The following is a 56332-nucleotide window of genomic DNA, read 5'->3' on the forward strand; positions in this document are numbered from 1 at the left end:
GTTAGCTGCCCTTGGTTCATCGGGTAAATCATGGCAGCTTTGAGGGCATTCGCAACAAAAGCGGACCCTCAGGAAACGACAACATTGCAGACATCGTACTCGCGTCATAAGCTACGTATATGGGCGATTACAACGACTTTGACGTGCTCACCTGACTGTTACCAATCAGAGGCAGATTCTGGCTTCTTTATGATGGTTGTTTGATGGGTTGGCGACGTGCCTGAGAGGGGCAAGTTAAATACACTTCAAGATCGAAAAGCGGTCTGGGAGATTATTTTGCATATCCAGATACTCCCCTTATTCATCACGCCTCATAAGCTCGCTGAATAACCACATCTGCGTTAGAACAAAATCTAGTGAAAATTCTATTTTCAATAAGATTATTCGTTATAATTTTATCTTTTATTTCAATGATTTCTTCAACAAAATATGTTTCAAGTATTCCTATATATTCCAAATTTTTTGGATTTTCGAGACTGTCAAAAATACTCTTTATGACGTCTCTTGTGTTCATAAATTCGCCGTCGGCAGCAGAAACTTTTTTGAGCATTGATTTGTCGCGTTGAAATGATGCCAGGGCAGATGTGATATCTGCTCGTACATCCGCTTCGCTTGCATGGAATCGTCCAATTTTCATGTTATCTCACACTTCCATCTGGTCATACGGATTGAGGCCATTGACCGCATAGATGCGCATGGTTGCAAAGTCGCCAGTGACCTTACTAAACACAATAAAAGCATGCCGGCACCTTCTGGTGCAGCTTTACCAGTCTCCATAAAACCGTCCGGCGACTGCGAATAGATCTAGGCCTCGTGATAATACATGCCCAGTTGGATCAATTTCTGCTTGTCGGAACAATTCTAAGAGTGCCTGGCTTCCGTCAGGAAAATCTCATTACGCTTTCATCAAATTATGCTTTTCAATCGCTGCTTTTAGGCCCCAAATACTTGCGGGGATCGACCCTAGATAACCAAGCAAAGCTCCAGCGGTTGCAGCCATCTCCGGATTGCCCGTTGCTGCTGCAATAAATCCACCGATAAATCCAAGAAAAAGACCTAGCCCTAAACCTGCAAGTGTAGATCTCCATATAAAACTCCACCAAATCGGCAGAACTTTTTCGATAGTCATTTCGTCCACCCCTCACTTAAAAGACAAAAAAATTTACCGTGCAGAATATAGCTCAATGACAATATATGACGAATTTTTTAAACGCAATTCCAGCGCCTCGTTAAACTAAATCCACCACCCGCTTCCTCGCTTCACTATCCCCCTCGATATATCGCTGGGTCGTCTGGAGTGAAGAGTGCCCTGCCAGATGCTGAACATCCCGCAGTGATCCACCAACGGTCGATATCTTCCGAGCAGCGTTGGTAATGAAGGTCCGTCGTCCCGAGTGGGACGAGCAACCGATTAGTCCTAGGTCACGATACCAAAGCTGGAACAGGTTCACGATAGCTTGGGCGGAAGTTCGATCTGCTCGCTCAGTGCGAATGACATGACTAGTTGGATCTATTTCTGCTTGTCGGAACAATTCTAAGAGTACCGCTTTCAGCTGCCGATTAATGGGAATGATCCGACCAGACATCCCTTTGGAGGCATTATTGGTCAGATGGATAAATTCACCAATCTCTCCGTCAGCACCGAGTACCATCGACCATTTCAGTGCAGCAATTTCTTTTGCTCGAAGACCGGCTCTTACGGAAAGTAGAAAGACAACTTGGTTCCGCAGACCGTAACGGAGCCCGTTGATGTAGTTGAGCACTGCGTCGACCTGTTTTGAATTGAGGACCTTTGCCTGTTTGCCGAGAGACATATTCTAACCCTTACTGATTAGTTTACCGTTGTACTCCATGATAAGCTCATCGTTAATTTTCAGCCACTTATCAGGTGCTGCATAAACTCTTTGGTTCTCAATAGTTTAGTGGAACTAATTATCTTTTGTAGAAAATATAATGGGTGAAAAATATCAGTACAATGTTCGATTTTATCTTCAAGGTTGACGGAGACAAATGTTCTTCGATTATGATGGTATGACGAAACGGGAATTTGATGGGAAATGGATAAGGATGAAATTTTTCAAATTCACTATCATGACCGACCGAACTGGTTTCACACCACAATTGCTCCGGTTTCGGTGATTGGAACTGATGGTAGCGACTTTATCGAAAAAACCTGATGTGATGGACGACAATTGAATTTCCATCATGGCGATGTGGTCAATCTGGGGCTGACGTTTCAAACAAGACATTGGAAAGAATAGTTTTTAATTCATATAAAAAGGTTTTGGATATGGACCATAAAACTCTAGTCACATTTACCGCTGACATCGCGGCTGCATACCTAAGCAATAATAAAGCTAACGCAGACTCGGTGGCTTCGCTTATCGGATCAGTACATATGGCTTTAGCGGCAGCAGTTGAGAGGACACCTTCGGTGACCGAACAGCAACTGGTTCCAGCGGTCACAGTAAGAGCTTCGGTGAAGCCCGATGGGATCACGTGCTTAGAATGCGGATTCAAGGGCAAGATACTGAAACGTCATATCAGTGCAGAACATGGCATGAGCCCGCAAGACTACAAGGCTCGCTGGACACTGCCTAAGGATTACCCCTTGGTTGCGCCCGCATACACCGAAATGCGCAAGGAACTGGCCGTGAAGATTGGACTGGGGCGCAAGCCTGGGCAGAAGCGAGGTCGCAAGAAGGCTAGCGCCTAATTGCAGATATAGAGACTGATCACCTTAAAACGATAACCGATGCCTTCTGGCGGATGAGATCGGATTTTGATGGTATTAGATTTAAGTCCGATCCTTCGTAAACGGTGATCGATTGGACCGAGGCTGATTGCAGAGCTTTGATCAGCTCCTGTTTCGTTTTCGGTTTCTGGATTTTGGACAGCATCACCATTCCTCCTGACCATCGGAAACAAGGAATTCAGGTAGGTCGAACTCCTGATTTGCATGGGCATGAGACTGGTATCGGTAAGAACGAGCCTGATTGCTCAATGACGATCGACAGCCGCTAGAAACCGAGTTTTCTCCGAGCAATTCATCGACCATCTGGAACTGGTGGTTTCTAGTGGCAAGAAGCTGGGACTGATGGAGGATATAATTGGCCATCAGCTCAACGAGGACTGACGTCCTCGTTCTGCCACTGGCGTGGCAGATTGCGTCGAACCTCTGGCGAACTGTGTCAGGGGCGTTAAAGTTTGTCAGCGATTTGGGCATTGGATACTCCTCTGAAAGCCAAAATCCATAAATATGACATATTTATCAGATCTATATTTTCAGGGACTTCATGCGGCGGGACACATTAAAAATCGGGTTGAACTGCCAGTTCACAGGCAAACCAGCCAAGACCGCATCGATTAATTATGCCGTTGATTGGGAGCCAAGTGAGATCACGGCGGCAGCACTCATTGACCATATTCGCCAAGGCTTCGCGTTCACTGCCCAATTCCGTGATAGCTACCGCAAGACCACCAACTTCATTTGCTCAGATTTCGTGGCGGCAGATTTCGACGGCACAATGACGCTGGAAGAGGCGCAGGCGCTGCCGTTTGTTCGAGTGCATTGCTCTTTTTTGTACGCAACGCCCTCACACACCGCTCACCACCATAGGTTTCGGGCGGTGTTCCTGCTCGATGAGACGATCACGGACGCTAGGGCTTGGGCGGATTGCCTTTATGGCTTGGCAATAAGGTTGGGCTCCGATCGCTCTATCAAGGATGCAGGCAGGATGTTCTTCGGAAGCCCCGACTGCGAGGTGATCGAAATCGGCGGTCGCCTGTCTGCTGATGAAGTCGATAAATTGATCACACTGGCGCAAGATGAACGTCGCCGTTCACGACACCCTGCGGCGATGGGAGCAGCTATCGCTTCAACGTTGAAGCTGGGTGCAGACTTGATCGTTCAGTTGAAGGATGGGAGCGCTGCCGAGCTGGCACGGCTGGCACCGAATACCAGCGTTGCCTGCCCCTACCACGCTGACGAACACCCCAGCGCCTTTGTCGTTCGATCCAATAGAGGGGCGAACGGCATTCACTGTATGGCGTGCAATGCTACGTTCTGGACGGACGGCGGCAGTCCCTATGATTTCTCTACGTTCGACAAGCTGGTGGAAGAACGCAGCACCAAAGACAGCGCCGAGCGACAGGTAATCGAAGGGGACGATAATCCATTTGTTGCGTTCTTTCCCCCAGACCCCAGTGTGTTCGTTCATCAAACGAAATTTTTGCCGCCGCTCGATTACAGGGCGGGGATAACGGCGATCAAAAGCCCCAAGGGCTCAGGAAAGACCGAGGCGCTGGCGGCGCTGATTGAGCAAATCAGGGAAGAGCGCTTTCCCCCTGCGATTGCGAAAGGGGAGCGCCCGAAGTCGGTCTTGCTGATTGGGCATCGCCAATCGCTGATCAAGGAGGCTGCTAATCGCCTCGGGCTGGATTGCTACCTTGATGATGAGGACAAGGGCACACACCGAAAGAAGCGGTTTGGCTATGCCATTTGCCTCGACAGTCTGCACAAGATTGCCATGGGCGCAGGCAAAGGCACTGCCCCTTCTCAATATGACGTCATCATCCTTGATGAGAGCGAACAGGTCATAAGCCACCTGTTATCCGAGACGTTGCGGGAAAGGGTTGGGATGCCTGCGGCGTTTGCTAGCCTTGAATTCATGATCCGCAGAGCTAAGGCAGTTTATGCGTTGGATGCTGACCTTGGCTTGATCACCCTCCATGCGATGAAGAACCTGCGCCCCACCGATTGGGATAAGGCGCTGCGGATTATTCACAACAAGCCGTTGGCGGTCACGGATCGCAGGACCATGCAGGTCTACCAATCGAAGAAGGACCTACAAAATCGGATGCTGGACGCCATTCGTGCGGGCAAACGCTGCTTCATCGCCAGCAATTCCAAAGCGACCGTGGAGGTGCTGGAACAGCTGATCCGCAAGGAATTTGGCTCTTCATTGAAGATGGTGGCAATCACCTCGGACAATAGCCGTGGGAAGTTTGAGACACATTTCGTCCAGAACATCCAAACGGAATTTCTCAAGGTTCAGGTGCTGATCTGCTCTCCTTCGCTTGGTACGGGCATAGACATTTCCTTCCCTGAAGGGCGGTGTGAGGTCTACGAGGTATTCGGATTTTTCTCCCCTCACGTGAACAAACACACCGATATTGACCAACAGCTGGCTCGGGTTCGCAATCCTGGGGCTGTGTCAGTGTGGTTCGACGCGGGTGGATCGAACTACGAGACCAGCCTTGATGTAGTAAGGCGGCAGCTGGCGCTAGCGAACTATGTGCCCACGACGATGTATGGGTTGCTAGATGATGACGGGAATCCATCGTTCAATGAAGCCGATCCGCTGCTCAACATCGCCGCTCATGTCATGGTGGCACAGCGATCATCGCAAAACAAAATAGTCTCGCTCTTCGAGCGGCTTCGCCAATCCAACGGTTGGGAGATCGTGAAGGTCGAGAAACTGCCCAAGGTGACGTCTGATCGTAAGTGGAAGGATGCCCAACAGGACCTGAAGGAACGGAGAATCCTTGGAATCCTTGAAGCTCGGGAGCTGGACGACAGCGAATACATCGAGCTAGCGGCTGACAGAGACAGGGGAGCAAAACTGCCTAAGGCTGATAAGTTTGCCTTGGAGCGCCATGAGCTCGAAAAGGCATATAATCGCCCAGTGGACCGCCGCCTGATCGAAATGGACAAAGGTGGGGCGCTGAGGGATCAGATTGCTGTATTTCGTAAGCTGTTTGGGGAGCAGCGATTTGCCGAGCCGTTGTTTGATCAAATTGCGGATACCATCGAGGCTAGGAAACCGCTGATCAAACAACCCCTGTGGACTTTGGTTGCCACAATGATGGTAGCGGCTGGGTTGGTGAAGGATGCCGCATTGGTGGCGACGAAGAAGATCAGGGCTGAGGACCTCGGTCGGTTGAAGCAGCTGCTCACCGACAATCGAGTGATGATCGAGGAAGCGATCAAATCGCCACTCAGGGCAGATTATCTCAAAAACCCTGTGAGACAGCTCAACGTCTTTCTGGGATTTGCGGGCTTGAAACTGGTGGCGACCAAGCGGAGACAACAAGCAGGTCAGGCGAATATCGAATACAAACTCGATCCATCCACCGTGATGGCCATGAACTCGTTTTCATGAAAATGAAAGTGGATAGTAGAAAACTATTTTTTACATTAATCTCTATATAAAAGATATTGGGTTTCTAATAACCCCTCATTTTAATTAATATAACTATGACAATTATCAATACAATTAGCAATCATAAACTATGTAATTAACATTTAAGATAAGAAAATCATGGAACTGAAATAGATCCTATACACATAATTGGACAACATCTCATCGACTACATTCAAGCTATCAACACTGGTATCTCTCTTCATCAGGTCGCAAAGCTCGACCTCTTCGAGCGTTTTTTGGGTCGAATGACCCGGCTGCTAAGGCTCGCTGAGTGATTTCGAGCCTTGATCATGTCAGTGATTTCGAACGTGATCGATGGTGTCGAGGATGCCGAATACATCGCCCTGTCTGTTGGCATCGCCAATTGTGCTGACATTTTCGTTGGATTGGCGAGTGGGCAGCATAGCTAAGCCACATCAGGACAAATCTGCCGAGCCACCTCTGTCCTAAATTTAAACATCGCTTTGGGGCATATTCAAAACATGGGCAGAGGGAGTGTTTCTCTTTGACATTCAGAGGAATTTTTATGTTCGATTACATGATTAAGAAAGGCTGTAGCTTGGAATTAGAGATATATGGAGTTTATAATCACAGTGATGAACCATCCCGCATAATGTGTATGCACGACAGGCACTTTTATGAAAATCAGCTGACAGACGAATTTGAGGAAGATGGGGAACAGTTTATCGTATTTTCTGTCACAGCATTAGAGTGCCCCAGCATACCTTGCGGGATCGGAATGATCGTAAATAAGAGAGATGTGATTAAGCTATAGTGCGCTTGGTAGTCATGGAAATCTGCCTTTCGAAACCGCAAAGCAGACATCCTGAGCCTTTCTGATAGACCTCCGCATTTGCCTAATTTGCTCTTCAGCGAAGCGGAGGTTGCCCTTCCGATCAGCCTGAGCTTCTCGCAACAGGAAACTCGGTAGCCATTTAGCCTTCGGGCGGTTTAGCAGCCTATCCCTGACTGCCTGCAAGAAGTCCGAATTGATGGTCGGCTTCCCCATCTCCAGCCAAATACAATAAATCACATGAGCTTCGTGGAGCGGTCGCCCACGGAGCTCTTTTGCGTCGATCTCGTAGGTGCCGAACCCAGCTGTCAGCGACTTCACCCCTTTGGTGTCCAGCCCTAGCTCCTGCAACCGTTCCCTCTGTTTCGCTTCAATTAGCGCTTTGATCTCTGGCAGCGTTTTCGTGACGGGCAGGTTCAGCGGAATTGATACGTTCAGGACGTTTGGAGCCTTCGACACCTTGGTTGCTTCCTCAACCTGAGTGACACCGAATAGGTAGCCATGGTCCTTCCACCACACACGGAAGTCTAGCCCACGGGGATCGCCCCACGGCTCATAGAAGTCACGGACCTTGGCGAGGTTGTCCTGCAAGGCAGGGTCATCAAGAGCGAGTTTGTAGAACTCGAACCATAGCCGGATGTGCTGACGGCGGGATTTGATCTGCGGCTGGGTCATCCGCCCGTTCCGGTATTCAGTTCGGTCGGACGCAGCCGCTCTCGTAGTCGGATCATATCCACAATTTCTCTGCCGATGCTTGAGGTGCCCAACGTCTCCTTCATCGCCAAAATATCATCGATCACAGCATTGATGGCTATCGTCCGAACCCCGCACTGCCGGATCATTTCAAGCTCTTCAGGGTAGTTGGCGGCGCCGTGCACAAACACGTACTCCCATTCCCCCCCAGGAAGACACTTATCTCGCATAGCTATTCGGATAGGGTGTCGAAACTTCTTCTCCACCCACGCCTCAACCGACTGCCTCAAGATGGGTTCGGACCGTTTAGCTGCTGATCCAGAGTTGTTGACACCGAGTTCCGCCTGATCCGCTCTCGTCAGACTTGTGATGTAGCCCACCGGGTTCATCGAAACTGATACTTCGTAGTGGTGACGCTGTATCCGATCTCCATCCAAACGGATCGCAAGAAGGTCCATCTCGTGGACGCCTTGTTTAAGTCCTCGGATCGTAAAATAGAATTTTCGGTTGAGCCACTCTTCAACCAATTCTTCTGCAATCAAAGCCATTCCGAATCCCGTCCTGTTACAAGAGGTTGGCGATTATGATCGGTTCAGGCAAGGGCGAGTTCGTAAAATTCGAACGACAGGCAAATGTGCTGTCGCCGAGATTGATCTGCGGCTGGATCACTGCCTCGTGTCTTTCCGCCGGGATTTAGGACAGTACCAATCTTGGCGACCGGTATCTTCAATAGCCAATACCCAGGCATGATCGAACGCAGCTTTAGAAAATCGACCAAGTTCGGAAAATGCCAACAAGCGATACTGCTCCTTGGTGAAGGCTTTGGGCTTTCCGCCTTTCATATGCGGCAGTAGCCAATCCCGTATCCGCTTTCGTTCAGCAACGGCGTTGTCCATCATGGCTTGTCGAGATGGATGGATCATAAAATATTCGTCAGTTTAGTATTTTTGCTTCGCAGGGATCACTCACCGAACACCGCCCCTTGGCTCTTCAACGTCACCTTTGCGGCGAGGGATGAGATGCATGTGGCAATGGAAAACAGTCTGCCCCGCAGCAGCGCCAGCATTTATACCGATGTTGAAGCCAGTGCGACGGCTCAGTTTGGATTTTACTGTCAGAAAACAATAATCACTTTGGTCCCAAACTTATGGGGACCAGCACGATGCAGGACGCTTGCGGTTGGCTTTTGTTGCAGAAATCAAGCCCGGCACCAGGTCATTTGGTTCTTTTGAGCCGTGACGCAGTTTGAATGGAAGCTATCTACGGGCCATGCGCTCTTCAAGCATCACCACAGCAATGTCATGAGTTTCGCGCCGATCATATTCATCGCCATTGTCGAGGATTGAGCCAAGGCGTCCCATGCTGATGGCAGCTAATTGAGGATCGCCGGAATAAGCGGTCCAGACTGCACCCGTCGGTCCGTGGGTGACTTTATCGCAGTCCAGTTGAAACTGCTCACGCATAGCTTTGACCTGCGGCATATGACCCCCGTCTGGCTGCAAGATACTACAAATTACGTATGCAATGTAACACCAGCTAATACTATAGAAATACAGAATTATGACGTACGTCTCGATCAGTTAAGTCGGCAGTGCACATTTGTTCGATGATACTAGTGAGCAACGCCTTATTGAGAGCGTCTTCAGACTGTGCTGAACGGTCCACAGGACATCTGCCTTGATACGCTCATTGCGAAGTTACTTGGCTGACCCCAGTTACAAGTTCCTACCGTTACTTAGGCAGCGAGCTGTCGGCTTGCCAATTTAAATATGTTCGGATCGTGTTCGGATTTTTATAAGGTTCAATAACAATATGATCTAAAAGTTGAATTTTATCGATGCGAATCTTGCCAAGGTTGGGGTCGAGGGTTCGAATCCCTTCGCCCGCTCCAGTTTTCCTCAGAAAATCAACGATTTAGAAAATAACTTCCCTACGGGAGGTGTCAATTTTGCTGTGCTCGTGTTCTTGTGATCGGCCTCGCTGTCAAAGGCGGCCATTTCTGCGGGGCTATATTCCTTGGTCGTGAAAACGGTCCAGCTCACGCAGAGCAACATGGCAGCACCGCCAACCCAAAAGCTATAGCGCACCGTATCGGGGATTGTACCTGCAGGTGCGGTGTCGACGCATTTGCCATTAAGCGATCCCAATTGGTCAGAAGCAGAGCGGCAGGATATTTTTGCGGCATGGCGGAAATTTGCGGAGCTGGAGCTCGGTAAACCAAATGGCAGACGCATCTGGTTCGATCACGGCACCGAAACGTTGGACGCCTTTTACCCGCCTTATCAAGAAAATCTTGATGCGGCCTTGGTCACGAACGGATGGAAAAAGGGCCGCGATTTTCAAACGACCGTTTATCCCGGCACGCCGCATGAGGAAAACGCGTGGGCGGCGCGTATGGATGATATCTTTGGCTGGATGCTTCGGAAACGGTAATGGGCTACACCGCTCGCACCACGAATTATCGATATACCCCGCGGGTTACCACCCCGATAGGTGAAGGCGTAAAGCAGCCGTGCGACATAGTAACATACGTATACTTATGACGTATACTCATCATGAGTTGCACTTTGTGATATCGTTCCACCCCAACGCAAGGAATGGAGGGTAACTATGACACATCGCAGACTTTGGGTTTTCGGCGTGATGCTGGGCATGGGAATCGCAACACCTGCTTTTTCAAACCCAGTGGCATTGGCACCGACTCACTTTAACTCCGAAGTTCCGACTGCAAGGGTCGACTACTGGCAAAAGCGCGCGGCAGAAATCGATCAGCAACTGGCTAGCAAGCAGAGCTTGAAGCCAGTCCGGCTGGTGTTCGTTGGAGATTCGATTACCGATTTCTGGCACCTCGATGCCAATCCGTGGTTTCCTGGGAAATATTGTGGACAAGCGATCTGGAATGAGAGCTTCGGTGGAGCGGTGTCGGCGCAGACGGCTCTCAATCTAGGTGTTTCGGGAGACCGCATCGAGCACGTCCTCCACCGGCTATTGCCTGTCGCTCAAGGCGGCGAAGGATGGCTGGACAGGCGGGATTTGCAGCCAGACACGATTTTCGTAATGCTTGGCATCAATAACTCGTTTGATAGCGAAGATCCGGCCACTGAGAGTCTCTACAAAGGCGTCTTGGCAGTGGTAGCGCGCATTCACGAACGAAAGCCAAAATCGCGGATCGTCATTCAGTCTTTGCTACCGACCGATGACGATATAAAAAACCGCAATCTGGTTATTCCCGTGAACGACCTGCTACGTAGCTTTGCGGCAAATGCCGAGGGGACCGAATACCTCGACCTCTATCCCTCGTTCGTCGATGATCACGGCGCGCAGCGGCGCAACCTTTTCAACGATAGCTTACACCCAAGTGTTGAGGGCTATCGAATCTGGCGTGATCGCTTGCTTGAGGTCCTTCACGCCGGCTGACAAGAGACCAGGCTGCCGCTCTCTTTTGCGCATCGCATCTACTTTCAGAAAATTGTCGGATACTTGAGAATGTCTGGCATTGGGCGCAAAACGGCCGCTAAAACATTGAACACAAAGCTCTCTGAGCAAGTGGCGTGGAAAATGTTCGGATCGTGTTCGGATTTTTCAGGAGCTTTATAAATATCTGATTTATATTGGAAATTTCATAGATCCGAATCTTGCCAAGGTTGGGGTCGAGGGTTCGAATCCCTTCGCCCGCTCCAATGATTTCAATGACTTAGGTGATAACGCCTTTGCTGCCCAAAGCGGGGTTGCAGCCTGCGTTTTTATGATCGTTCTAATTGGAACGCCCAAGAAAAAATCGTGGAAATTCAGTGTTTAAGTAGGCCTTGGATGGGGCATTGCCGGTTTACGTGATTGGCACTGCGCTCATCTTTGTGTTCGGCTCGCTCCTAAAAACGGATGAGCGACGATCATCCGTAACGCTTTGGGACCAGTCCGCGCAATACCAAACCCCACAAAAGTCACATTTGCCCAGGAACAGCCGTTGGTGTCGAACACCGTTCGCCAGCGTTCCAATTGGAACAGCTTGCCCTGTCGGAAAGCCTAATCGGCCGTCGTCCTTGATCAGGTGTCATGGCAACTTCTGGGCCGGCAGCAGACTGTCCGCTTTTGGATAGATGAGTGCGCAAAGCGGACAGACTGCTCACGACCCAATTGCTGACGTTCGCAGCGAAGCCCTTCTCCTGACCGCTTTGCGCCCAATAACGGTCATCCAAGTTTTTCAGACAGCCCCTAAAAGCAGACGCCCATCACCGTATCATTTGGTAGCAAAAATAGGTGGGGGCCGGATAGGTAGCTTGCGACTCAATGTCCGCAAAAGCAGGTGCCGTGAACAGAGCAACACAGGCAGAATTATGATTTTCTAAACAAACCGCCTTTTACTGCTTTCTATCAGAATAAACGGCTCGGGTCGCAGCAGGCGCGTCAAGTAGGACCCAAAGCGAAACGGATGCTGCACCCAGCAAGGTGGCAACGGCTATCGCCCGTGCCTTTCGAACCTCCATGCCGGGCCAGAGCGGTAGTGTCGATAGAACCGCCAACGCCAGTGGCAGCGCTGCGACGAAGGGCAGCGTCGGGCCAACCCCTTGCATCAACTGATGACCCAGCGCCAACATGAAGCCTCCGACTAGTGCTGCAATACCAATCCGTACGGCAGAATACCGCACCCAGAGGGTAAAGGTGACGAGCACCATCGGTAGAACAACCACATAGGCCGCCGTCGGCGCCGATGCTTGCGCGGCAAGGCTGATGATGAACAGTGGTAGCGCCGCTCCTACGACACCAGCGCGACTTGGCTGCCAGGCAGCAAAAGCCGGGAGAAACGCCGCCAGCGAGCCCAACGCCGCCATAACCTCTAGCCGGGGGATCGCGGCCAAGCGATCATAATAATTGGCAGGCTCAAGCCCAAGGGATAAGCGGTTAAGCGAGAAGAGTATCGCTGCACTTGCCACGATCAGCGCTAACATACGTCCAGCGCCCGCCGCTAAACCGTCTGCTCCGTCTTGCCGCACGGCAAGGACCATTCCGCCCGCCGCAATGATTATCATTCCCCAACCCAGCCAAGAGGGATAAATCGCAGTGAACAACCCGAATACGTCAAAGAACACGGCATCAGCCGCCCTTTGGGGAAGTCTGTCTGCATTAACGAGCGCCTGGGTAAGGTCTAGAACCTGCCCACCCATGTCCTGTAATGACCGTTGATCAAGGTTGTCCGGCGTTGCCAATGGTGAGTGGTAAAGGCCGGATCGGCCGATGAAGGCAAAATTATAAGCTGCGTAATCATGCTCGATCACAGGTGTCAGATCGGAATCATTGGTCAGGAGCGCGTAAATGAACGCTGCAAGTGAAGATGCACCAGGGCGATTGACCGCATCGGCGTAAACCTGCATTGCTTCACCGTTCTGGTGTGACGTCTGGAACAGGGTGGTCCGCCCTCCGCTTCCGCGTGCTTCCATATTGATAACGGCGCCAACGCGTTTGCGCAAAGGATGGTTCGCCCAGAATTGACGCGCACCCTGCAGGCGAAGTTCTTCGCCATCGGTGACCAGCATGACCAGATCGCGTTGCTGCTGCCCCGTGGCGCGGATTGCGCGCACGACTTCCAAGCTTGCAGCAACCCCTGATGCATCGTCTGCGGCACCGGGCGAGCCCCAAACCGTATCGTGGTGCGACATCAGAACAACTGACGAAGCGTTGCGATTTTTTCCCGGCAGAATGCCGATCAAATTGACAAATGTGGCCGGTGGATCGTTGCGTCCGCTCCAGTGATTGAGCCGCTTTACCCCCTTGGCGTCGATTCGGCCCGTGCTGGTCGAAACTTCCATCCCGAGAGCTTTCATGCGGCGAATGATGTGCTCGCGCACGACTGCGTTCTCGGGGGAGCCGGTGACATGCGGATGTTTCGCCATTGTTATCACGTCCGCCATAGCCCGGATTGCGGAGAAGCTTAGTGCCGAGGCATTACCCGGCATTGCTCTTGGCGGAGTAGTTGCAAAAAGCGCCAACATGAACGCGACAATCAGCGCCACCAAAAACGGGCCAAATCTCTTCATGCGCTTCCCCCTTGATCGGGCAGCCTGTTGCCCGCCCCACGAAGTCAGGTCAATATCTGCGTAACAAAGCTCTAACTTGCTTGTCCAGTGCGACCCCAACCCAAAGGAGAGCCGCGCGCTGAAGTATCGAACGGCGCTTAGGCTTCAGGATCCGCTAGCGGCCCAATTCCTGGTGCTCGCAGCAAAGCCCTTCTCGTGACCGTTTTGCGCCCATTTGCTGACAGGCTGCTTTTGGTAGCTCTCCCTCCAAAGCTGCCCGTCCGTTGATGAGTGTCTCGCGGTCGCTTCCCAAGGTCCGATTGTGGGTGGGAAGCGGACATGCAGATGAGCTTCGTTTTCCGGCTTATTCTGAGCCGGAGGCGGACTGTCTGCTTCTATGCGCGGATCGATGAATAGCTGCCGTTTATGCAAGTCAGAAAGCCTAGCTTTTATCTCTAATTTTGCAGACGTTCGATAAGCCTCTCGCGTTTTGCAAAACCTGCCGTTCGTTCAGCTCACACTTTTCCGTTACTTATTGCTGCTTTTGTGGATCAGCTTGATCAATGCTAGTGTCTTGAATATTGTGAGAAGCAGACGTTACGCTGGTCCCAATCCGACCCACGCTTCTCAACTGGAGCGAGTGCGATCAAGAACAAGGCATTACGAGCCGAGCAATTAGATCATGGTCGGACAACCGTGATGACGATGTCGCCAAGGAAGTTCGAACGATGACGCACCACATCGTTTGGCTGCAGGAAATGGCCGCCAGCGAGTTCGTTGGCGATAAATTTCCGGCGCGCGATATCCATCATTGATTGGCTCGCCATTGGACCGCCCTCAATTGCATAAGCGAACGCCGCATCGATCAGGTCTCTGCGCGTTGGTGGTGTGAAGATCGTGCCCTCAGCTGTTCCAGACATCAGTGTGGCGGTCGGTGGAATCGCGCCATCGGGCATGAGCTTGGAATAGTTGCCGCGATAGAGAAAACGCGCTTCGGTCATATCGGAGAAGGCCTTCTGCGAGAGCGCTCGGAAGTCGAGCGTCATCTCTCTGCCGCGCGCGTCTTGGCGCGGCGCGCCGTTGATTGCGGTCGTCATGCGGATGTTGGCAACAAACGTCTTCCAGTCTCTGGGAATAACGAGAAAAGGCCCCGTTGGAAAGAAATCGGGCCCGCTCTTGGCATCGCTAAAGCCGCTGCCTGAATCGAGATTATCCGGATCGGCCAGGTTGATAAGTGCGTTGCGATTGGTGAAATCGCCGCACAGGAAGAATGCCTTTACCGCTTGATCAAAGTCCTCGGCAGTTCGCAATGTCCGGTCGAAACGGACGCAGATTTCGACCTCGTAATCGAGCAGGATGCCCTCGCGTGCCTGCACTTGGGTGCGTGCGGGAGAGGCGGGACCGAACTTGGGAAACTGGAACACGGCGCCGCTCTCGGCCTCTTCGGCGTGCTCGGGGAAATTAGTTCCTGTACCGATCTGGCGGGTGCCAGCTGGGCCTGACGGCAGCAGATCACCAATTGCAATCGTGACCTTCCGTATCGTGCCAGCGCGCCCGGCTAATACCGGGGCCAGGTTCACGGCAGCCAGCGCCGCAAACGGATCGGCTGTCGCTGGGGCACCGAGTTCGGCTAGGTCGATGCCGGTAACGCTCTCCCCTTCCCGGGCGAGCACCAGCAATGTGTGCGTGTCGCCATTCGGCGCACGGAGCTGCGCAAGCGTGATAGCCTGCTCAAGCGGGGCGATGCCCTGAACAAGTGGCTTGTCCTCAAAGCTTGCCGGATTGAACCGTGGATCGGGCGATGTCGCCCAAGCCGTGAACACGATTACCGCCATCGCGATCATCGACCAGCCAAACCACTTGGCGACCTTTCTTAAGGTCATTCGATTTTGCGGCATCGGCTGCAATCCTCCCTTTTGACGTCCACACAACTTCAGACGCAAAACATTATTGACACATGTTATAAAAATATTCAAGTCGACAGCATGTCAAGACGCGAAGAAGCCAAAACATTCAACCGAGCGCGCATTTGTGCGGCGGCGGAATCGATTATTCGCAGCGAAGGTATGGACAATCTCACCATGCGTCGCTTGGCCGTGGTGGCTGGTGTCAGCCTGCGTACGCCCTACAACCTATTCGGATCGAAGACCGATGTGCTGATCGCACTGCTCGATGAGGCAGTTTTCAAATTCACCCAATTGGGTTCGGCCCACGCTGACGGTGCGGCGATAGCGCGCATGTTGCGCGCGCTTGGGCAGATTGAGACGTTTTTCGACAGCGATGAAACCTATTACCGCGGCATTTATGCCGCGATCATGACCTCCGATCATCCAGAGGTTCGCAGCACAAGCGTCGACCGCGCAATCGCATCGGCGCGCGTGTTAATGGCGCAAGCTATCTCCAATGGCGAACTGCGTGCGGACACCGATGCCCAGTCGTTGGGCCGCCACCTCGCGATCACGCTCCTCGCGGTGCTTGGCATGTGGGGTTCGGGGTTCTTTTCGAACCGCGAAAGCATGGCGCAGGCGCGGCGCGCGTGGCTCGCGGTCATGCTACAGCATTGCAGCGAGACATCGCGCTCCATGCTTGCAGCGGCCTATGAAAACCCCAGTGACATTGGAGACTAATACCATGAACCAACGGCTCCTTGGATACCTACCGGACGAGCTTGCGCAAAGCCCCTATGCCAGCTTCTTCAATCCCGAGCTCGCACCGCTTCAGCCACAAGTCGCTGAAGCTTTGCTCATCGGACCGCAGGCGCAAGAATTGTTTGCACCTGCTAGCGCGGCTGCAAGCATGGCTGAACCGGGCTACTGGCCGGTTGAGACCGGCTATACCTGTCCGACCGACGGCTCGATCCGGGTGTTCTGCCTGACCGAGATGCCGGGCGTGACGCCAAGGATGTGGGACTGGTGGTTCGGCTGGCACGGCTGCGAGGCGCAGCGCTATAAGCTGTGGCACCCAAAGGCCCATATCGACGCGCGCTGGGCCGACGGGCGCAACGACGAAAACTATATCGGGCGGACATCGCTGATCACCGAGTATCTTGGCCCGAGCGTCTTGAAAGGGGCCATCGGCTTTGTGCCGCCTGCTGTTATGGGCTTTAACCAAGATCGGCTGGCCGCGCAGGGTGAAGTAGTAATCTGCGCGCGCGTCGGTGTGCCCGGGACTGCGCTAAAGGGCGGGTGGCTTCTACACCAGTTACGCCCAGTTGCAGGCGGCAGCGAAATGCGCTCGCGGATGTGGATGGGTGGGGAAAATACCGCGCTGGGCGATAATCCCGGTGCCATAAGACGAGGATTGGCGAGAGCCATTCGTCCGGTTGCAAGCAAACTTCTTCCCGCACCCGCAGACCTGCTTGTCCATAATGCGCAAGAAATGGCGCATCTGGCGGGCTTCCTCCCACAATTGTTCGATGAATTTGGCGCTGCCTATCGCGAGCAGCAGGCATGAAACGTCCCTCGGGCCGGGGCCGCGTCTGGCGACGCGGCGATGCCGGCTTCGACAAGGCTGTGCTCGCAACCAGCTTTAACGCCCGCGACCCGGGCGTGCGGCCAGAGCTTCTGGTCGAGGCCAATGATGCAGGTGATGTGCAGGCCGCCTTGCAACTGGCGCGCGACAACCTTTGGCAGGTCAGCATCGTTTCGGGCGGTCATAGCTGGGCGCAGAACCACATCCGCGACGGCGGACTGCTGCTGAGCATGGCCCGGTTCAACCAGATTACCATTGATCCAGTGACCAGAATTGCACTGGTTGGTCCCGGATGCTGGGGGCTCGACCTAGATAATGCGCTGCGAAAGCACGGGCTGTTCTTCCCCATCGCCCATGCACCCGATGTCGCGATGGGTGGGTTTCTGCTGCAAGGCGGTTTCGGCTGGGGCAGCCGCGAACTAGGACTGGCGACCGAGAGTTTGATAGGCATTGATCTGGTGCTGGCCGATGGCCGTCAGGTCCATGCCAGCGCCAGCGAGAATGCAGACTTGTTCTGGGCCGCGCGCGGATCGGGGCCGGGCTTCTTTGCGGTAGTGCTGCGCTATCACCTAAAGCTTCACCCCCGCAAAAAGGTCACTGCGTTGAAGCTGCAGGTCTTTCGCCAACGGCATCTGGAGCAGGTCTTTCGTTGGGCCGATGACATCGGCAGCGCCGTTCCCCAATCCATCGAATTTCAGATACTCATCACCCCTAAGGCGCTGGGTATCTTCCAGCCCGGCATTGAAGTCATCGCGCCGGTTCTTGCCGACAGCTGGGCCGAAGCGCGTGAAGCGGTGCGTTTTATCTCCGATAGCCCAATCCGGAAGCTGACGAGCTTCACCACCCCGCTTGTGCCCATGAGTACGAGTTTGATGTCTCGGGCCGCCAATATCACCCATTTCCCACCAGACGTGCGCTGGTGTACCGATAACATTTGGACCGACGCGCCGATCGACAACCTACTGCCCGGCCTGCAAGCGATTGCCGCCACGATGCCACCTGCGCCGAGCCACAGCCTGTGGCTGAACTGGCATCCACAGCGGCAGCGGCCTGACATGGCGTTCTCGTTAGAGGCGAAGCGTTATCTTGCGGTCTATGGCGAATGGACGCGTGGGGAGGACGACCATCTGTATGCCAATTGGGCGACTGAACGGATGGCCGCGATGCAGGCGCATGCTGTGGGCATCCAGTTGGCAGATGAAAACCTGGGAAAAAGGCCGGCTCTCTTCATGAAAGATGAGAATTTGGCGCGGCTGGACCGTTTACGTTGCAAATATGATTCCGGGGGGCTTTTCCGAGCATGGATGGGGCGGCCGGGGCTTTGATACCGCCCCGTAGCACCGACATGATGTTGCAAAAAAGGTCAGGGCCGGGTCGCAACCAGAATGGTGCGTTGGATATGATTATCGGAGAAATAGTCCGGGCTATTTGCGTTTGCCTTACAGCCCCATAACAATTGCCTTGGCAAAGGCGGGGCGCTCGCTGATGCGCTGTACATAGGCTCTCAAATTGGTCATTTCTTCTGGAATGCAGACAAGCCGATTGCTCATGAAAGCGGCATGGCCGAGCATAATATCTGCACCTGAGAAATCGCCGATCAGATAATCCTTGCCGGCAAGCGTTTCATCGACCGGCTGCCATGCCCGGGTCAGCAATTTGCGTGCCTGCTCCAGGACGGTTTCGTCGCGGCGCTCGGGCGGGAGAAGTAGCGTGTGGACGACAATAGTGTTGACGGGAGGCATCACCATGCCTTCGCAATAATGAAACCATTGGAGATAGGGGGCAAAGTGAGGTCCATCGACAGCGGGCTTCAACCCGCCATTTTTGTGCCGCTCCAGGATATAGTCGACAATGGCACCGGATTCGAAAATCGATATTTCACCGTCGTCGAGAACCGGGACACGGCCTAACGGATGACGGGCACGATGTTCGTCGGATTTGAGATCCTTGGGATGAAACGCCATCAGGTTCAACTCGTAGGGCAATTCAAGCTCCTCAAGCAACCAACTGATGCGGCTTGCGCGGCTATTCGGTGCAAAGTGTAGCTTCAGACTCATCATTCCGTCTCCCGGTTACATTTTTTCGACGCCAGGATGTGCAACGTCGAATCCGTCAGTTTTACTTGCATGGGCGCCGTATTGGGCGGCCAGCGAGCACAATGTCAATCAGGCACAAAGTTCGATTGCGGTAATTGGCAAGTGGGAATGACAGGTTTCGGGCTTGGCATTTGTTCTGCACTGCGACCGCAATTGGGCGCAAAGCTGACACAAAAACATTAAGTACAAAGCATTCTAGGCGCACTGCTTTTAAAAATGTTCGGATCGCGTTCGGATTTTTCAGGCGCTCTATAAAAAGCTGATTTAGAACGGAAATTTCATAGAGCCGAATCTTGCCAAGGTTGGGGTCGAGGGTTCGAATCCCTTCGCCCGCTCCAGTTTTCTTCAAAATCTCCAGATTTTCGCCTTCCACCCCGAACGGTGCGATCGCGCCTATGCGTCGGGCCGTGGCTGGGGCTGTATGTGGAATATGGGCGCGGCCAGATCTGCTTCCTTCGGCCAAGCGGCGTTTTGATCGGCGCTTTGCTACCCTTGCCTGCCTTGTGTGGAGATCATGCCGATAAGGGCGTTGACGAGCGGGTCCTGCGGAACATTGGCGAGGCTGATCGCGCTGATCGAATAACGCGCACCATCTGCCAACGGCATGGGCAGGATGACTAGGTCGCGCGCGGCGGATTGCGCCCGGACATATGGTTCCGGCAGGAGCGTGATCAACGATCCTTCTGCAGCAAGCGACAGGCAGGTGCTGAGGCTAAGAATCCGGTAATGGGGAAAACTGGCGCGGCGGTATCGTTCCTCCATCTCGACGGGAATCGCCGATCGATAGAGCGGATCATAGCCGGGTATAGCCCATTGCTGCTTGAGCAGGATTTCCGGCGAACAATCGGTTTGCAGCACAGGGTGGTCGGCATGCAGCACCGCGACATATGGCTCATCGATAATCTGCGTTATGCGAAATGACTGCCGGTCCGGCAATGTGCCGATCAGATTGGAATGGTATAGCAACAGTTCTACCTCGCGCCGCCGCAAACGGGCAAAGGCAAGATCCGGGGGCATTGTTTCTGCGGTAACCCGCACGTCGGGATGGGCCTTGTGGAACATGGCCAACGCAGATGCCAAGGATGCCTCGATCACTGCGGGCCCTGCGATCAACCGGATATGCCGGGCACCTGAGGAAATATCCTCGCTGACCTGCCCCGCAAAGGCGAGCAGTTCCGCCCCGCGCAACGCCAGCCGATGTCCGGCCTCGGTCGGGCTGACCACGCGCGTTGTGCGGTCGAAAACTTCGATGCCCAATTCCTGCTCCAACTGCTGCAGCGACTTGGTGAGTGCCGAATGGGTCATGCCCAATTCGTCTGCGGCGCGCGTGAAGCTTTTATTATGATAGACTGAGAGGAAGCGTCGCAGCCGTGTGAGGTTCAAATCCATGTTCTAAAAACTACATAATATTGGCATATTATTCAATTAATTTGCAAAACAAGGACGTCTATGCCCCGTTTCCACACATGGGGGGCCATATGACTGTCGATCAATTCATGGATCAGAATTGGGTGGTGATCACCCTTGCGGCCTTTGCCGCGGGCATGGCGCTTGAACTGATCGCCATCGGCCTGCTGCGCCGCAAGGGATCGGTTCCGCTCAAGGATTCAGGACTGTCCATCTTCCTTGGCCTTGCAAGCGACCCGGTGAATGCCATCTTCGCCATCATCACCAACGCAGCGCTGTTCGGTGCCGCACCCTTTGCCATCGCCAACATTCCCAACACATGGTGGGCGTTCTTACTGTGCTTCGTGATTGATGACCTGCGCTTCTACCTGCATCATCGCATCTGCCATCGCGTCCGCTGGGGCTGGGCCATGCATGTCGTTCATCACAGCTCGACCAATTTCAATATGCCGATTGCGCTGCGCCAAAGCTGGATGAAGCATTTCACCGGCACGATGATGCTGAAAATCCCCCTCATCTTGATCGGTTTTGATCCGGTGCTGGTGATTTTCTGTGGGGTGCTCAACGCGACCTATCAATTCTTCCTGCACACTCAGGCGATCGACCGCATGCCGCGCTGGTTCGAATTTATCTTCAACACGCCCAGCCACCACCGGGTGCACCATGGCCGCAACGCGAAATATCTTGATGCCAATTATGCCGGCACGCTGATCATCTGGGATCGGATGCTGGGAACCTTTGTCGAGGAGGATCGCGCCGAACCGGTTGATTTCGGATTGGTCAAAAATCTCGACACCTATAATCCATTGACGATCCTGACGCATGAATATGTCGGAATCGCCAAGGATGCGAGCCAGCGCGGGCTGAGCCTGTGGCAGCGGCTTTGCTATATCTTCGCTCCGCCGGGCTGGAGCCATGACGGATCGCGCCAGAGCTCGGAAGACATCAAGCGCGCTGCGGGGCTTTTGCCGGCTGAAACGCCGGGCGCGAGCATGAAGCAAGCATGATGCCCGCCCATTATGCCCTGTCTGATGCGGCCATCGTAATGGTCGCGGCCTGGGCGGCGCTGCCCCTTTGGCGTCAGGGAAAAATCCTGCCGGCCTTTGCGATGGCGTGTCTCGGCATCGCGGCCGCTATCGGCGTGGTGCGTTTTGGTGCTGGCTTGCAAGCCGAGCTGGCAGCGCTGCATGCAGGCGGCTCGCAAATGCTGGGTCTGGCCGCCCTATTGGCGCTGGCGGCGCACATCCTGCGGCGCAAAAGCGATCGAAACGATGGCGCGTTTGCCTTTGCGATTCTGGCTATTTCAGCGGGTATATTTTTCCTCGCAAAGTCGCTTCTTGCGCCGCTTTTCCTTCTGACCCTGACAGTCGGGCTATGTGCCGCCATCTGGCATGCATACCGCTTCGGTCTATCATGGCTCGTTCCGTCTGGTTTGATGATCTTGCTGGCGAACACCCTCCTCATTCGGCGGTCGCCTTGGCTTGCAGAAGCGGCCGCTTGGCACATTTACCACCTGCTGATCGCGCTTGCCCTCATCCTGTTAGCAAGCGCTATGCATGCCACCCCCCTCGACGTGCGCGAAAAAGGCGCATATCGTGCTCCGCATAAGAATCGTTAAAATGCGGGCAAAGGGACAAACGATATGGACTTGCTGGTAAGCACCGAGTGGCTGGCCAAGGAATTGGGCGCATCGGATTTGCGCGTTGTTGATGCGACATGGCACATGCCCGATGCCGGTCGTAACGCAGCCGCAGAATATGAAGGCGGGCATATCCCCGGCGCAGTGTTCATGGATCTGGCCGAAATCGCCGATGCCTCGAGTGGCCTTCCCAACATGCTTCCCCCGCCAGAGAAGTTCGCCAGTCGCATGCAGTCACTGGGTCTAGGCGATGGCAGCCGGATCGTCGTTTATGATGACAGCCCGTTCAAATCGGCAACCCGCGCCTGGTGGATGCTGACGCTGTTTGGCGCGCATGATGTTGCGATCCTTGATGGCGGGCTGGCCAAATGGAAGGCCGAGGGCCGCCCGCTTGAAAATGGCAAGCCCGCTTTGCGTCACCGCCACTTCACCGTTTGGAAAGACGATAGCGCCGTGCGCAGCAAGGCCGATATGCTCGCCAATCTGCACAGCAAGGAAGCGGTTGTCGTCGATGCCCGTGGGGCGGGGCGCTTTACCGGTGAAGAACAGGAACCACGCCCGGACATGGCATCGGGCCACATTCCCGGCAGCCGCAATCTTCCTTATTCAACGCTGTTCAACGCCGATGGAAGCTGGAAACAGGGTGATGCGCTTTTGGCCGAGTTCAAGGCGGCAGGCGTCGATCTTGACCAGCCGATGATCACCACCTGCGGATCGGGCATGACGGCGGCCGTGGTGCTGTTCGGTGCGCGCCTGACCGGCAAGAAGGACATTGCGCTATATGACGGCAGCTGGAGCGAATGGGGCCTCGATCCCGATACGCCCAAGGCACAAGGCCCCGCCTGAAGCGTAACGCTGACCGCTTAATAGGCGGACGGATCGCTGGCGGGGAAGGATTGGTCGAGGGCCTCGTCAACCTTGTCCCAATCATCGGCGACATCATCGCGCATCGCTTCCGGCCCTGCAGATCGAGTCTGATCGAAATTTTCGCGGTCGGTTTCGCCATCGGCAAATGCGGCGGAATGGCCGCAATCATCCTCGCCTGCCCAAAAATGCCGGAGCAACAGCGCACCTGCTACGGCCACGCTGGCGCCAAGCGCCCATACACCGATCCGGCTATAGGATCGTGCCGTTCGCGCCATGATCTGCCTCCATCCATGCTGCATTATCCATTGCTGCAAGCGATCGGATAACGGGCGCGGCGCTTGCCTGTTCCCTGCATTCAAAGCAGCGCCATCGGGGGAACATATGGATAGCCTTGCGGTGCAGCGCCTTTAGCGGCTAACGGACAGCATGGCCGACCTCAAACGCCCCTCTAAAGCCGACACGAAAATTGTCACTGGCGGCCGGCGGCCCGAATGGACCGGCGCCGTCGTCAACCCGCCCGTCTGGCGCGCAAGCACGCATCTTTACGAAAATGTCGCAGCGCTTGAGGCAGGCGACAAAACCAACGAAGACGGCCGTTTCTTCTACGGCAGGCGCGGGGCGCCCACCCAATGGTCGCTTGCCGAGGCGCTGACCGAGTTGGAACCCGGCGCGCATGGGACGATGCTTTATCCATCGGGTGTGGCCGCGATTTCGGCTGCACTGCTGTCGGTGCTCCAGCCGGGCGATGTTCTGCTGATGAGCGACAATGCCTATGATCCAAGCCGCAGCTTTGCGCAGGGTTTTCTGAAGCGCTGGGGCGTCGAGACGCGCTTCTTCGATCCATTGATGGGCGCAGACATAGCGACGCTATTTTGTGAACGCACCCGCGCGATCTTGCTCGAAAGCCCGGGCAGCCTCACCTTTGAGGTATCCGACGTTCCCGCCATCTGCGCCGCGGCCAAGGCGCATAAGGGCAAGCGCGAGATCGTGACACTGCTCGATAACACTTGGGCGACGCCCTATTTCTTCACGGCGCTCGACAAGGGCGTGGACATGAGCATCCTTGCCGCGACCAAGTATGTCGTCGGCCATAGTGATGTGATGGCAGGCAGCGTCACCACGACAAAGCGACATTGGCAGGCGTTGCGATCCACCGCACATGCGCTGGGGCAGGTGCTTTCCCCTGATGACGCCTATCTCGCCGCACGCGGGCTTCGCACGATGGCCGTGCGATTGAAGGCCCATGAGGCATCTGCGCTGGACATCGCGACATGGCTATCGACGCGGCCGGAAGTCGCAACCGTTCTGCACCCCGCGCTGCCAACATGCCCGGGCCATGATATCTGGAAGCGGGATTTCACCGGTTCGTCGGGGTTGTTTTCGATCATCCTGAGAGGCGATTGGGAAAAGGCGGCGCGCTTCGTTGATGCGCTTCAGCTGTTCGGCATCGGCTATAGCTGGGGCGGCTTTGAAAGCCTTGTCTGCCCCAAGCGGCCGGAACATTATCGCAGCGCGACGCAATGGGCCTGTGATGGCACCGTCATCCGCCTGCAAATCGGGCTGGAAGATGTCGAGGATTTAAAGGCCGATCTTGAACGCGGCTTTGCGGCGATGGCCTAACCGCTCGCTGCAATCAGCCTTTGTGTCGCCGCCGCCTGCGGATGGGCAAACAATGCCTCTCGCGTCGCACATTCGACGATCCGGCCGGCATCCATCACCGCAATCCGGTGCGCCACACGGCGGGCCAAGGCCAGATCATGGGTGATGAACAGCATCGAAAGCCCACGCTCGCGCTGTAGCCGCGTGAACAAGGCCGTCACGCCGTCCGCAACAAGCGGGTCGAGCGCCGAGGTGGCCTCATCGAGCAGCAGCATGTCCGGATTGGCCGCGAGCGCCCGGGCAATCGCCACACGCTGCGCCTGCCCGCCAGACAGCGACGCAGGCTTTCGGCTGGCAAAATCGCGCGGCAGGCCGACTTCTTCAAGCAATTGTTCCACATATGCGTTGCCATCGGATGCTGCAGAATGTGGCGTCAGAAAACGGACAGGCTCCAATAGGATGTCAGCCACCGTCCAGCGCGGATCAAGGCTGGCGAGCGGATCCTGGAACACCGGCTGGATCAGACGGCGATGCTCGGCGGTGCGGCTGCGGCGCGGTGGCAGCGTCTTGCCCTGCCAGTTGATCGTTCCCGATGCCATCGGCCCCAGCCCTGCAACCGCACGGCCGAGTGTGGATTTGCCCGAACCAGACCCGCCAACCAGCGCCAGCGTTTCACCCTTGGCAAGTGTCAGGCTGGCATCGACCACAGCGCCGATCCGTCCCCTGCGCCAACCCGGCCTAGGGAAATGGACATGGACATTTTCGACCTGAAGCAAGGGTTCGGTTGCCGGGGGAAGCGGTGCCCAAGGTTCTGACAGGCGCGGTGTTGCCGCCATCAGGCGCCGCCCATAGTCGGTTGCCGGCGCCGTCGCGATCTGCCCGGCATTGCCGGCCTCGGCGACCTTGCCCTGATCTAGCAGCAACAATCGGTCGGCATGATGTTCGATCCCTGCCAGATCGTGGCTGACCAGCAGCATTGCCATCCCCCGCTCGCGACAGAGCCGGATGAGGAGCGCCATAATCTCTCCACGCAGCGCAGCATCAAGCGCGCTGACCGGTTCATCGGCGACAAGATAGCGCGGGCCATGGGCGAGCGCGGCGGCGATCAGCACGCGCTGCCTTTCTCCACCCGAAAGCCTGTGCGGATATTGCGCCAGCCTTTCTTCAGGGCGCGACAGGCCGACCGCCTCCAGCATCGCGACCATCGCCGCCTTGTCGGGTTTTGCGCCACCTGCCTGCATCGCAGCCTCGACCAGATGCGCGCGCACGGTGCGGTGCGGCGTCAATGCGGTCAGCGGCTGTTGAAAGACAAAACCCAGTTTTTCGGCACGCACGCGGCTGAGTTCGCGTTCCGAAAGCCCGACCAGTTCTACGCCGTCGAGTGCCGCCGAACCGCTGGCGATACCGGCGCTTAGCCCGAATGGCGTCATTGCGCTCATGCTTTTGCCGGCCCCGGACGCGCCGGCTAACGCAACAATTTCGCCGGGCGCAATGGCAAAGCTGACATCTTCAACAATGGTCTTGCCGCCGACATGGACGGCAAGGTTATGAACGATATATCCCGCACTCATTTCGCTGCATCCGCCAGCCGGTCACGAAATCGTTCACCGGCAATGGTCAGGCAGGCGATGATCGTCACCAGCACGGCACCGGGTAGAAGCAGGGCCACAGGGTGCATATCCATTTCCTCGGCCCCTTCGTTGACGAGTATGCCGAGCGAGGTCAGCGGTTCCTGCACGCCCAGCCCGAGGAAGGAGAGAAAACTTTCGATCATCACCACATGCGGAATGGTGAGCATCAGATAAGCGACCGCAACGCCTGCTACATTGGGCAAGATATGCCGCCAAAGCGTGACGCGCGCGGGCGATCCCGCAGCCTCTGCTGCAAGAATGAAGGGCCGTTGCTTGAGCGCGATGACCTGACCGCGCACGACCCGTGCCATGGTCAGCCATTCGACAAAACCGATGCCCAGAAAGACGAGGAAGATCGATCGACCGAACACCACCATCAGCAGGATAACGACAAACATAAAGGGCAGCGCATATAAGCCGTCGACAATGCGCATCATCCATTCGTCGGTGCGCCCCCCCACCCAGCCGGCAATCGCGCCCCAGGCAACGCCAACCGCAAGGGCGACCAGCGCGGCGGCCAACGCCACCGAGAGCGTCACCCGCGTGCCAACCAGCAGGCGCGCCAGCCGGTCTCTGCCAAGATCATCGGTACCGAGAATATGGCCATCGGTGAAAAGGCCGACGCGCACGCTATCCCAATCAATCGACACATGGTCATAAGGCAGCAGCGGCGGCACCAGTAACGCAACCAGCGCTATCAGCGCAAAAAGGATCAGGGCGGGCCTCATGACATCCTCACGCCGCCGGAGACGTTGGTGCCAGATGTTTCACGCAAAGGCAAAAAGGCAAAAAAGAGGGAAAGTTCAGCGCGCATGATTATTCATGATTCGTTTGATGCCATGTTTGAACAGTTCGGTGTTGAAGTTCAGCAACAAGCCCAGCGGCAAATTGGTTAAACGCAGATATGTCAGTGTTTGCATGGCATGAAGATTTGTCAGCTTTTCGACGGATTTGAGTTCCAGCAATAATCGCCCGTCAACAAGCAAGTCAGCCTTGAATGCGTCGGGTAAGGTCAAGCCGTCGACGGACACGGCTATGGGCTTCTGGCGCTCGACGCCCAAATTGTTTCGCCGAAGGCGATGCTCCAGGACAGATTCATATGCAGATTCCATCAAACCCGGGCCAAGGTCGATATGCGTCTTAAACGCGCAATCGATTACCTGCGTCGCCAACAGTTCGATTTCATCATTCAAGATCAAATCTTCTTTCCTTTTTTCTCTTTTTCACTTCGCGTGAAACAAGCGCACTAAGCGAGCCGTAAATCCGAATGCTCAACTCACCCGTCCCGCATCCTTGGATCGAGCCAGCCATAGAGAAGGTCGGCGAACAGATTGAAGAGGATGATCAGCCCGGCGTAGAGCGTCACCACGCCCAGAACGAGCGGATAGTCGCGGTTCAATGCGCCTTGCACGAAATAGCGGCCAAGGCCCGGCAGGCCGAAAACGGTTTCGATCACCACAGCGCCTGTCAATAGCGCGGCGGCGGCGGGACCGAGATAGCTGGCAACCGGCACCAGTGCGGGGCGGAGCGCGTGGCGGCGCAAGATCGTCAGCGGCGCTATTCCCCGCGCCCGGGCGGCGCGGATATGATCTGCCCCCATCTCGCCCGCCAGACCCGCACGTGCCAGTTTGGCAACCGCCCCGGTCACCGGCAAGGCAAGCGCGACGACGGGCAGCACCAGCCAGTTCCAGCCGTCATTCTGCCCCGACACTGGCAGCCAGCCAAGCCAGAGCCCGAAGACCAGCGCCAGCAACGGCCCAGTGACGAATGTCGGCAAGGCTGTGAGCAGGGTTGCGCCCAGCATCAGCCCCTCATCCTGCCATTTGCCAGCGCGCAGTGCAGCCAGAAGCCCGGCTGAAATACCCAGCAGGCTTGCAAGGAGCAAAGCCAGACCGCCGATCATCAGCGAGACCGGCAGCGCCTCTGCAATCAGCCCCGAAACGGTAAAGTCACGATAGACCATGCTCGGTCCGAAATCGCCCTGCACCAGTCGTGTCAGATAGAGCCACACCTGTTCGGGCAGGCTTTTGTCGAGGCCATAGGCCGCCTCCAGCGCGGCGCGCACTTCGGGTGCCAGCGGGCGCTCCCCATCAAAAGGGCCGCCCGGGGCGAGACGCATCAGGATGAAGGACAGGATGATGATCGCAAGCAGCGTCGGAATCGCCGTCAACAACCGCCGTGCAATCAATCTTCCCATGCCCGCTGATTGGAACAAATTTGGAGCGGCGTCCAGCCATGCTAAGCCGCGACACCGGAAGGAGAATGTCATGAACGCCTGGGTATTTCTTGCTTTTGCAATTGTGCTGGAAATTGTGGGGACCAGCTTGCTCAAAATGTCGCAGGGTTTTGCGCGCCCATGGATCGGCGCAGCATCGATTGTGGCCTATTCGATCTGTTTCTGGCTGATGGCCTTTGCCATCACCCGCATCCCGGTGGGCGTAGCTTATGCCATCTGGTCAGGCGTCGGCATTTTGGCAATCGCGCTGATCGGCTGGCTGGCGTTCCGGCAAAGCCTGTCGCTTGCGCAGATCGGTTTCATTGCGCTGATCCTTGTCGGCGTGGTCGGGCTGAACCTGTCGACGCCGGCGGAACCTAAAGCGTCATCCCCGCAAAGCAGCGCCTGATCTCTTCCACAAACAGCGCAGGGCGTTCCATGGCCGCGAAATGGCCGCCATTGTCCAGTTCGTTCCAGTACAGGATATTCTTGTAGCGGCTTTCGGCCCAGCGACGGGACGGACGGAACAGTTCCTTGGGAAAGCTGCTAATTCCTGTCGGCACATGGATTTCGGGCAGATTTTCGGCGCTGAGGCTGTGCCAGTACAGCCGCGCCGATGATGCCGCGGTCGCGGTCAACCAATAAAGCATCACATTATCGAGCAGATGGTCACGCGAAAAGACATTTTCGGGATGGCCATCACAATCGGACCAGCCATGGAATTTTTCGACAATCCAGCACATCTGCCCGACAGGGGAATCGGTGAGTGCATAGCCAATGGTCTGCGGCCTTGTGCTCTGTATCTTGGCATAGCCATTGTCCTTATCCCGGTACCAGCCGAGCCGCATCAGCGACGCAACCTCAAACGGGGTCGGCGCCGACAGCACCTCGGGCGGCGGGATGACCACGGGCATGTTGATATGCACGCCCGCGCATGCCCCTTTATTCTGGGCGCCAATCGCAGACGTAACCATCGCGCCCCAATCGCCCCCTTGCGCGAAATAGCGATCATAGCCGAGGCCGCGCATCAGCCTGTCCCATGCTTCCGCCGTCTTTTCGACGGACCATCCGCTTTTATCGGGTCGACCTGAAAAACCATAGCCGGGCAGCGATGGCAGGACGAGATGGAAGGCGGGCTGCGCTGCGTCTGCCGGCTGGGTCAGATCTTCGATGACGGCGATGAATTCAAGCACCGAGCCGGGCCAGCCATGCGTCATGATCAGCGGCAGGGCATCGGCGCGGCTGCTGCGTATATGGATGAAATGGATGTCGAGGCCGTCAATTTCGGCAAGATAATGCGGCCAACGGTTGAGTTCAGCCTCACAGCGGCGCCAGTCATAAAGGTTCTGCCAATAGTCGAGCAGTTCCTTCGCATAGCCAAGCGGCAGCCCCTGCTCCCAATCATCGACCGTTTCCCTTTCGGGCAAGCGGGTGCGTGCCAGCCGCGCCTTCAGATCATCAAGATCGGACTGGTCAACGGCAATGGTAAAGGGACGCGGGTTGATCGACATGGGGTTGGATACTCCTCTAGGCGACCCAAATTGTCGCCTATCGGCCTAGGACGCAAGCGATCAGATCAGTCGCCACGCCTTCAATGCATGGATCAGCCCCAAAATACAGAGCGCAACGCCGCCAGCGATGCGGATTTTTGCAATCGGCAACAATTTCGCGAGCCTGTCCTTGAGCAGGATGGCAGGAATCACCGCCGCCATTGAGCCGAGCCAACCGCCAATTGCCGGAAACAACCAATGATCGGCGCGCGCCGCGCTGGCGCTGATAATGAACTGCCCCTTATCGCCGAATTGCAGGATGAAGATTCCCAGAAATGCCGTCAGGAACGGCCCTGTTTTCCATCCAGCCAGCGTATCGACCGGGCGACGCCAGGCCAGCATGGCAATTCCGGCAAGCAGATAGGCAAGGCCGTTGAACAGGCGGACCGGGTCTTCGCTGATCCAGCCGGAAATGAAGGAGCCGGCATAGGCCGACAACAGGCAATTGGCGAGGCTGGCAAGGGCAAAGCCCAGCATCACCGGCCGATCGCGCCCGTAACGGAGCGCGAGCGCGGCGGCGAGCAATTGCGGGCGATCACCGGTTTCGGTGAGCAGCAAGGTCAAAAATGCCGCGATCAGGCCATCCATGGGATGTGCTTACTCCATGAGAGCGGCGGCGTCAGCCTCCGAGCCGGATTGCCACCGAGGCGAGCAAAGCTTCGGATGCTGCCGGGTGCAGATGCGCGACGCCGATCGCGTCGGACAGGATGCCAATGAAGCTGTCGACCACGGCATTGCCATTGCCAAAGCGTTGCAGCGCGGCTTCAAAGGTAGCCGCAATTTCAGCGATCGCGGTCAGCCCATGCCGTGCCGAGGTTTCCCGCACATGTTCCAGACGCATCAGGAATTGCAGCGGATTGGCATCATAAGCGGTAAGGCGCAGCGCCTCTACCAGTTCGCCAAGTTCTGCGCGAATGAGCAGCATTTGATCATTGTTATATTGCATGCCGGTTGCCCCCGATTGCTTCACGGCAGTGATGCGCCCTTATGGTTACCGATTGGTTAAGCAGGGCAGAAACCAATGCAGGGTTGACTTTTAAGCCGTGTGGCATCAATAGCGCGCCAGTTTCGGGCGGCTTCCACGCCGTCCGTTTTCTTTTTAGCGATTCGAACCGAAGGAACAGGCCATGGCGAAGCCAGCCACTGTCAAAATCCGTCTCGTCAGCACAGCTGACACCGGCTTTTTCTATGTAACCAAGAAAAACCCCCGGAATCAGACGGAAAAGCTGACTTTCCGCAAATATGACCCCGTCGTGCGCAAGCATGTCGAGTTCAAGGAAGCCAAGATCAAGTAAGGTGGTTCGCGGTTTCGGCCGCGTGACAACCTGCCATTGGCACTTCGATCAAGGGACGCAGTCTGCGTCCCTTTTTTGATTCGTTTACGTCAATCCTGTCGCCGCGCCGCTCCGAATCGAAGCAGCGTATAGCCGCACAGCGCGGACGCGATAGAACCCATCAAGACACCAATCTTGACCGCATCACCCTGCGCCGGATCGACAAAGGCCAGCCCGCCGATAAACAGGCTCATCGTAAAGCCAATCCCGCAGAGCAGTGCGACGCCATAAACCTGCAGCCAGCTGGCATCGCGCGGGCGTGCGGCAAGGCCGAGTTTCACGACGGCCCACACGCTTCCAAAAATGCCGATCTGCTTGCCCAGGAACAGGCCCATAGCGATGCCAAGCGGCAGTGGGGCCAGCAATGTGTCGAGGCCTACGCCCTGCAGCGACACCCCTGCATTGGCAAAACCGAACAGGGGCACGATCAGAAACGCCACCGGCCTTGCCAGCGCATGTTCCAGCCGGTGCAGCGGCGAATCTTCGGCATCAGGTGCCGCCAGCGTCCGCCGCAACGGAATTGCAAAGGCGGCAAGCACGCCTGCAATGGTCGCATGAACGCCGGACAATAGCGTCGCATACCAAAGTAGCGCGGCCAAAATCAGATAGGGCGTCAACCGCGAAACCCCGGCGCGGCCCATGACGAGCATGATGATCCAAATTGCAGCTGCGGCGGCCAGCGCGGTGAAATTCAAGCTGGCCGTATAGAATAACGCAATAATCGCGACCGCGCCCATATCATCAACAATCGCAACGGTCGTCAGGAACAATTTCAGCGATGCCGGCGCGCGGCTTCCGAGCAGCGCGAGAACGCCGATGGCGAAGGCGATGTCGGTCGCCGCCGGTATGGCCCAGCCCCGGACCAGCGCAGGCTCTCCGCCTGCAATCAGCAAATAGATGCCCGCCGGCACCGCCATACCCGCAGCTGCGGCAACCATTGGGAGCAACCGGTCATTCCAACTGGAAAGATGGCCGTCGACAAATTCGCGTTTGATTTCCAGCCCGACGAGCATGAAGAAAATGGCCATCAGCCCGTCATTGATCCACAAATGCACCGTCATCGGCCCCAGTTTGGGCGTGAGTTCCGGGCCGGCGGTGGCGTGGATCAGATGAAAATAATCATAGGCCAGTGGCGAGTTGGCGATCAACATGGCCAGCGCTGCGACCAGCATCAGGATGATGCCGCCGGCTGCCTCGCTGTTGATGAAGTTGCGCAGTGCCGAGGCGGGCTTGCGCTTTAAGGCCTGGATCGGATTTTCCATGGCTTCTGCCTAGCCTTTCCCTTGGCCGCGCTGCAACGATTTCCGGTTGCCGCCTTGCATCGGGGGGCCAAATGCCGCTAATCATGCCATATTGGTTTTAATTAGAGGCATTTTTGGCGTGAATGAACGGGGCATCGCACAACTGACCGAACGCCAGAAGGATTGCCTGCGGCTGGTGGGCCAGGGTTTTACATCAAAAGAAATCGGCCGTGAGCTCGACCTTTCACCCTCCACCGTCGACAATCATGTCGCCAGCGCCGTGCAGGTCTTGAACGCCATCAATCGGGGCAGCGCGGCACGCGCGCTGGCGGCCTTCGAGGCTGGGCAAAAATTGCCTAGGCAGCCGCATGAGCTTGTCGCAGCGCATTCTCTATCGGATCACAGCCTCCATCGGGAAGCAGCGGATAGTCCTTCAAAAAGCGGCTCTATCCTCTCGCTTCCGCCGGTTGGAGGACAGCGGAATGACTTAGACGGAACCACACGCAGCTTGCGCATCCTGCAGGTTGCAGTCGTTGCCGCGGCGGTGGCGATAGCGCTGACGATCATGGTCGCAGGGCTGTTTCGCACTTTCGGATAGACGCTGCCATCGGTGCCTGCCTTCCTTTCCGGCCGCGACCTGCCGGATGCGCCAATCGTTCCGGCCGACAAAGGCGGTATATAAGCCGAAGCCACCACCCCGGCTTATATATCGTCCCGGTCGATGGTCATGACAGGACATGTCTGCCTTGCCCCTACCCGACGCTTTGATCATTGGCCTGTACTGGTTGCTCGCCCTTCTCTGCTGCGCCTTTGCGGCAGTGGCGGGGGGCAAGTCAGGTCGCACAGGCGCGGCGATGATCTTCACAGCAAGCGTGGCATCCGTGTTGGGCGCACAGTTCGGGAATTGGGGGCAGCCTCATATCCCGGTCATGACCATCGACCTCATATTGCTTGCAGGCTTTTACTGGCTTGCCCTGCGCAGCGAGAGCTATTGGCCGATCTGGGCGATAGGGTTTCACCTGATTTCCGTCATCTCGCATGTCGCCATGTTTTTCAGCGAAGAGGTGCGGCAAGCACTGTATTTCGCTTTCGGCGCCTTCTGGTCGCTTCCGGTGATGATGATAATGGTCATCGGCATCGTCCGTGATCGAACAATGCAATGGCGCGAAAGCTGACATTGGCGCTGGCCTGATCAGGCGGTGAATACCGCCCTCAATTTGGACCATCTGGTACCATGATCGATTTCTGGAATATCATCCAATCGATACAGCATGAACTTTTGCTGTTCAGTGCGATCTGGTTCTTAATCGGTGCAGCAGACGAATTGCTCGTCGATATCATCTGGGCGATGCACAAGGCCCGCCGCTGGTTTTCCCATTACCGCCATAAACCCCCGCTCCGTTCGGGCGAATTGGGTGCGCCTGCCCGCAGCGGCATGATCGCCATATTCATTCCAGCCTGGAACGAGGCACAAGTGATCGGCGCGATGCTGCGTCGCTGTACCGCGGCATGGCAAGGATCAAACACCGCCTATCGCATCTATGTCGGCTGCTATCCCAATGACGCGGCAAGCATCGCCGCCATCCGCAGCGGTGCGGCGGGCAATCCGAACTGCAGGCTGGTGCTATGTACCTCCGACGGGCCGACCACAAAGGCCGATTGCCTGAACCGGCTTTGGCGCGCGCTCGTCGCCGATGAACTGGGGGCGGGGTTCAAGGCAAAGGCGATCGTACTGCACGATGCAGAGGATTATGTGCATACAGACGAGCTGCGCGTTTTCGATCTTCTGGTGGAAAAGGCCAATGCGGTGCAACTGCCCGTTATCCCGATACAGGTTCCCGGGTCGGCATGGATCAGTGGGCATTATTGCGACGAATTTGCCGAGGCGCACGGCAAGACGCTTGTCGTCCGCGAGGCGATTGGCGCGGCGCTGCCCCTTGCCGGCGTCGGCTGCGCCATCGAGCGCAACCATCTTGGCCGGATCGCGATCGCAAATGGCGGCGCACCATTTGACCAGCGATCACTGACCGAAGATTATGAATTGGGGCTGGGTGTTGCGGGCAACGGGCAGCGCACAATCTTTGCGCGTATCCTTGACGCGGACGGCCAGTTGGTGGGCACCCGCGCCTGCTTTCCGAGTACATTATCGGCATCCGTGCGCCAGAAAACACGCTGGATGATCGGGATCGCCCTTGCCGGCTGGGATCGGCTCGGCTGGCGCGGCGGCATAGCCGAATTCTGGATGCGGCTTCGTGACCGCAAGGCGGTGTTCGCCTCGATCGTGCTGACCTGCGCCTATATTTGCATTGTCCTCACCGGACTTGTGACACTGGCAGACCTATCTGGTTTGGTTGATGCGCGCATGCCTTCGCCGCTTGTCATTCAGCTTCTTGCCCTGAACGCGTTCATGCTGGTCTGGCGGTTGCTGGTGCGCGCCGCTTTCGTTGGGCAGGCACAAGGGATGCAAGCCGCGCTGCTATCGATACCACGCACATTGATCGCGAACATCATTTCGATACTGGCCGCCCGGCGCGCGGTCAGCGGCTATGCCGGTCATCTGCTGGGCCGCGCTTTGCAATGGGACAAGACGACGCACAGCCATTTTCCATCGCTTGGCCCTACAACAAGCAATGCCCCTTGAACCGGATCGCCGGATTAATCGCTGCCGAACAGGTCCTGCTGCTTGGAACTTGCAGGCTTTGCTGCCGCCGGCGCTTTTCCAGCCGACGGCAATGACCCACCAACCAAGACATCAACCGTGCCATCGGCAAAGCGTATCTGCAAATCGCGCGCGGCCTTTGCGGCGCCGCTGCTGCTGATGGTCTTCCCGTCGGGGCCGGTTACCCTTGCAAAGCCGCGCGCCAATGGGGCTTCGGGATGCAGCGATAGCAGAAGCCGTTCAAGCCCCGCCAGTCGCGCCCTGCCATCGGCCAGTTGGCGTTGGAGCGGTGCGGGCGACAGCCTTACAGCCTTAAGCCGATCCCCCTGCCGTTCCAGCGGGCGCTTTAGCAGTGCGGACGTCAATCGGGCGGTGGTTCCGACAAATGCGATCCGCGCCAGATCGGCACGCCTTTCCAGGCCACGCCGCAATTTTTCACCAAGCTCGTCGGCGCGCTGCTGCCGGTTTGCGACAATGTCCGTCGCCGCCGGCATCAGGCGCGTCAAATGTGTCAGCCGTTCGCCGGACCGCTGCACCAACCGGCGCAAGCCCGATGTCAGTCGCATATCGCAACCGGTCAGCCGCTCCGCGAGATCCAGCCGCACCGGCACCGCCATTTCCGCCGCAGCGCTCGGCGTTGGCGCACGCAGGTCAGCGGCATAGTCGCACAGGGTGGTATCGGTTTCATGGCCGACGGCAGAGATCAGCGGGATAGGACATTCGGCAACCGCGCGGACAACCTCTTCCTCGTTGAACGCCCATAAATCCTCAATCGATCCGCCGCCGCGTGCGACGATCAACAGATCGGGTCGCGCAACTGGTCCATTTTCGGGCAACGCCGAAAAACCGCGCACGGCAGCGGCAATCTGCGCCGCCGCGCCTTGGCCCTGCACCAGTACCGGCCAAAGCACGACATGACTGGGAAAGCGGTCTTCCAGCCTGTGCATCATATCGCGGATCACCGCGCCTGTTGGCGAAGTGACGATCCCGATGGTGCGCGGCAGATAGGGTATGGGCTGCTTGCGTTTTCCATCGAACAAGCCTTCGGCGGCCAGCCGCGCCTTCAGCTTTTCAAAAAGCAGCATCAGCGCGCCTTCGCCCGCCAATTCAAGCCGGTCGGCGACAATCTGGTAACTCGACCGGCCCGGATAGGTGGTGAGCTTGCCGGTTGCGATCACCTCCAGCCCGTCTTCAGGTGCAAAGGGCAGGCGTGCAGCATTGCCTTTCCACATTACGGCATCAAGCCGGGCATCGGCATCTTTCAGCCCAAAATAGAGATGCCCCGATGCCGCGCGTTTGAACCCCGAAAGTTCGCCGCGCACGCGCACATGGCCAAAGCGATCCTCAACCGTACGCTTAAGCGCGCCGGAAATTTCCGACACGGACAGGGCGGGGGCATTGCTGCCTGCCTCGGCCTCGGCTAACAGCCGGGCATTGCCTTCAAATTCTTGCGTCACGGAGCTTTTTTCTTTGCATATCTTGCTGATCGGTTCGGGCGGACGCGAACATGCGCTGGCATGGCGGCTTTCGCAATCGCCCATGTGCGATAAACTATATGCCGCGCCCGGCAATCCCGGAATTGCGGAGCTTGCGACATGCGTGGCGCTTGATCCGGCGGACCATGCCGCGGTGGAGGCATTCTGCCGCGAACATCATGTCGACCTCGTCGTCGTCGGCCCCGAAGCACCATTGGTCGACGGCCTGGGCGATAGCTTGCGCGCGGCGGGGATCAAGGTTTTCGGCCCCAATGCCAATGCGGCGATCCTCGAAGGATCAAAGGGCTTCGTCAAGGATCTGTGCGCGCGCGAAGGCATACCGACCGCCGCCTATGCGCGGCATAGCGACAAGGCAGCCGCACTTGCCGATTTGGCACGCTTTGGCCTGCCCGTGGTGATCAAGGCCGATGGTCTTGCAGCGGGCAAGGGCGTAATCATCGCTGAAACCGATGCGCAGGCACAGGACGCCATTGAAACCATGTTCGGTGGCGGTTTCGGCGATGCCGGTGCCGAGGTCGTGATCGAGGAGTTTATGACCGGCGAAGAAGTCAGCTTCTTTGCGATCAGCGACGGCGCCCATGTGATCCCCTTTGGGTCTGCGCAGGATCATAAGCGGGTTGGCGATGGCGATACCGGCCCCAATACCGGCGGCATGGGTGCTTATTCACCAGCCCCGGTCTTCACCCCCGCGCTTGAAACTGAGGTGATGGACCGGATCATTCACCCGACGGTGAAGGCCATGGCACGCGATGGTCGCGCTTATTCGGGCGTGTTTTTTGCAGGCCTGATGCTGACCGACCAAGGCCCGAAACTGATCGAATATAATTGCCGGTTCGGCGATCCCGAATGCCAGGTACTGATGCTGCGGTTCAAAGGCGACCTTGCCCAGCTGTTGCTTGCAGCGGCTAGCGCAGACGGGCTTGCGGCGATTGAGCGCCCGCAACTTTCACCCGACACGGCACTGACGGTCGTAATGGCTGCCAAGGGCTATCCCGGCACCCCGGAAAAGGGCGGCGCCATCGCAATTGGCGATATCGGCGCCGCACAGATATTCCATGCCGGAACCGCACTCAACGGCGGACAGCTTGTCGCCAATGGTGGCCGCGTATTGAACGTCACTGCACATGGACAATCGGTCACCGCCGCACAGGCAGCGGCTTATGCCGCGGTCGATGCCATCGATTTCCCGACGGGTTTCTGCCGCCGTGACATTGGCTGGCGCGAGGTCGCGCGCGAAAAGGCAGCAGGCTGAAATGGCCGGTGATCCCGTTTTTGACTGGGTCGCCTTTGTCTTGGGGGTCGTGGCAGGCTTTGGCGCCTGTTTTATGTTGATGCGCCGGAAAGGGCGGGTGTCTGCGCCGCCCCCGCCGATCGCACCTATTGAGTTACCGCCTGAATTGCGGGCGATTGTACTACGCTACCGCGCCGAAGGCAGGGCGATTGACGCGGTTAAAATCGTGCGGGAACGGATGGGCTGCGACCTTCGCACCGCACGACATCTGGTCGACCATGTCCGTTGAAACGGCCACTGGACAGCGCAAACAGGCTGGCTAAGGTGCGATTGAGGGAATTGCCGCGCATCTTGCGCACCGACTTTACGGGCAGACGCCATGGCGGGCCCGAGGTTTGAGGGGAAGTCCGATGGATTCGAATATCTTGATTTTCATTGTTGTCGCATTGGCGCTGGTTGCCATTCTGTATTTTGCCTGGCCCCGCAAAAAGGCCGAGCCGCCCCGGATCGAGAAACCGGCAGAACCGATTGCGCCGCGCGAAATATCGCCGGCGCCCGAGCCGGAACCCGTCGCCCAATCACCTGCAAAGGTCGCCAAAGCTGTCGCTCCAAAAGCGGCCAAGAAGGCGCCGGCCGCCGCCAAGGCAGTGCCCAAGGCTACAGCGAAAAAGGTTCCGCCCAAGCCGGCCGCTGCCGAGACAGCCAAGGCCGCAAAACCGGCTGCAAAACCGGCCACTGCAACCGCTAAGCCAAAAGCAGCGCGCGCCGCAAAGGCCGCGGCACCGGCCAAGGAAAAGCCAGCGCCCAAGCCGGCAGCGGCGGTCAAAACTGCTCCGGCAGCACCACAAATTCCGGATGACATTGCACTGCTGAAGGGTGTCGGCCCGAAACTGGTCGTCTTGTTGCAATCAATGGGCGTGACCAGCCTTGAACAGATTGCAACATGGTCGGCTGCCGATGTCACCGAAATCGATTCAAAACTGGGCGCTTTTGCCGGCCGCATCAAACGTGACAATTGGGTCGATCAGGCCAAGCTGTTGAGCGCCGGTGACATTGCCGGATTTGAAAAGAAATATGGTTCACTGGGCAGCGAAATCGCAAAAGGCTGAATAACGCAGAGAGCGAAGGGGCATCCTTAGCGGTGCCCCGACTTACCGGTCGCTATTCATCCGGCGCACGCGCAGCTTGTCGATCTTGCGACCGTCCATGTCCACCACTTCAAAGTGCCAGCCGCTGTCGGTGAAGGCCTCACCCTCTTCCGGCAAATGGCGCAGGATGTGGAGCACATGGCCGGCGGCGGTGGCATAATCACGATCTTCGGGAAGCGGGATGTCCAGCGCCTGCGCCATGGCGTCGGCCGCCATCCCGCCATCGATCAGCATCGAGCCGTCGTCGAGCATGACGATATTTGCAGCGCTTCCCTGTTCCTGATCCGACGCAAATTCGCCCGCGATTGCCGCCAGCAGGTCGTTGGGCGTCACAATCCCCTCGAAATGGCCATATTCGTCATGGACAAGCAGCATCGGCACTTCTGACCGGCGCAGGATTTCGAGCGCATCCATTGCGTCAAGCTGGTCCGGAACGATTTCTGCCTTGCGCATCATCATGCGCAGTTCCAGCGGACGACCCTCTATCTGGGCGGCAACGATATCGCGCGCCTGCACCACGCCCAATATGTCATCGACACTATCACCCATCACCGGCAGCCTTGTGTGCGGCGAATTGAGCAAGCGGTCGCGGATAGTTTCGGCGCTGGCATCGGCGGCAATCGTGTCGACTACGGTCCGCGGCGTCATGACTTCGCGCACTGGCCGATCGGCAAGCCGGACCACGCCAGAAATCACCTTATGCTCATGTTCTTCGATGATACCGGCATGCGTGGCTTCGGTAAAAACGACCTTGAGTTCTTCGGTCGTCAGGGCATCGCGATTATCTCTGTCGAGACCGAGCAAGCGGAAGAAAATGCTGCTGGAGGCATCAAGCAGCCACACAAAGGGCGCGGCAATCCAGGCGAGCCACAGCATCGGCCGCGCGACCATCCGCGCAATCCGTTCAGGTGCAACCAGCGCCAATTGCTTCGGCACCAGTTCGCCAACCACCAAAGAGGCATAGGTTGTCAGCCCGATGACCAGGCCAAAGCCCAGCGTATCGGCCCATTCGCGATTGGCACCCAAGGCGGCAAGCCTTTCCCCTGTCGGACCGCCCAGGCTGGCCCCCGAATAGGCACCGGCGATAATCCCGATCAGCGTTATCCCGATCTGCACCGTCGACAGAAATTTGCCCGGATCCTTGGACAGCTCAAGCGCGGTAGCCGCGCCGCTGCTGCCTGCATCTGCCATGGCCTGCAAGCGCGCAGGGCGGGATGAGACAATGGCAAGTTCCGACATGGCGAACAGGCCGTTCAGCCCGATCAGCGCGAGAATGATGACAACGTCTATCCAGGGAAAAGGTGCAGGGTCCATTATGCCCACCCGCTTTATCGCAGCAAGGCCTTTGGGGCAAGCCGGTCCGCGTCGGCCTTCCGGCTGCGCATCGAATTGCTGTGGTGACAGTGGCGCCGCATCGTCTTAAGCGGGCGAGGATGTCCCGCACAACCAGCCCCGCTACCGCCTTTGCCGTTGCCGCCGCCGGAATCGGTTTTTTCTCGCTGATGGATGTAGCGATGAAGGATCTTTCGATCGCCTTGGGGGCCTATAATGCGGTGATTTGGCGCAACATGGCCGGAGCCATTTTTGCCGGCGCACTGTTCCTCTTCGCGCGGCAGGGTTGGCCGGACCGAAGCGCATTGCGGCTCCATGCCTGGCGCAGTCTGGTTGTCGCCATCATGGCGATCAGCTTTTTCTGGGCGATCGCGCGCCTTCCCTTAGCCGAGGCGATCGGCCTGTCCTTCATCGCGCCGGTAATCGCGCTGTTCCTTGCGGCCATTCTGCTAGGTGAGAAGATCGGGCGAGAGGCGATCATCGCGTCAGTCGCCGGATTGGCGGGCGTTGCCGTGATCCTGTTTGGCAAATTCAGCGGCCATTACAGCCGCGAAGCGCTTTGGGGGGTCGCAGCGGTGCTGTTTTCTGCGGTTGTCTTTGCCTATAATCTGATCCTTGCACGGCAGCAGGCACAGATTGCCGGACCGATTGAAATCGCCTTTTTCCAGAATTTGCTCACGGCATCGATCCTCGCGCTGGCCGCACCCTGGCTGCTTGAACCCCTGCCGATGGCGAAGCTACCGATACTGAGCGGCGCTGCGCTCCTCGCGATCCTTTCGCTGCTGCTTTTAAGCTGGGCCTATGCACGCGCAGAGGCGCAGGTCCTTATTCCGGTCGAATATACCGGCTTTGTCTGGGCCGCGATTTTCGGCTGGCTGTTCTTCGCGGAGCCGGTCACTGTGTGGACCATTGCGGGTACCGCATTGATTGTTGCGGGATCGCTTGTCGCCGCACGTGTAAAACCTGAACCTATTAATCAAGTCGAAATGGCTTCGACCTAGAGATTGGCCTAAGCCGCACGGGGAACGCGGGAAAGGGACCGGTTGAAACTGATGGAATTCATCGAGGCGATAAGCCGCAAAGCCGGCGGCTGGGCGCATGAACGCGCCGCGCAAGGCATATTGAACACCCCCCCGATTGTCCCGCAGGATGACGGGCTGATCCTGTTTTCGATGATCGGTACCGCAGTCTTGCTGCCCTATCTTGTTGCGGCCAAATCGCTCCATCACCATCTGCCGCGCGGCAAGGTTGTGCTGCTCGACGATGGCACGCTGACCGCTGAAGATCGGGACGTGCTGGCCCTGCATTGCGGTAATCCACACATCCTCGACAAGGCCAAGGTCGACACCACACCCTGCCCGCGCAACAATTGCTGGGAACGGCTGATCTCGATCCTCGATCTGCGCAGCGACCATTATGTGATCCAGCTCGATTCCGACACGGTAACGACAGGCCCGGTTCCGGAAGTTGCGGCGGCAATCGATGCCAATCGCAGCTTCACTTTGGCGGGCGGCGTGGACGAGGCGCAATATGGGTTTCGCAGTGCCGCTGAACTGTCCCACATCTTCCATGCCAATGGCCCGACGACGGACCATGTACAGGCGCAGGCGGAGGCAGCAATGAAGACGCTGCCCGATGGCGATCGCAGCCGCTATATTCGGGGTTGTGCCGGCTTTGCAGGCTTCGCTCGCCACAATGACGGCAGGGCCACCGTGGCCCGGTTCAGCGCGGCGATGGACGAACGGCTGGGCGACATCTGGCGGCAATGGGGCAGCGAACAGGTTGCATCCAACTGGGTGATCGCCAACGATCCGGATCCTCTGCAACTACCCTATGACCGGTACATCAACCATTGGGACGAACCGATGCCGGATGATCCCGCCTTCCTCCACTTTATCGGCACCTACCGTTATCGCTGGGGCAATTATGCGCGCGCCACAAAAGCCGCGATCCATCGGCTGAAAGGCTGATCGTCCGGTTCGGCCGGAGCCATGTTCGCTATTGCCATTGACCCTTGGGATGACTCGCTTTAATCGCTCGATTAAACCATTCCACAAGGAGTTTCCTCATGGCCACAGCCTATATTGTCGATGCCGTCCGTACTGCCGGTGGCAAGCGCGGCGGCAAGCTTGCCGGTGTGCACCCGGTTGATCTTGGTGCCGCCGTTTTCGATGCAATTGCCGACCGCAATGATTTCGATCCGGCCGCAATCGACGATGTGATCACCGGCTGCGTATCGCAGGGTGGCCAGCAGACGATGGACCTTGGCCGCAACGCCGTGCTCGCATCGAAATTGCCTGACAGCATTCCTGCCGTCACGATCGACCGCCAGTGCGGTTCATCGCAGCAGGCAATGATGTTCGCTGCCCAAGCCGTGATGTCGGGCACGCAGGACATCGTCCTTGCCAGCGGCATCGAAAGCATGACGCGCGTGCCGATGGGCGCGGTCGCGACCTTGTTCATGAAGGATGGCCTCGGCCATTACAAATCGCCCCGCCTTGAGGAAAAATATCCCGGCATCATGTTCAGCCAGTTCGTCGGCGCCGAAATGATCGTCAAGAAGCATGGATTCACCAAGGACGATCTCGATGCCTATGCATTTGAAAGCCACAAGCGCGCCAAGGCAGCAACCGAAGCTGGCCATTTCAAGCGCGAGATCATCGGCGTCGAGATTGAAACCCCCGAAGGCAAGCAAATCCACCTTGTCGATGAAGGCATCCGTTTCGACGCGACGCTGGAAGGCATTGCCGGCGTCAAACTGCTTCAGGAAGGTGGCGCGATCACCGCAGCCTCCAGCTCACAAATTTGCGATGGCGCCTCGGCCGCGCTGATTGTTTCCGAACAGGCGCTGAAAGATCATGGCCTGACGCCCCGCGCGCGCATCCACCATATTTCGGTGACTGCAGGCGATCCGGTCATCATGCTCGAAGAACCCCTCTTCGCCACCGAAAAGGCGCTGAAAAAGGCTGGCATGAAGATTGAAGATATCGACGCCTATGAAGTTAATGAGGCTTTCGCGCCGGTGCCGCTGGCATGGATGAAATATCTGGGTGCATCGCATGATCGCCTCAACATGCATGGCGGCGCAATCGCGCTTGGCCATCCCTTGGGCGCTTCAGGCACCAAGCTGATGGCAACTTTGCTCGGCGTGCTCGACGCGACCGGCGGAAAATATGGCCTGCAGACGATGTGCGAAGGTGGCGGCCAAGCCAACGTCACCATCATCGAGCGGCTTTGACTTGATTCTCCCCTCCCGCACGCGGGAGGGGCAGACAAACTAAAGGAGATACCAATGATACTCGATTCATCCGTTGCAGCGGTCGTCACCGGGGGCGCATCCGGCTTGGGTGCCGCCACCGCACGCGCACTGGCCGCGAAGGGCGTAAAGGTTGCGCTTTTCGATCTTAATGAAGAAAAGGGCACTGCCCTTGCCGCTGAACTGGGCGGCGTGTTCTGCAAAGTCAATGTGACCAGCGACGAAGAAGTCGATGCTGCCTTTGCCAAGGCGCGCGAGGCGCATGGCCAGGAACGCATTCTGGTAAACTGCGCTGGCGTTGGCAATGCGATCAAGACTGCCAGCCGGTCAAAGGAAGATGGCTCGGTGAAGCATTTCCCGATTTCCGCCTTCGACTGGATCGTCCAGATCAACCTGATCGGCACCTTCCGCTGCATCGCCAAATCGGCGGCCGGCATGCTGACACTTGAACCGCAGGCCGATGGCGATCGCGGCGCGATCGTCAACACCGCCAGCGTCGCGGCCGAAGACGGACAGATGGGCCAGGCCGCCTATTCGGCGTCAAAGGCTGGCGTTGTCGGCATGACCCTGCCGATCGCACGCGATCTTGCCGGAGAGGCGATCCGCGTCAACACCATCCTGCCCGGCATTTTCGATACGCCGCTGCTCGCCGGTGCGCCGCAAAATGTGCGCGACGCCCTTGGCGCGTCGGTCCCTTATCCGAAGCGCCTTGGCCAGCCGGAAGAATATGCAAAGCTCGCCATGTGCATGATCGAGACGAGCTATTTCAATGGTGAAGACGTCCGCCTTGACGGCGCCATTCGCATGGCACCGCGTTGATCCATCAAGCCCCTCCCGCATGCGGGAGGGGATGGGGAGGGCGGTAAAAGCACGCCCCGGCATTTGGCCGGACAAAGCTTGCCCCTCCCTCACCCTTCCGGCATTCGGAAGGGCATTCGCTGGAGGAGAGGCCAAATGACCGACTACACCCAGATCCGCTACGATGTCGAAGACGGGATCGCGACGATCACGCTGCACCGTCCCGACAAAATGAACGCGTTCACCAACATCATGATGGGCGAGATGATCGCCGCCTTTGACGCAATCGACGCCGATGACGCGGTGCGTGCGGTGATCGTTACGGGGCATGGTGACCGCGCCTTTTGCGCAGGTGCCGACCTGACCCCCGAAGATGGCAAGCAGGTTTTCGCCAGCGGCGAAACGGTCGCCGACCTGTCGGACAGCCGTGTACGCGACGGTGGCGGAATGCTGACATTGCGCATCTACCAATGCAAGAAACCGGTAATTGGAGCGATCAACGGTGCCGCAGTCGGCATTGGCGTGACGATGCAACTGGCGATGGACATCCGCCTTGCCAGCGAAACGGCGCGTTTCGGTTTTGTCTTTGCCCGCCGCGGAATCGTTCCCGAGGCAGCATCGAGCTGGTTCCTGCCGCGACTGGTGGGCATGCAACAGGCGCTGGAATGGTGCTATACCGGCCGCATATTCGACGCACAGGAAGCGCTGGCGGGCGGCCTTGTCCGCTCGGTCCACCCGGCCGACCAGCTTTTGGCAGAGGCGCGCAAACTGGCGCGCGAAATTGCCGACAATACCGCCCCTGTTTCAATCGCACTCACACGCCAGATGCTGTGGCGCAATGCGGCGATGCCGCACCCGATGGACGCACATCGTATCGACAGCCGCGCCATCTATCGCCGGTCACGCTCGGGGGATGCAAAGGAAGGTATTGCGAGTTTCCTTGAGAAGCGCCCGCCCGCCTATCCCGACAAGGTGTCTGCCGACATGCCGGACTTCTTTCCTTGGTGGGAAGAACCGGTATATAAGTGATCGGTCTGCTTCCAAAGTGAGGGTTGGGGGCGGAACGATGAAATTTCCGGGGGAGAAAGACCGTGGCAAGCAGCGGTTCCAATAGCGTAACCGGCACCGATGCGCCCGTTAACGACCTGACAGTTGGTGCACGCGAACAATTGCTCGACGCGGCAAGCGACATCATGCGCGAGGGCGACACCATCGACCTGTCGCTTTCTGAACTGTCGCTGCGTGCCGGGCTGAACAGCGCGCTCGTCAAATATTATTTCGGCAACAAGAACGGCCTGATGTCTGCCCTGCTTGATCGCAACATGGGCAAGATCGTTACCGATCTGGGTGCGCTGGTTGCCAAGGACATGCCACCGGAGGAGAAATTGCGCCGCCATATCAGCGGCGTAATCGACACCTATTATACCTTCCCCTATCTGAACCGGCTGATGATGCGGATGATCCGCGATAGCGCGCCGGTTGAGGCAGCACGGATCGCCGAACGCTATCTGAAACCTATTTCACGCGCCTATGAAAAGCTTATCGAGGAAGGCGTAAAGGCGGGCAAGTTCCGTCCCGTTGATCCGCAGCTTTTCTATTTTTCCGTCACAGGCGCGGCCGACCGCTTTTTCGCCGCGCGGCTTGTGCTGCGCCATTGTTATGACCAAGCAGACATCAGTCAGGAAATGCGCGACGCCTATCGCGAGCATACGATCGGCCTGATCATGCGGGGACTATTACTCGACTAATGTCCGGGCCCCGTGCTGGCTCAGATGTCGGCGACCAGTTGCAGCGTCCAGGTCCGGCTGCTCGATGCCGTAAAGCCCCCGCTTGACGACACTTGCCAGCCATAATCGTTAAACAGATTTGTGACCTGCCCGCGTAGCAACGCCTTGTGCGACCCGATCGCGAAACGGTAGCGCCCCCCGACATTAAGGGCCTCGCGCGGTCCAACCTCCAACGTGTTGGCAGCATTGGCCATCCGCGCCGACAGGCTTTCGAGCGCAAAGTCTAGCGACAAGGGGCTATGCCCTGCCGCAGGACGCCAATCGAGATTGACGATCGAACGGCGACGTAACGAGCCCACTGGCTGATCGCCAATCTGCCGGGTGCGCACGGCTTCCCCCCCGATTTTCGAATCGATGAAGATCGAACCGGCGACCAGCGACCAGCCTGGTGCGACCGAGCCCGCAAGCGACACCTCCACCCCGCGATTGTCGACGCTGCCCAGTTCACGAAAGCGATTGCTGGTATCAAGATTGAAATAAGGCTTTTTCACCGAAAACAGTCCGGCGATGAGGTTCATATGGTCGCTCACAGCATAGCGAAGCCCGAAATCCATCTGGCGGGTGCGCGTTGCGGGCGGCGCCTCATTGCGGTTGATGGCGATTTCGGGCGCTATCGGCGCCTCTTCAAGCCCGCGGACATAACCGCCATAAAGCGCCAATTTCCGCGCCAAGATCAGAGATCCGGTTGCCGTTGCCAGCCAGGGATCGTCGCGAACCGCGATATCGGGACGCAAGAGATCGGCAAAGTCGATCGCCTTGCGATAACGGCTGCGCGACAGCGAAAGGTCAACTGAGCCACGCCCTTGCCAATCAAGACTATAGGCTGCGCCATAGGTCAGTTGCTCAACGGTATCGCGGCTTTCCGGTCCCACGCCGATCGATGGGCGCGGGCGTGGATCGGGCGCAATCGCGCTGCTGGGGCCGAGCGCGATGCGCTGCGTGCCGCCGAACAGGCGCTGCTTGTCGCGCCCGCGCAGCGACACCGCGACTTTATGGCTGAATGCACCCGACTGCCAGCTACGTGACAGGCGCACTTCGCCCGACAACGAGCGGTCTTCATTATTCCCATCCGCTATGATGAAACGCGCCGCCGAGCGGCCATCGGGCGTCACACCGGTGAGGATGTCGGCAAAGGCATTGCCGGTCATACGGCTCGACCGGAACAGACCGGCATCGATGCGGAAAGCGCCAATCGGAAGATTGCCGATCAACCCGAAGGTGCGACTGAGATTGTTGCGTTCCGCCCATTCCTGCCCAAGATAGCGTTGGCGCGGAACATGCACGGGAAGCGCATCGCCAGCGAGGAAAAGCGTGGGTCTTGCCTCATCGCCAGCGTTGGAATAGCCGCCGCCAAAGGCAATCAGGCGGGCGTCAGGGGATGGCTGCCACTGCATGACGACACCGAAATTGCGAAAGCGGTTGCGGCCGCCTTCGGGCCGGATTTGGTTGCGTCCGCCGACGCCGCCGGCGATGCCAAGGCCGTTCGCAATCGGAATTTCTACCTCAAGCGCTCCTGCAAAGCCGCCAAAGGGGCCCCGCTCCATCTCTATCGTTGCCAGCGCACGCTCACCGGGCAGCGTCAGGGCATAATCGACGATGCCGGTAGGAGCCGGGAAAGCATAACGCTGGGCACTGATGCCGACGCGGATCACACTGCCGCTTTGCAGCCGCTGGGGGACGCGATCCTGCTGGTCGAAATACAGGCCCTCAATCCGGGCATTGCCGGCGTCGATCGGATCAAATCCCCGGACATCTTCCTGATTATACAGCCCGACCCGTTCACTGCCGACCGAGCGCCCGAATGCGTCGCCTGACTGGGTGACGGCATTTTCCTCTGTCCGCTGGGCAAGCAGCGGCATGGGCGCACAGCTGCCCACAATCGCAATGATCAATGCAAATCGCCCCACGGACGAACGCCCCGCTTTTTTCATTGCGCAGCCCATAAGCGGCTTGAAGCCTGCGTCAACGAGAAGCTGAAGGCCTTGTCGAATGCCAGCTACCGTTGATCGAAGCCGGGCGTTGCGCAGCGTCTCCGCCTGTCCTAGGCGCAAGTCAGCAATAATCTGAGGAGGATCTGCCCGCCATGCGTTATCTTGCCGCCATCGCCGCACTTGCCTTGCCGCTGGCCCCTGTGCTTGCACAGGAACAGCCTGTGGTTCCAACCGTTCCGAAACCGGCCGCGTTGATCGCGGATGGAATGCCAGAAGTTCCCGCCGAACTCGCCGCCGAAACCCGGCCCTATATGGAATTTCGCACCGCCGGTTTTGTCGGCTGGCACCCGACCGAACGGCGGATGATGATTGCAACGCGCTTTGCCAATACCGCGCAATTGCATCTGGTGGCGCAGCCGATGGGGATGCGCAAACAGGTCAGTTTTGAGGCAGAGCCTGTCGGCAATGGCAGCTGGGCACCCAAGACCGGCGATGTGTTCGTCACCCAAAAAGATATTGGCGGCAACGAATTCTTTCAGATCCACACGCTGAAAGACGGCAAGCTGACGATGCTGACCGACGGCCAGAGCCGCAACAGCCTGAGCGCCTGGAGCGATGATGGTGAACTCATCGCCTATAGCTCAACCAAACGTAACGGCACCGATACCGACCTTTATGTGATGAACCCGCGCGATCCATCGACCGCCCGGATGGTCGCAGAGGTGAAGGGCGGCGGCTGGTCGCTGGCTGCCTTTGCTCCCGATAAGAAAAGCGCGGTTGTCGGCAGTTATGTCTCGGTTACCAACACCGATTTATACATGCTCGATCTGGCCAGCGGCGTGATGACGCCGATCGGCGATCCGAAAAAAGACATCGCTTATGGCGGCGCGCAATTCGCCCCCGATGGCAGCCTGTGGGTGACATCGGACGAAGGCGCTGACTTCCAACGGCTGGGAACGCTCGATAGGAAAACCGGCAAATTCACGCCGCGTGGCCCGAAGGAAAATTGGGACGTCGACACATTCGACATCGCGCCCGACGGCAGCTTCATCGCTTATGTCACCAACGAAGCCGGGATGGCGAAGCTGAAGCTGCTCGATCCCAAAACCGATCAGGTGCGCACCGTCGACAGCCTTCCAGCCGGTATTATTGGCGGGCTCGAAATTTCTGAATGGGGCGAGATTGGCATCACCTTCACCTCGGCCCGCAGCGCAGCCGACGCCTATTCGGTTGATCCCAAGACGATGGCCGTCACCCGCTGGACCGAAAGCGAAACCGGTGGGCTGGATGTCACCAAAAATAGCGAGCCCGAACTGGTGAAGATCAAAAGCTTTGACGGGCTTGAAGTCTCCGGCTTCCTCTATCGCCCCGATCCGGCAAAGTTCCCGGGCAAGCGGCCGATGATCATGAATGTCCATGGCGGGCCCGAAGGGCAATCACGGCCGGGCTTCCTTGGTCGTAACAATTATCTGCTCAACGAACAGGGCGTTGCGATCTTCTTCCCCAATGTCCGCGGCTCGACGGGTTATGGAAAGACTTTTGTCAGCCTCGACAATGGGCCGTTCAAGCGCGAGGATTCGGTGAAGGACATGGGTGCCTTTCTCGATGCGCTGGCAAAGGATCCCGCGTTGGATGCCGGCAGCTTCGGCCTGACGGGCGGCTCCTATGGCGGCTATATGTGCTATGCCGCTGCGGTCCAGTTCAAGACAAAGCTGCGTGCGACCAATTGCATCGTCGCCATCTCCAACTTCGTCACTTTCCTTGAAAATACGCAAAGCTATCGCCGCGATCTGCGCCGCGTCGAATATGGCGACGAGCGTGATCCCAAGCAGCGCGCAAAGCTGCTCGAGATTTCACCGTTGACCCGAGTCAGCGAAATCGAAAAGCCGATGATGGTTGTCACCGGTGCCAATGACCCGCGCGTGCCGCAATCCGAAGCCGACCAGATCGTCAAGGCGATCCGCGAACGCGGCGCCACGGCATGGCACCTTGTCGGCACCAATGAAGGCCATGGTTTCGCGAAAAAGGAAAATGCCGACTACCAGTTCTGGACGTCGCTGATTTTCTGGCAGCAGAATCTGCTGGGCAAATAAGGCCATTCCTCCCCTTTCCTAAGGAAGGGGGAGGATAAGTCATTGCGGCTGGGGAAGCGGCTCGACGGTTTCAGCCTCGACGGGCTGTTCAGCCTGCCGGGCTTCGCGTTCGGCCCGTTCCTTTTCAAACTGCTGCACGCGCTGCTCGACCAGTTCCGCCTCGGCATCAATCGCGGCAAGCCGCCTCTTGCGCTCGGCCGCGATCATCAGGCCAAAGGCGAGGCCGGGGTCTTCCTTCTTTTCGGCATAGGCAGCGTCGATCTGCTTCAGCCCGCAGCCGGTAAAGCCACCACCGCCGGTTGCCGAACAGCTCGTCGTGCCTTCACGGCCGACATATTCATAGGCGAGCACCCGGTTCGTCCATGCCTCTTTTGACGGATCGTTGGGATCGCTGCGCAGCTGGGTCGGGATACGATAACGGTCGGCCTCCGAAAGGCGGGCGCAGACATTGATCTGGTCGTCGGTGCTCTGCGCACATTCATCGTCGCCATAGACGATTACCATGTTGATCTTTTCAGCGTCAGCATCGGTTGCGGCCTGAGTCGTGCCTGCGGTGCCTTCGCTCTGCGCCGCTAACGGGCTTGCGACCAATGCAAGCGCAGTTCCGAACATCAAAAGGGTGCGGTCAATCATCGATGGTCTCCATATCATTGGCGCAAGCCTAGGCTGCGCTGGATGAATAGGAAATGAAATTCGCAATCCAATGATCGAGATCAAATCCGTTTTGAAACGGCAATCGCAGCGCGGCAGCCAAGGCGGATCGCCGCGCTGAGCAACGGATAGGCAATCGCATTTTCCGCGCCGGCGGCAAGCGCCGTGTCCTTATGCTCCAGCTCTTCAAGGCGGAATTCATCGATCATCGCCGATAGCGCCGGATCGCTGTCTCCAAGCTCCTCCAGCTGTTCGCGATAATGGCGGTCAATCTCGGTTTCGACGGCAACGGTGCAGGCCATTGCCGCTTCGGCCCCGATCGCGGCGGTGACCGCGCCCAGCGCAAAGCCGGCGGCATTCCAGATCGGCTGAAGCGCCGTCGGGCGCACACCGCGTTCGGCCATCAGCTTTTCAAAAGCGTCGAGATGGCGTTTTTCCTGCTCGGCCATATGGGCAATCTCACGCCCCGCCGGATGGCGATCGCCAAACATCGCCAATTGCCCGGCATAGATGCGCGTCGCGCCATATTCACCGGCCTGATCGACCCGGATCATCCGGTCCAGTTCCGCAGCTCGATTGCCGATCATGCGCCTTTTCCTTTTGCCAGCAGTCCAAACACCGTCAGGGCGCCGCCGCATGAAATGAGGAAATTATAACCGGCAAGCGAAATTCCGAACAGCGTCCAGGGCGCAACATCGCAGCGGATCAGCGGAGCATTCAATATGGCATCAAGCACATCCTTGCCGCTTGCCGCCTGCACGGTCGTCGAACAGGTAGTGATGCCTTCCCACCAGCCATATTCGACCCCGGCATGAAAGCCACCAATCAAGCCGCTGATAAGAACCGCCAGCGCGGCGAGTGTGACCAGAATGCGGCGCATACCATCGCCGGGAAGGAGGAATGCGCCAAGCGCAAAGGGCAGTGCCGCAAAATGCGGCCAGCGTTGCCACCAGCACATTTCGCACGGATAGAGCCCGCCCAAATATTGCGAGCCATAAGCCCCTGCCAGAAGCCCTGCAGGGATGAGGAGCGCCAACCAGCGCGCGCGATCAAAACCGGTCATGCCAAGCTGATTAGCAATATGGACCGATGCGGCAAAGCGAAATGGCGTTTGACTTTATCTCCTTCCCGCTTGCGAAAAGGGAAAATGGTCAATTGCGCTGGGCCGGCCTTGCCTGTGCACCTGCAAATCGCGTGCTTTTGCCAAGTCGGGCGAGCGTCTGCATCGCATAATGCAGCTGGAAATCCTCGATACCCTGCTTTTTCAGCTCTTCAGCCGAAAGCGCAAAACGCGGATCATCCTTCATATCGTCTTCAAGGCTTTTGTCGTCGGCGATGTTTTCATTCACCAGATGGCGGCGCAGATCAGATTCGCGCACGGCAACGCGCTTGCGGTAATCAGGGTCGGAAATCTGGGGCACCGCGATATCGGGCTTCACGCCGCCTTCCTGCACCGACCGGCCCGAAGGCAGGTGATAGCGTGCAACGGTTAGCCGCAATCCGGTTTCGCGCGACAGCGGCAAAAGATTCTGCACCGAACCCTTGCCGAAACTGCGTTCGCCCATAACCAGCGCCCGGCGTTGATCCTGCAACGCGCCAGCAACGATTTCAGATGCCGATGCCGAACCGGCATCGATCAAAACGATCACAGGCTTGCCGCCAGTCACGTCGCCCTTAACCTGGCTTTCGGCGAACCAACGCCCGACGACCACCTTGTCGCGGCCACGTTCGGATACGATTTCGCCCTTATCCAGAAAGGCATCGGAAACCTTGACGGCCTCTTCCAATATACCACCCGGGTTCGAACGCAGATCGACGATATAGCCCTGCGGCTTGCCGCCCAATTGCCGTTCAATACCCTTGATCGCCGAGACGACATCCTCACCGGTCTGTTCGGAAAAGCCGGTGATGGTGATCACGCCGATCCGGTCCTTCACCTCCCATTTCACGGGCTTCAAGTCGATGATCGCGCGGGTGACGGTCACGTCAAAGGGTTCGTCGCGGCCCGGGCGGAAAATGGTCAGCTTGATCGAAGTGCCCGGCGTGCCGCGCATGCGGTTCACCGCATCGTCGATGGTGCCGCCGACGATCAATTCACCGTCGAGGTGGGTGATATAATCACCCGCCTTGATCCCCGCATTGTCGGCGGGGGTATCGGCGGTCGGCGCAATCACCTTCACCGCGCCATCTTCAAGCGTTACCGACAGGCCAAGCCCGCCATATTCGCCATCAATCTGGGTTTGCAGGTCGCGGAAATTGCTTTCATCGAGAAAGGCGCTGTGCGGATCGAGCGTGTTGAGCATGCCCTGGATCGCGCCCTTCATCAGCTGCTCGTCATCGACCTTGTCGACATAATTGGCCTTCACCTTTTTATAGACGGCGATGAATTCGTCCATGTCGCGCAGCGGATCATCCTTGCGCTGCTGTGCAACCAGCGAGGGGCTGGCCAGCGCGCCGATCGCGAATGCGCCGATGCCGGTGATGAGCAGCTTGTTCTTCATGTGCGAACTTTCCTGAAATACTGATCCATCACGGGTTATAGGCTGACAGCCTGCATCCGTAAAAGCGCATTTACCACGAAAAAGAGTTGAATAACGACAGACGCCTACTGCAACGGTCGGGCACGCTCAACCGAGCAGGGTGGCAAGATCGATCAGGCGGCCATTGCGGCGCAATTCGACCATAATTTCAGCATCAGTTCCGACGGCCGTGCCCAGCGATGCGCCCTGATCTACGCGGGAGCCCGCCTCAACAGCAAGGCTTTCCAGCCCGGCAACCAGCGTCGCCCAGCCACCACCATGTTCGATGATCACAATATTGCCGAAGCTGCGATATTGGCCGGCAAAGCTGATTCGCCCGGCCGCAGGCGCAGTGACACGCGCCGATGGCTCGACGGCAAGCCGGATGCCGCGTTCGCGATAGCCAGTGGGGTTCAGCTCACCAAAGCCGGAGATGATGCGTCCAGCAACGGGCAAGCGATAGGCGGTGGCGGCGGCGCTTTTTGCAGGCTTGCTGCCCGGACGCGGTTGCGGGCCATCCAGCTCGGCGAGCGTCGCGGCATTAAGCCCGCTTTCGCGTTCGGCATCGATACGCTCGATCAGGTCGCGGGCGCGCTCACCCTGACCGATGGCCCGTTCAAATTCGAGCGCGGCACCCGCCGTCAGGTCAAGCGCGCGGCCCCTATTATTGCGCACCAGCGCCGCCAGTGCACCCTGCCGGTTGGCGAGATCCGCTCGCGCCTTTTGCAAGGATTTGATCGCGACTTTTTCCTGCGCCTGCAGCTGCCGCTGCAAGGCGATCTGGTTACGGAGCGCCTGTGTGCGCGCGGCGATGACTGGTTCGATTGACGCCATCGATGCCCGCAAACGCACATAATCGCGCCGGTCCCCTGGGCGGGCGAGGAGCAGCGAAACGGGCTGGCGCGTCATATTCTGCAGCAGGGCATTGAGCCGCAGCAAAGGGGCGTTGGCCTCGCCCAGCCGTGCTGCCTGCGCGCGTTGCCGCCGATCGATAATGGCAATTCGCACCTGTGCCGCGGCGATCTGCGCACTGGCTGCGTCAATTTCAGCGGCGAGCGCCGCACGCCGAGCAACCAGCCGGTCGGTTGCCGCCTCGGCAATCGCCGCTTCCTGACGCAGCGCCTCGCTGCGCGCCTCGGCCGCGGCAGCGCGGGCCTTCGCCTCGCGCAGCGCTTCAACATCATTCTGGCCCGCAGCAGCAGACGCCAGAAGTGCCGCCAGCGCGGCAGCGCATCCCATGGTTTTCATACGCCCCATCACGATCATCCTTCGCGATGATAGGGGTGGTTGGCAAGTATTGAAGTTGCGCGGTAAAGCTGCTCCGCCAGCATCGCACGCGCGATCAGATGCGGCCAGGTCGCCCGGCCGAAAGCGATAAGCTGATCCGCCGCGGCGCGATCCGCATCATCAAAGCCATCGGCAGCACCAAGGCAGAAGCGGATTTCCGAAACGCCATCGTCGCGCCAGCGTTCCATGAGCCGCGCCAGTTCCATCGAACTTAGCTGCGCGCCCTTTTCATCAAGCAGCACGGTGCGGCTGTTGCGTTCGGCGGCAGGCAAGGTGCCGCCGCGATCGGGCATTTCGGTGATTTTGTGCGGCCAAGTCAGCCGTTTCAGGTAACGATCAACCAGATCCGCCTCGGGGGAGCGCCCGATCTTGCCGCGCGCGATGATATGCAGCCGCATCCCCGCCCCCTTTCAGATCAACAGGGCGACCCCGCCCGATCAGACGTGCGCTGCTTCTGGCGCGTCGCCAAAGCCCCACATCCGTTCAAGGTTATAGAAGCTGCGCACTTCGGGACGGAACAGATGGACAATCACATCCTCAGCATCGATCAGCACCCAGTCGGCACTGGGCAGACCTTCGATATGCGCATTGCGGCCGGCTTTCTTGATCCGCTCGGCCAGTTTCTGAGCGATTGCCGCCACCTGCCGACTCGAACGGCCGCTTGCGACGACCATATAATCGGCAATGCTGCTTTTGCCCGAAAGCGGGATCGAAACGACCTCTTGGGCCTGATCGTCGTCAAGCGACTGGAGGATGAGCTGGTGCAGTTCGTCAGGCTGCAGGACAGGTCCCTTTTTGGCGGCGGTTTTGCCTGCGGGGACTGTAGCAAGTTGGATCAAAATGGTTCCTCAATACACAGATTTGTGGGTAACGCCGTCGATGACGCGTTTGCCTTCATAGTCGCGATGCCAGTCAGGATTGGCCTGGCGATATGCCGTGGCCGAACGGAGATCGGGGCTGAAGCGCAAAAATACAAGCGCCGGTGTGCTCCACATCGTCCAATTTAGTCGCTGGTCCGAACGCCGGACGAAACGCCTGAGCCAGGCCATTGCAGCACCTGCAACAGCACTATCATCATAGCCGGGACGGGCGACAACCGCAATCGGCATTAGTCGGGCTATATCGCGCCAACGCCGCCAGCGTGTGAAATTTGCCACATTGTCGGCCCCCATGATCCAGATGAAGCGCCGATGAGGATAGCGGCGAACCAGTTTTTGCAGCGTGTCGATCGTATAGCGCGTGCCCATTTGAGCCTCGATCGCCGTCACGCGGATCGGCGCGCGACGGGCCATTTTCCGGGCAGATGCAAGCCGTGCGGGCAGCGGTGCCATGTCTTTCGCGTCGGCTTTCAAGGGGTTGCCGGGCGATACGAGCCACCAGATTTCGTCCAG

58 protein-coding genes (1 of these 58 only partly in view) are annotated in these 56332 nt (G+C 57.6%); 26 read left to right on the forward strand and 32 right to left on the reverse strand.

All coding sequences use genetic code 11. From position 1 onward, the window contains the following. Positions 1-304: 304 nt before the first annotated feature. The 3 genes from RSE16_02125 to RSE16_02135 form a co-directional block, all read right to left on the reverse strand. Positions 305-637 carry a hypothetical protein gene (locus RSE16_02125; GenBank protein WRH76287.1) on the reverse strand — a complete coding sequence of 111 codons (333 nt, stop codon included), beginning with the start codon at positions 635-637 and terminating at the stop codon, positions 305-307. Between the two features lie 258 nt (positions 638-895). Beyond that, positions 896-1129, reverse strand: a complete 234-nt coding sequence (locus tag RSE16_02130) for a hypothetical protein (GenBank protein WRH76288.1) — start codon at positions 1127-1129, stop codon at positions 896-898. A gap of 100 nt (positions 1130-1229) precedes the next feature. Next, a complete protein-coding gene (locus RSE16_02135; protein ID WRH76289.1) occupies positions 1230-1814 on the reverse strand; it encodes a site-specific integrase in 585 nt (194 codons plus the stop codon). A 476-nt stretch (positions 1815-2290) separates the two neighbouring features. On the opposite strand from RSE16_02135, the gene RSE16_02140 reads away from it, so the two are divergent. Further along, positions 2291-2716 carry a MucR family transcriptional regulator gene (locus RSE16_02140; GenBank protein WRH76290.1) on the forward strand — a complete coding sequence of 142 codons (426 nt, stop codon included), beginning with the start codon at positions 2291-2293 and terminating at the stop codon, positions 2714-2716. 580 nt (positions 2717-3296) lie between these two features. After that, positions 3297-6164, forward strand: coding sequence for a plasmid replication protein, CyRepA1 family (locus tag RSE16_02145; GenBank protein ID WRH76291.1), 2868 nt, complete (start codon positions 3297-3299; stop codon positions 6162-6164). Positions 6165-6993: 829 nt separating this feature from the next. On the opposite strand, the gene RSE16_02150 is transcribed toward RSE16_02145, so the two are convergent. The 5 genes from RSE16_02150 to RSE16_02170 form a co-directional block, all read right to left on the reverse strand. After that, the gene (locus RSE16_02150; GenBank protein WRH76292.1) at positions 6994-7674 is read right to left on the reverse strand and encodes a hypothetical protein; all 681 of its coding nucleotides are present in this window, start codon (positions 7672-7674) and stop codon (positions 6994-6996) included. Further along, on the reverse strand, positions 7671-8240 hold the full coding sequence (locus tag RSE16_02155) for a hypothetical protein (protein WRH76293.1): 570 nt from the start codon (positions 8238-8240) through the stop codon (positions 7671-7673). Before RSE16_02155 ends, RSE16_02150 begins: the two co-directional genes overlap by 4 nt. 117 nt (positions 8241-8357) lie before the next feature. After that, the gene (locus RSE16_02160) at positions 8358-8615 is read right to left on the reverse strand and encodes a hypothetical protein (protein ID WRH76294.1); all 258 of its coding nucleotides are present in this window, start codon (positions 8613-8615) and stop codon (positions 8358-8360) included. 42 nt (positions 8616-8657) lie between these two features. Continuing rightward, a complete protein-coding gene (locus RSE16_02165; GenBank protein WRH77277.1) occupies positions 8658-8810 on the reverse strand; it encodes an HIT domain-containing protein in 153 nt (50 codons plus the stop codon). A 138-nt stretch (positions 8811-8948) separates the two neighbouring features. Next, a complete protein-coding gene (locus RSE16_02170; protein WRH76295.1) occupies positions 8949-9173 on the reverse strand; it encodes a hypothetical protein in 225 nt (74 codons plus the stop codon). A gap of 634 nt (positions 9174-9807) precedes the next feature. Here RSE16_02170 and RSE16_02175 point away from each other — a divergent pair. Further along, positions 9808-10125: a hypothetical protein gene (locus RSE16_02175; protein ID WRH77388.1), complete on the forward strand. Its 318-nt coding sequence runs from the start codon at positions 9808-9810 to the stop codon at positions 10123-10125. A gap of 177 nt (positions 10126-10302) precedes the next feature. Then, positions 10303-11109, forward strand: coding sequence for a GDSL-type esterase/lipase family protein (locus RSE16_02180; protein WRH76296.1), 807 nt, complete (start codon positions 10303-10305; stop codon positions 11107-11109). A gap of 941 nt (positions 11110-12050) precedes the next feature. On the opposite strand, the gene RSE16_02185 is transcribed toward RSE16_02180, so the two are convergent. Beyond that, entirely contained in the window at positions 12051-13724 is a 1674-nt protein-coding gene (locus tag RSE16_02185; protein WRH76297.1) for a M20/M25/M40 family metallo-hydrolase, read from the reverse strand. Between the two features lie 659 nt (positions 13725-14383). Beyond that, positions 14384-15601 carry a fumarylacetoacetate hydrolase family protein gene (locus RSE16_02190; GenBank protein ID WRH77278.1) on the reverse strand — a complete coding sequence of 406 codons (1218 nt, stop codon included), beginning with the start codon at positions 15599-15601 and terminating at the stop codon, positions 14384-14386. Between the two features lie 87 nt (positions 15602-15688). Between RSE16_02190 and RSE16_02195 the strand changes: the two genes are divergently transcribed. The 3 genes from RSE16_02195 to RSE16_02205 are packed head-to-tail and all read left to right on the forward strand — an operon-like array spanning position 15689 to position 18499. Continuing rightward, complete coding sequence (locus RSE16_02195; protein WRH76298.1) at positions 15689-16330, forward strand: TetR/AcrR family transcriptional regulator; 642 nt, start codon at positions 15689-15691, stop codon at positions 16328-16330. Between the two features lie 4 nt (positions 16331-16334). Further along, on the forward strand, positions 16335-17156 hold the full coding sequence (locus tag RSE16_02200; protein WRH76299.1) for a hypothetical protein: 822 nt from the start codon (positions 16335-16337) through the stop codon (positions 17154-17156). Beyond that, the gene (locus RSE16_02205) at positions 17153-18499 is read left to right on the forward strand and encodes an FAD-binding oxidoreductase (protein WRH76300.1); all 1347 of its coding nucleotides are present in this window, start codon (positions 17153-17155) and stop codon (positions 18497-18499) included. The genes RSE16_02200 and RSE16_02205 overlap by 4 nt, the downstream gene beginning before the upstream one ends. 114 nt (positions 18500-18613) lie before the next feature. On the opposite strand, the gene RSE16_02210 is transcribed toward RSE16_02205, so the two are convergent. Continuing rightward, a complete protein-coding gene (locus RSE16_02210) occupies positions 18614-19234 on the reverse strand; it encodes a glutathione S-transferase family protein (protein WRH76301.1) in 621 nt (206 codons plus the stop codon). A gap of 522 nt (positions 19235-19756) precedes the next feature. Further along, a complete protein-coding gene (locus RSE16_02215) occupies positions 19757-20659 on the reverse strand; it encodes a LysR family transcriptional regulator (GenBank protein WRH76302.1) in 903 nt (300 codons plus the stop codon). An 89-nt stretch (positions 20660-20748) separates the two neighbouring features. Between RSE16_02215 and RSE16_02220 the strand changes: the two genes are divergently transcribed. From RSE16_02220 to sseA, 3 genes are read left to right on the forward strand one after another with little or no spacing between them, the layout of a single operon-like run. After that, positions 20749-21684 carry a sterol desaturase family protein gene (locus tag RSE16_02220; GenBank protein ID WRH76303.1) on the forward strand — a complete coding sequence of 312 codons (936 nt, stop codon included), beginning with the start codon at positions 20749-20751 and terminating at the stop codon, positions 21682-21684. After that, a complete protein-coding gene (locus RSE16_02225) occupies positions 21681-22295 on the forward strand; it encodes a hypothetical protein (protein WRH76304.1) in 615 nt (204 codons plus the stop codon). Before RSE16_02220 ends, RSE16_02225 begins: the two co-directional genes overlap by 4 nt. A 24-nt stretch (positions 22296-22319) precedes the next feature. Continuing rightward, complete coding sequence (gene sseA / locus RSE16_02230) at positions 22320-23162, forward strand: 3-mercaptopyruvate sulfurtransferase (GenBank protein ID WRH76305.1); 843 nt, start codon at positions 22320-22322, stop codon at positions 23160-23162. Positions 23163-23179: 17 nt separating this feature from the next. Here the strand turns inward: sseA and RSE16_02235 are convergent, their stop codons facing one another. Beyond that, complete coding sequence (locus RSE16_02235) at positions 23180-23458, reverse strand: hypothetical protein (protein ID WRH76306.1); 279 nt, start codon at positions 23456-23458, stop codon at positions 23180-23182. Between the two features lie 151 nt (positions 23459-23609). Between RSE16_02235 and metC the strand changes: the two genes are divergently transcribed. Next, complete coding sequence (gene metC, locus RSE16_02240) at positions 23610-24803, forward strand: cystathionine beta-lyase (GenBank protein ID WRH76307.1); 1194 nt, start codon at positions 23610-23612, stop codon at positions 24801-24803. Here the strand turns inward: metC and RSE16_02245 are convergent. From RSE16_02245 to RSE16_02260, 4 genes are all read right to left on the reverse strand, one after another. Beyond that, positions 24800-26353, reverse strand: coding sequence for an ABC transporter ATP-binding protein (locus RSE16_02245; protein ID WRH76308.1), 1554 nt, complete (start codon positions 26351-26353; stop codon positions 24800-24802). The genes metC and RSE16_02245 overlap by 4 nt on opposite strands. After that, on the reverse strand, positions 26350-27141 hold the full coding sequence (locus RSE16_02250) for an ABC transporter permease subunit (GenBank protein ID WRH76309.1): 792 nt from the start codon (positions 27139-27141) through the stop codon (positions 26350-26352). The genes RSE16_02245 and RSE16_02250 overlap by 4 nt, the downstream gene beginning before the upstream one ends. Before the next feature lie 75 nt (positions 27142-27216). Then, positions 27217-27606: a GxxExxY protein gene (locus tag RSE16_02255; GenBank protein WRH76310.1), complete on the reverse strand. Its 390-nt coding sequence runs from the start codon at positions 27604-27606 to the stop codon at positions 27217-27219. 83 nt (positions 27607-27689) lie between these two features. Then, the gene (locus RSE16_02260) at positions 27690-28610 is read right to left on the reverse strand and encodes an ABC transporter permease subunit (protein ID WRH76311.1); all 921 of its coding nucleotides are present in this window, start codon (positions 28608-28610) and stop codon (positions 27690-27692) included. A 70-nt stretch (positions 28611-28680) separates the two neighbouring features. Between RSE16_02260 and RSE16_02265 the strand changes: the two genes are divergently transcribed. Further along, positions 28681-29037, forward strand: a complete 357-nt coding sequence (locus RSE16_02265; protein ID WRH76312.1) for a multidrug efflux SMR transporter — start codon at positions 28681-28683, stop codon at positions 29035-29037. Here RSE16_02265 and RSE16_02270 read toward each other — a convergent pair. From RSE16_02270 to RSE16_02280, 3 genes are read right to left on the reverse strand one after another with little or no spacing between them, the layout of a single operon-like run. Further along, positions 29006-30139, reverse strand: a complete 1134-nt coding sequence (locus tag RSE16_02270; GenBank protein ID WRH76313.1) for an epoxide hydrolase — start codon at positions 30137-30139, stop codon at positions 29006-29008. The two genes, RSE16_02265 and RSE16_02270, sit on opposite strands and share 32 nt — an antisense overlap. Positions 30140-30199: 60 nt before the next feature. Next, positions 30200-30766 carry a TMEM165/GDT1 family protein gene (locus tag RSE16_02275; GenBank protein ID WRH76314.1) on the reverse strand — a complete coding sequence of 189 codons (567 nt, stop codon included), beginning with the start codon at positions 30764-30766 and terminating at the stop codon, positions 30200-30202. Between the two features lie 31 nt (positions 30767-30797). Further along, the gene (locus RSE16_02280) at positions 30798-31124 is read right to left on the reverse strand and encodes a hypothetical protein (GenBank protein ID WRH76315.1); all 327 of its coding nucleotides are present in this window, start codon (positions 31122-31124) and stop codon (positions 30798-30800) included. 181 nt (positions 31125-31305) lie between these two features. Between RSE16_02280 and rpmG the strand changes: the two genes are divergently transcribed. Continuing rightward, positions 31306-31473 carry a 50S ribosomal protein L33 gene (gene rpmG, locus RSE16_02285; GenBank protein ID WRH76316.1) on the forward strand — a complete coding sequence of 56 codons (168 nt, stop codon included), beginning with the start codon at positions 31306-31308 and terminating at the stop codon, positions 31471-31473. A gap of 89 nt (positions 31474-31562) precedes the next feature. On the opposite strand, the gene nhaA is transcribed toward rpmG, so the two are convergent. After that, positions 31563-32774, reverse strand: coding sequence for a Na+/H+ antiporter NhaA (nhaA, locus tag RSE16_02290; GenBank protein WRH76317.1), 1212 nt, complete (start codon positions 32772-32774; stop codon positions 31563-31565). A 118-nt stretch (positions 32775-32892) separates the two neighbouring features. Here nhaA and RSE16_02295 point away from each other — a divergent pair, with 118 nt between their 5' ends. The 3 genes from RSE16_02295 to RSE16_02305 all read left to right on the forward strand — a co-directional run bounded on the left by RSE16_02295 (position 32893) and on the right by RSE16_02305 (position 35394). Next, complete coding sequence (locus RSE16_02295) at positions 32893-33351, forward strand: helix-turn-helix transcriptional regulator (protein ID WRH76318.1); 459 nt, start codon at positions 32893-32895, stop codon at positions 33349-33351. Between the two features lie 139 nt (positions 33352-33490). Continuing rightward, positions 33491-33928, forward strand: a complete 438-nt coding sequence (locus tag RSE16_02300) for a hypothetical protein (protein WRH76319.1) — start codon at positions 33491-33493, stop codon at positions 33926-33928. A 59-nt stretch (positions 33929-33987) separates the two neighbouring features. Beyond that, a complete protein-coding gene (locus RSE16_02305; protein WRH76320.1) occupies positions 33988-35394 on the forward strand; it encodes a glycosyl transferase family protein in 1407 nt (468 codons plus the stop codon). A 14-nt stretch (positions 35395-35408) separates the two neighbouring features. On the opposite strand, the gene xseA is transcribed toward RSE16_02305, so the two are convergent. Then, on the reverse strand, positions 35409-36869 hold the full coding sequence (gene xseA / locus RSE16_02310; protein WRH76321.1) for an exodeoxyribonuclease VII large subunit: 1461 nt from the start codon (positions 36867-36869) through the stop codon (positions 35409-35411). A 13-nt stretch (positions 36870-36882) separates the two neighbouring features. Between xseA and purD the strand changes: the two genes are divergently transcribed. The 3 genes from purD (at position 36883) to RSE16_02325 (ending at position 39248) form a co-directional block, all read left to right on the forward strand. After that, entirely contained in the window at positions 36883-38160 is a 1278-nt protein-coding gene (gene purD, locus RSE16_02315) for a phosphoribosylamine--glycine ligase (protein ID WRH76322.1), read from the forward strand. A gap of 1 nt (position 38161) precedes the next feature. After that, complete coding sequence (locus RSE16_02320) at positions 38162-38428, forward strand: hypothetical protein (protein ID WRH76323.1); 267 nt, start codon at positions 38162-38164, stop codon at positions 38426-38428. 121 nt (positions 38429-38549) lie between these two features. After that, entirely contained in the window at positions 38550-39248 is a 699-nt protein-coding gene (locus RSE16_02325; GenBank protein ID WRH76324.1) for a hypothetical protein, read from the forward strand. Positions 39249-39290: 42 nt separating this feature from the next. On the opposite strand, the gene RSE16_02330 is transcribed toward RSE16_02325, so the two are convergent. Then, entirely contained in the window at positions 39291-40601 is a 1311-nt protein-coding gene (locus tag RSE16_02330) for a hemolysin family protein (protein ID WRH76325.1), read from the reverse strand. A gap of 119 nt (positions 40602-40720) precedes the next feature. Between RSE16_02330 and RSE16_02335 the strand changes: the two genes are divergently transcribed. The 6 genes from RSE16_02335 (at position 40721) to RSE16_02360 (ending at position 46421) form a co-directional block, all read left to right on the forward strand. Continuing rightward, entirely contained in the window at positions 40721-41620 is a 900-nt protein-coding gene (locus tag RSE16_02335; protein ID WRH76326.1) for a DMT family transporter, read from the forward strand. A 42-nt stretch (positions 41621-41662) separates the two neighbouring features. Further along, the gene (locus RSE16_02340; GenBank protein WRH76327.1) at positions 41663-42589 is read left to right on the forward strand and encodes a hypothetical protein; all 927 of its coding nucleotides are present in this window, start codon (positions 41663-41665) and stop codon (positions 42587-42589) included. A gap of 98 nt (positions 42590-42687) precedes the next feature. Then, complete coding sequence (locus tag RSE16_02345; GenBank protein ID WRH76328.1) at positions 42688-43857, forward strand: acetyl-CoA C-acetyltransferase; 1170 nt, start codon at positions 42688-42690, stop codon at positions 43855-43857. A 54-nt stretch (positions 43858-43911) separates the two neighbouring features. Continuing rightward, entirely contained in the window at positions 43912-44694 is a 783-nt protein-coding gene (locus RSE16_02350) for an SDR family oxidoreductase (protein ID WRH76329.1), read from the forward strand. Positions 44695-44829: 135 nt separating this feature from the next. Next, positions 44830-45702, forward strand: coding sequence for a crotonase/enoyl-CoA hydratase family protein (locus tag RSE16_02355; GenBank protein ID WRH76330.1), 873 nt, complete (start codon positions 44830-44832; stop codon positions 45700-45702). A gap of 116 nt (positions 45703-45818) precedes the next feature. Continuing rightward, complete coding sequence (locus RSE16_02360) at positions 45819-46421, forward strand: TetR family transcriptional regulator (GenBank protein WRH77279.1); 603 nt, start codon at positions 45819-45821, stop codon at positions 46419-46421. Positions 46422-46441: 20 nt separating this feature from the next. Here the strand turns inward: RSE16_02360 and RSE16_02365 are convergent, their stop codons facing one another. After that, entirely contained in the window at positions 46442-48367 is a 1926-nt protein-coding gene (locus tag RSE16_02365) for a TonB-dependent receptor (protein ID WRH76331.1), read from the reverse strand. 176 nt (positions 48368-48543) lie between these two features. Between RSE16_02365 and RSE16_02370 the strand changes: the two genes are divergently transcribed. Next, a complete protein-coding gene (locus RSE16_02370; GenBank protein WRH76332.1) occupies positions 48544-50484 on the forward strand; it encodes a prolyl oligopeptidase family serine peptidase in 1941 nt (646 codons plus the stop codon). A gap of 39 nt (positions 50485-50523) precedes the next feature. Here RSE16_02370 and RSE16_02375 read toward each other — a convergent pair whose 3' ends face one another. The 8 genes from RSE16_02375 to RSE16_02410 form a co-directional block, all read right to left on the reverse strand. Further along, positions 50524-51117: a hypothetical protein gene (locus RSE16_02375; GenBank protein ID WRH76333.1), complete on the reverse strand. Its 594-nt coding sequence runs from the start codon at positions 51115-51117 to the stop codon at positions 50524-50526. An 80-nt stretch (positions 51118-51197) separates the two neighbouring features. Continuing rightward, positions 51198-51722, reverse strand: a complete 525-nt coding sequence (locus RSE16_02380) for a demethoxyubiquinone hydroxylase family protein (GenBank protein WRH76334.1) — start codon at positions 51720-51722, stop codon at positions 51198-51200. Further along, positions 51719-52198 carry a disulfide bond formation protein B gene (locus tag RSE16_02385; GenBank protein ID WRH76335.1) on the reverse strand — a complete coding sequence of 160 codons (480 nt, stop codon included), beginning with the start codon at positions 52196-52198 and terminating at the stop codon, positions 51719-51721. Before RSE16_02385 ends, RSE16_02380 begins: the two co-directional genes overlap by 4 nt. An 88-nt stretch (positions 52199-52286) precedes the next feature. Beyond that, entirely contained in the window at positions 52287-53636 is a 1350-nt protein-coding gene (locus tag RSE16_02390; protein ID WRH76336.1) for a S41 family peptidase, read from the reverse strand. A gap of 126 nt (positions 53637-53762) precedes the next feature. After that, positions 53763-54911, reverse strand: coding sequence for a peptidoglycan DD-metalloendopeptidase family protein (locus RSE16_02395; protein WRH76337.1), 1149 nt, complete (start codon positions 54909-54911; stop codon positions 53763-53765). A gap of 5 nt (positions 54912-54916) precedes the next feature. Beyond that, positions 54917-55339, reverse strand: coding sequence for a 23S rRNA (pseudouridine(1915)-N(3))-methyltransferase RlmH (locus tag RSE16_02400; protein ID WRH76338.1), 423 nt, complete (start codon positions 55337-55339; stop codon positions 54917-54919). 39 nt (positions 55340-55378) lie between these two features. Then, positions 55379-55723: a ribosome silencing factor gene (rsfS, locus tag RSE16_02405; GenBank protein ID WRH77280.1), complete on the reverse strand. Its 345-nt coding sequence runs from the start codon at positions 55721-55723 to the stop codon at positions 55379-55381. A gap of 66 nt (positions 55724-55789) precedes the next feature. Next, positions 55790-56332, reverse strand: partial view of a nicotinate-nucleotide adenylyltransferase gene (locus RSE16_02410; GenBank protein ID WRH77281.1) — the 3' portion only. It continues 90 nt past the right edge of the window; 543 of the gene's 633 nt are visible here — the last part of the coding sequence; its start codon lies beyond the right edge, outside the window; its stop codon occupies positions 55790-55792.

This window comes from Sphingobium sp. (genome assembly GCA_035196065.1).
GTDB lineage: Bacteria > Pseudomonadota > Alphaproteobacteria > Sphingomonadales > Sphingomonadaceae > Sphingorhabdus_B > Sphingorhabdus_B rara.

What these genes read in the sequence shown, in the direction of transcription:
- RSE16_02125 (WRH76287.1), bottom strand. Translation starts at nt 637, where the DNA reads ATGAAAATTGGACGATTCCATGCAAGCGAAGCGGATGTACGAGCAGAT.
- RSE16_02130 (WRH76288.1), bottom strand. Translation starts at nt 1,129, where the DNA reads ATGACTATCGAAAAAGTTCTGCCGATTTGGTGGAGTTTTATATGGAGA.
- RSE16_02135 (WRH76289.1), bottom strand. Translation starts at nt 1,814, where the DNA reads ATGTCTCTCGGCAAACAGGCAAAGGTCCTCAATTCAAAACAGGTCGAC.
- RSE16_02140 (WRH76290.1), top strand. Translation starts at nt 2,291, where the DNA reads ATGGACCATAAAACTCTAGTCACATTTACCGCTGACATCGCGGCTGCA.
- RSE16_02145 (WRH76291.1), top strand. Translation starts at nt 3,297, where the DNA reads ATGCGGCGGGACACATTAAAAATCGGGTTGAACTGCCAGTTCACAGGC.
- RSE16_02150 (WRH76292.1), bottom strand. Translation starts at nt 7,674, where the DNA reads ATGACCCAGCCGCAGATCAAATCCCGCCGTCAGCACATCCGGCTATGG.
- RSE16_02155 (WRH76293.1), bottom strand. Translation starts at nt 8,240, where the DNA reads ATGGCTTTGATTGCAGAAGAATTGGTTGAAGAGTGGCTCAACCGAAAA.
- RSE16_02160 (WRH76294.1), bottom strand. Translation starts at nt 8,615, where the DNA reads ATGATCCATCCATCTCGACAAGCCATGATGGACAACGCCGTTGCTGAA.
- RSE16_02170 (WRH76295.1), bottom strand. Translation starts at nt 9,173, where the DNA reads ATGCCGCAGGTCAAAGCTATGCGTGAGCAGTTTCAACTGGACTGCGAT.
- RSE16_02180 (WRH76296.1), top strand. Translation starts at nt 10,303, where the DNA reads ATGACACATCGCAGACTTTGGGTTTTCGGCGTGATGCTGGGCATGGGA.
- RSE16_02185 (WRH76297.1), bottom strand. Translation starts at nt 13,724, where the DNA reads ATGAAGAGATTTGGCCCGTTTTTGGTGGCGCTGATTGTCGCGTTCATG.
- RSE16_02190 (WRH77278.1), bottom strand. Translation starts at nt 15,601, where the DNA reads ATGCCGCAAAATCGAATGACCTTAAGAAAGGTCGCCAAGTGGTTTGGC.
- RSE16_02195 (WRH76298.1), top strand. Translation starts at nt 15,689, where the DNA reads ATGTCAAGACGCGAAGAAGCCAAAACATTCAACCGAGCGCGCATTTGT.
- RSE16_02200 (WRH76299.1), top strand. Translation starts at nt 16,335, where the DNA reads ATGAACCAACGGCTCCTTGGATACCTACCGGACGAGCTTGCGCAAAGC.
- RSE16_02205 (WRH76300.1), top strand. Translation starts at nt 17,153, where the DNA reads ATGAAACGTCCCTCGGGCCGGGGCCGCGTCTGGCGACGCGGCGATGCC.
- RSE16_02210 (WRH76301.1), bottom strand. Translation starts at nt 19,234, where the DNA reads ATGATGAGTCTGAAGCTACACTTTGCACCGAATAGCCGCGCAAGCCGC.
- RSE16_02215 (WRH76302.1), bottom strand. Translation starts at nt 20,659, where the DNA reads ATGGATTTGAACCTCACACGGCTGCGACGCTTCCTCTCAGTCTATCAT.
- RSE16_02220 (WRH76303.1), top strand. Translation starts at nt 20,749, where the DNA reads ATGACTGTCGATCAATTCATGGATCAGAATTGGGTGGTGATCACCCTT.
- RSE16_02225 (WRH76304.1), top strand. Translation starts at nt 21,681, where the DNA reads ATGATGCCCGCCCATTATGCCCTGTCTGATGCGGCCATCGTAATGGTC.
- sseA (WRH76305.1), top strand. Translation starts at nt 22,320, where the DNA reads ATGGACTTGCTGGTAAGCACCGAGTGGCTGGCCAAGGAATTGGGCGCA.
- RSE16_02235 (WRH76306.1), bottom strand. Translation starts at nt 23,458, where the DNA reads ATGGCGCGAACGGCACGATCCTATAGCCGGATCGGTGTATGGGCGCTT.
- metC (WRH76307.1), top strand. Translation starts at nt 23,610, where the DNA reads ATGGCCGACCTCAAACGCCCCTCTAAAGCCGACACGAAAATTGTCACT.
- RSE16_02245 (WRH76308.1), bottom strand. Translation starts at nt 26,353, where the DNA reads ATGAGTGCGGGATATATCGTTCATAACCTTGCCGTCCATGTCGGCGGC.
- RSE16_02250 (WRH76309.1), bottom strand. Translation starts at nt 27,141, where the DNA reads ATGAGGCCCGCCCTGATCCTTTTTGCGCTGATAGCGCTGGTTGCGTTA.
- RSE16_02260 (WRH76311.1), bottom strand. Translation starts at nt 28,610, where the DNA reads ATGGGAAGATTGATTGCACGGCGGTTGTTGACGGCGATTCCGACGCTG.
- RSE16_02265 (WRH76312.1), top strand. Translation starts at nt 28,681, where the DNA reads ATGAACGCCTGGGTATTTCTTGCTTTTGCAATTGTGCTGGAAATTGTG.
- RSE16_02270 (WRH76313.1), bottom strand. Translation starts at nt 30,139, where the DNA reads ATGTCGATCAACCCGCGTCCCTTTACCATTGCCGTTGACCAGTCCGAT.
- RSE16_02275 (WRH76314.1), bottom strand. Translation starts at nt 30,766, where the DNA reads ATGGATGGCCTGATCGCGGCATTTTTGACCTTGCTGCTCACCGAAACC.
- RSE16_02280 (WRH76315.1), bottom strand. Translation starts at nt 31,124, where the DNA reads ATGCAATATAACAATGATCAAATGCTGCTCATTCGCGCAGAACTTGGC.
- rpmG (WRH76316.1), top strand. Translation starts at nt 31,306, where the DNA reads ATGGCGAAGCCAGCCACTGTCAAAATCCGTCTCGTCAGCACAGCTGAC.
- nhaA (WRH76317.1), bottom strand. Translation starts at nt 32,774, where the DNA reads ATGGAAAATCCGATCCAGGCCTTAAAGCGCAAGCCCGCCTCGGCACTG.
- RSE16_02300 (WRH76319.1), top strand. Translation starts at nt 33,491, where the DNA reads ATGTCTGCCTTGCCCCTACCCGACGCTTTGATCATTGGCCTGTACTGG.
- RSE16_02305 (WRH76320.1), top strand. Translation starts at nt 33,988, where the DNA reads ATGATCGATTTCTGGAATATCATCCAATCGATACAGCATGAACTTTTG.
- RSE16_02320 (WRH76323.1), top strand. Translation starts at nt 38,162, where the DNA reads ATGGCCGGTGATCCCGTTTTTGACTGGGTCGCCTTTGTCTTGGGGGTC.
- RSE16_02325 (WRH76324.1), top strand. Translation starts at nt 38,550, where the DNA reads ATGGATTCGAATATCTTGATTTTCATTGTTGTCGCATTGGCGCTGGTT.
- RSE16_02330 (WRH76325.1), bottom strand. Translation starts at nt 40,601, where the DNA reads ATGGACCCTGCACCTTTTCCCTGGATAGACGTTGTCATCATTCTCGCG.
- RSE16_02335 (WRH76326.1), top strand. Translation starts at nt 40,721, where the DNA reads ATGTCCCGCACAACCAGCCCCGCTACCGCCTTTGCCGTTGCCGCCGCC.
- RSE16_02345 (WRH76328.1), top strand. Translation starts at nt 42,688, where the DNA reads ATGGCCACAGCCTATATTGTCGATGCCGTCCGTACTGCCGGTGGCAAG.
- RSE16_02350 (WRH76329.1), top strand. Translation starts at nt 43,912, where the DNA reads ATGATACTCGATTCATCCGTTGCAGCGGTCGTCACCGGGGGCGCATCC.
- RSE16_02355 (WRH76330.1), top strand. Translation starts at nt 44,830, where the DNA reads ATGACCGACTACACCCAGATCCGCTACGATGTCGAAGACGGGATCGCG.
- RSE16_02370 (WRH76332.1), top strand. Translation starts at nt 48,544, where the DNA reads ATGCGTTATCTTGCCGCCATCGCCGCACTTGCCTTGCCGCTGGCCCCT.
- RSE16_02375 (WRH76333.1), bottom strand. Translation starts at nt 51,117, where the DNA reads ATGATTGACCGCACCCTTTTGATGTTCGGAACTGCGCTTGCATTGGTC.
- RSE16_02380 (WRH76334.1), bottom strand. Translation starts at nt 51,722, where the DNA reads ATGATCGGCAATCGAGCTGCGGAACTGGACCGGATGATCCGGGTCGAT.
- RSE16_02385 (WRH76335.1), bottom strand. Translation starts at nt 52,198, where the DNA reads ATGACCGGTTTTGATCGCGCGCGCTGGTTGGCGCTCCTCATCCCTGCA.
- RSE16_02390 (WRH76336.1), bottom strand. Translation starts at nt 53,636, where the DNA reads ATGAAGAACAAGCTGCTCATCACCGGCATCGGCGCATTCGCGATCGGC.
- RSE16_02395 (WRH76337.1), bottom strand. Translation starts at nt 54,911, where the DNA reads ATGGGGCGTATGAAAACCATGGGATGCGCTGCCGCGCTGGCGGCACTT.
- RSE16_02400 (WRH76338.1), bottom strand. Translation starts at nt 55,339, where the DNA reads ATGCGGCTGCATATCATCGCGCGCGGCAAGATCGGGCGCTCCCCCGAG.